Genomic DNA, 53,096 nt, shown 5'->3' with positions numbered 1-53,096 from the left:
GATGGCGTCGATGAGCTGCTGCTTCGCGGAGACGGCGAGTGCCTCCAGGAGCGCCTGCCGGTTCGCGAACCGCCGGTGCACCGTGATCCGGGTCAGCCCCGCCGCCTCGGCGATCTGCTCCATCGAGGCACCCGCGTCCTGGGCTAGGACCCGCTCGGCCGCCTCCAGAATCGCGCGCACACTGCGCTCGGCATCTGCACGCAGTGCTCGACCCATGTCGGTCTCCTCTGTCGGCGGTTCATCTGTCTGTTGACCCTGTGTAGAGGATACGTGAACGCTACGAATCTCCAGTTAATTGATGCTCTCATGTTGCTTCTGCTCCCAAAGTTGATACATTGATGACACGGATCGGGGAGTCGCACCGACCGGGGACGGGCGTGAGAATTCATCCGCCATCGGTACCGCGATCCCCATCCACAGCAAGACGAACGCAACCCCTTTGAGCCAGGAGTCCACCATGACGACAACACGACCGGTAGCCCTCGTGACGGGCGCGTCCTCCGGCATCGGCAAGGCAGCCGCTCTCGCGCTGGTCGAAGCGGGCTACGAGGTGGTCGGGACCAGCCGCGACACCACGCACGTCACCCCCCGCAAGGGTGTGACCTTCCTCGACCTCGACGTGACCAGCGACGCGTCGGTGACCGCCGCGGTCGGCGAGGTCATCGACCGGTTCGGACGGATCGACGTCCTGGTCAACAACGCCGGCATCGGCTCGGCGGGCGCCGCCGAGGAGAGCTCCGCCGCCCAGGCGCAGGGCCTCTTCGACATCAACGTCTTCGGCGTCATCCGCATGACGAACGCCGTCCTGCCGCACATGCGCGCCCAGGGCAGCGGACGCATCATCAACATCTCGTCCATCGTCGGATTCATGCCGCAGCCCTACATGGCGGTCTACGCCGCCTCCAAGCACGCCGTCGAGGGCTACTCGGAGTCCGTCGACCACGAGGTCCGCGAGTACGGCGTACGGGTCCTGATCGTCGAACCCGCCTGGACCAGCACCGCGTTCGACGCGGCCAGCGTACGGCCCGACCAGCCCCTGGACGTCTACGCCAACCAGCGGCACGTCTTCGAGGAGTACATGGCCCAGGCGGTCAAGGACGGTGACGACCCCGCCGTCGTCGCCAAGGAGATCGTCGCGGCGGCGAGGGACGCCAAACCGAACCTGCGCTACACCGCCGGTGCCATCACCGGACGCGTCCGCACCATGCGCCGCATCGTCCCCACCCGGATGTTCGACCAGCAGCTGCGCAAGATGAACCGGCTGCCCGCCTGACGCCCGCGCCTCCACGCCGTCCACCTGGCACAGCCACAGCAACAAGAAAGTGAAGCTCGCCATGACCACCTATCTGGCAGACGCGGCCGAGAACCTCACCGTCGGCGGTCCCTCCGCGACGTTCACCTACCGGCGCATCGGCCCGCGGGGCGGCATCCCGCTGGTCCTGCTGAACCGGGTCCAGGGGACCATCAACTGGTGGGACCCGCAGTTCCTCGACCACCTTGCCGCCCACCACGACGTGATCGTGTTCGACAACGTCGGCACCGGCTACACCACCGGCAACCCGCCCGACTCCGTCGAGGGACTCGCCGACGGCACCGTCGAGTTCATCGACGCCCTCGGCCTGACGCAGGTCGACCTGCTCGGCTGGACGCTGGGCGGCACCGTCGCCCAGCACATCACCCGAACCCGGCCCGACCTGGTCCGCAAGCTGGTCGTGGCGGCCGCCAACCCCGGTGGCACGGTGCCTGGCACGCCCGCCCCGAACCCGAAGGTGCGGGCCATCATGACCAAGCCCGAGGTCACCGCGGACGACCTGGTGTTCCTCTTCTTCCCCGAGACCGAGACGGGTCGCGCCGCCGGGTACGAGCACCTCGCCAGGGTGTCCACACGGCTCGCCGCCGGGGGCCCCGGTGTGTCCGAGGCAGCCGGGCAGGGCCAGATCGCCGCAATCGGCAAGGACGCGTCGGTTCCCTTCGAACAGGTGCGAGCCGACCTGGAGAACATCACGCAGCCCGTCCTCTACGCCACCGGCATGAAGGACGCGATGATCCCCGCCCTGGCCGCGTACACCGCTGTCCAGCATCTCTCGAACGCCACCCTCGTCGCCTACAGCGACGCCGGCCACGCCTTCCTCTTCCAGCACGCCAGGGACTTCTCCACCCAGGTGACCAGCTTCCTCGCCGCCTGACCACTCGCACGGACACCGGCACGGCAGGGGCCGGGAACCCGTACCCGGCCGTCGACAAGAGCCAGATCCATATGCGCCTATCGGGGCCGAGGAAGACGGTGTGACGTCACTCGGCCTCGACATGGCCGATGACGGGTCGGTCAGCGCCGCCGTCCAGCGGGTGAGAGGGGCTGACACCCCAGTGCGTGGAGGACCCGGCGCGCCATCCATGAGGCGCCGGCTGATGAACGTGCCAACATCCGTGAGCAGTTCCACTGTCTGTCGTCGGTCGGGGCCGCCAGGACCTCGCCGTGAAATCGAGGAGATCCACCGTGCAGTTGCCCAGCGATCCGGCGCGCCGGGAGGTCACGCCGCTGGAGTTGTTCTTCGACCTGGTCTACGTCTTCGCGATCGGCCAGCTGTCGCATCAACTCCTGGCCCATCCGACATGGGCCGGCGCCGCTCAGACGCTCGTGCTCTACGCCGCGGTCTACGCGGTGTGGGCGTACACGACCTGGACGGTCGCCCTCGTCCCGGCCGAGGACCCGCGGACCCGGCGGATGCTGCTGGCGGTGATGCTCGTCGGGCTGTTCATGAACGCCGCGATCCCGCGAGCCTTCGACGACGCCGGGTGGGTCTTCGTCGTCACCTACCTGCTCATTCACATCGGCCGGACGGTGTGGCTGCTCACGATCGGCCTCGACGCGGTCAACCAGGAGCATTTCCGCCGCGTCCTGATCTGGTTCGTCGCGCCGGCACCGTTGTGGCTGATCGGCGCGGCGGCCGGCGGCGGCACGCGGCTGGCGTGGTGGGCCGCGGCCGTTCTGGTCGAACTGGTGGGCACCTTGACGGCGCATCCGCTCCCCGGCCGCAGGCTGGACTCCCGAGAGGTCACCTTCGCCGGCGGGCACCTGCTGGAGCGCGGCCGTCTCTTCATGATCATCGCGTTCGGTGAGACGATCCTGACCACCGGCACCGCGCTCACCGCGGCGCCGTACGAGCCGATGACGCTGCTCACCGCCGGCGTGGCGCTCACCGGCACGATCGCGTTGTTCTGGCTGTTCTTCAGTCGCTCCGAGCGGGTCGTGCGCCACTACGAGCTGACCGAGGACCCGATACGGGCCGGACGCAGCGGCGTCTACAGCCTCATGGTCTCCGTCGCCGGGATGATCGCCGTAGCCGCGGGAGACGAACGCGTCATCGCACACCCGGCCCATCACGCCGGTATCACCACGAACCTGCTGCTGTTCGGCGGACCGGCCCTCTACATCGGCGCGCAGACCTGGCACGGGGCAACCCTGTTCGACGACCTGCCCAGGGCACGGCTGGTCGCGTTGTCCGCCCTGGTCATCGGATGCGCGGTCACGTTGGCCGCCCCGGCATACCTGGCGGCCGTCATCGCCGCCGCGATCATCGTGACACTGACCGCGTTCGAAGACCGCCGTCCGATTGGGGACGCGCGCGCGAAGCCGATCCCCCGGTGAGACCAGCACGCCTTTCTCCATGCACCACATCACCGTATTTCGCCCATTGACCAGGAGTTTCCATGGACCTCTCCACCAGCACCCTCCTTGTCGCCGGAGCCGGCCAGGGTCCCGGTCGGGCGCTCGCCGGCGAGCCGCTCAGCCGCGGCACCGCCCTCTGCCGCTGGGAGGGCGGGGCGCCATGACGGGGGCCAGTGTGTTGATCTGTGACGCCCAGGAGCTCATGCGGGTCGGCCTGCGCATGGTGGTCGACAGCCAGGCGGACCTCACGGTCGTCGGCGAAGCCGGGGACGGAGAGGCGGCCGTGGCGCAGGCACTCACGCTGCGCCCGGACCTCGTCCTCATGGCCGTGCGGCTGCCGGGCCTGGACGGTATCTCGGCCACCGCGCAGGTGCGCGCCGCGCTGCCCGGGACGCAGGTGCTGGTCATCACCGCGTGCGACCGCGACGAGTACGCCTACGCCGCGCTGCGAGCGGGAGCGAGCGGCTTCCTCCTCAAGGACACGCCGACCGCCGAGATGCTCGTCGCCCTCCGCGGCGTGCTGCGCGGCGACGCGATGATCGCCCCGTCGGTGACACGGCGGCTGATAGACCGGTATGTCACCCGCACCGCCGCACCGCACACCGACGCACGCCTCGCCGTACTGACCGACCGCGAACGGGAGGTGCTGGCTCTGGTCGCCCGCGGGCTGAACAACACGGAGATCGCCGACAAGCTGTTCCTCGGCGAGACCACGGTCAAGACCCACATAGCCCGGATCCTCACCAAGCTGCACCTCCGCGACCGGATACAGGCCATCGTCATGGCGCACGAAAGCGGACTGGTTCGCCCTGGAGGATGACACGGTCCGGCCCTCGGGATGACTTCCGACGACACAACCACTGCCTAGCTTCTGGGCATGTCGATCATGGGCGAGTTTCTTCGCCACCCCCGGCTCACCGGTGCCGTCATGCCCAGTTCTCCCACGCTCGCGCAGGCCCTGACCGCCGGTCTGGACCTTCACCGCGCCGACGTCGTGGTGGAGCTGGGGTCCGGCACCGGCGCGATCACCGAAGCGATCCTGCAACAACTGGCCCCGGGGGCACGGCTGGTCGCGGTCGAGCTCAACCCTGTACTCGCCCGCCGACTCGCCGACCGGTACCGCGACAGCCCCGTCGAGGTGGTCCACGGCAGCGCCGAGGACCTGACGACGCTCGTCCCGTACCCGGTCGACGTCATCGTCTCCGGTCTGCCCTGGACCGTCATGCCGCACGAACGGCAGCGCCGGATCCTCGACGCGGCGGCCGGCGTACTGAGTCCGGGTGGCCGGTTCAGCACCTTCGCGTACGTACACGCGGCATGGACGCCCCCGGCCCGCCGGTTCGCCACCGAACTGACGGGGCGGTTCTCCACCGTGGAACGCAGCCGGGTGGTGTGGCCGAATCTCCCGCCGGCGTACGTGCACCGCGCGGTCGTACCGGTCCACAAGAGACCACCGGAGGTAGCACACGGAAGGTAGCCCCTGGCGGCCATCAAACAGCCCGTTCGCTACGCCACCGGCATGCAGCCCGCAGCGACGCCGGGCACGCCTTCCTCTTTCAGCAGACCAAGGGCGTCACGATCCAGGTGACCAACGCCCGCACCGGTTGACGAACAGCAACCGGCAACAGATCCCCCATTACCCCGATCAAATCCACCCCCTCAGCACGGGAGCACACCATGACGCAGCACGGCCAGTTCAACATCGAGACCGTGACACCGAAGATCCGCAAGGTCACCTTCTCGAATCCGCCCGTGAACCTCGTCGGCGCGGACACCGTCGCCCAACTGCTTGAGGTGGTCGACGAGGTGAGCCGGGACGAGAAGGTCCAGGTCGTCATCTTCAGCAGCAGCACGCCGGGCTACTTCTTCAACCACGCCGACCTCGGCCAGGTGCCCGAACTCCTTGCGCTGACCGGCGCGGACGGGACCCCGACGTGGGTCGACCTCGTCACGCGCCTGACCAACGCTCCGTTCATCAGCATCGCCTCCATCCGCGGGCGGACGAGGGGCGGCGGGGACGAAATCACCCTGGCCTTCGACCTGCGCTACGCCAGCCGCGAGGAGGCGATCTTCTGCCAGCCCGAGGTCGCGACCGGCCTGGTCCCGGGCGGTGGCGGCGGCGACCGTCTCCCCCGACTGCTCGGGCGGGACCGCGCGCTCGAGGCGATCCTCACCAGCCAGGACTACGACGCCGAGCGGGCCGAGCGGTACGGATGGGTGACCCGGGCCGTCGCCGACGCCGAACTCGACGACTTCGTGAACGGCGTGGCAGCGCGCATCGCCTCGTTCGACAAGGCGGCCGTGGCGGGCGCCAAGGCGCAGATCAACCGGGCGACCCTGCCGCCGGAGGCCGACCTGCGGGCGTCCTGGGCGGAGTTCGCGGAGTCGGTCATGTTGCCGGGATTCCAGGGGCGCATCCCGCAGCTCGGCAAGCTCCTCGCCGAGATCGGTGTCGAAGAGGTCGAGAAGAACCTGGGCGACTACCTCGGCATCGCGAACCAGCAGGCATAGTCACCGCCCACAACCTCCGACAGCCGCCCACATCCTCGGGCAGCCGCCCACATCCTCGGGCAGCGAGGAAGGATCTCCATGAGCAGGGACCGGGTCCCTCCGGCCGGCACCTCCGCGTCGGCAACGGACCGACCGCCGAGCGGCAGCGGCGGGAGCGGTCGCAGGGCCGGAACGGGCCGGCGAACCACCGCCCGGCCCGGGGAAGCACTGACGCTGTTGGCGATGTGTCTGGGCGTGATGATGACGTTTCTGCTCGTCACCGCCACGATCTCGGCGATGTCGGCGATCCAGGCCGATCTGCGGGTCAGCCCCGGTGCGCTGATCTGGATACCCAGCGCGTACACGCTGGTCGTGGCCGCTCTGGTGCTGTCGTCCGGCACGCTGGGCAATCTCCTGGGCCGCAAGCGGATGTTCTGCGTCGGCGTGGTCGTCATGATCGCGGGAGGCTTGCTGGCCGCGACCGCCGACACCACCGCCACGGTGATCGCCGCGCAGCTGGTCTCCGGTGTAGGCGGCGCGCTCATCCTGCCCAACAGCCTGGCCGTGCTGGGCGCGGCCTTCGCCGATCCGCAGCGGCGGACCGAGGTGATCACCGTGTGGGCGGCGTCGTCGGGCATCGGCCTGGCCGTCGGCCCGCTGCTCGCCGGTGTGCTGCTGGACCGTTTCAGCTGGCACGCGGTGTTCGTGCCGAACTCCGTCCTTGGGGTGATCACGCTGCTGGTCGCGGTCCCGTTCGCCGCGGAGTCCCTGGCCCCCGACGGCCGTCTGGACGTGGTCGGCGCGACTCTGGGCACCGTCACGATCGCGAGTCTCGTCTACGCCCTCATCCAGGGCGGCGAGGACGGGTACACCGCCGGTCCCGTCCTCGCCGCCTGGGTCGCGGCCGCGGCCTGTGCGGTGGTGTTCGTCGCCGTCGAGCTGCGGGTGGCGGCGCCGATGCTCGACGTGCGGCTGTTCGCCTCGCGCTCGTTCAGCGCCGTGATGGTCATCGCCGCGGTGTCACTGTTCGGCTTCACCGGCGTGGCCGTCCTCGTGGTGATGTTCTACAACAACGTCCAGCACCTGAACGCGCTGGACACCAGCTGGCGCATGCTGCCGCTGTTCGGCGTCTACGTCGTCTCGGCGTTCCTGACCGGCCGGGTGATCCGCCGTACCGGCTTCAAGGCACCCCTGACGGTCGGTCTGCTGCTCGGCGCTCTCGCCGTCTTCGGCCTGACCACGGTCGGCGCGGACACCCCCTACAGCCGGGTCTGGCCGCTGTTCGCCCTGTTCGGCGCCGCATCCGGCCTGTTCATCGCGCCCAGCACGGCCGCCGCGCTGGTCAGCGTCGCCCCCGAGCGTGCGGGCATGGCCTCCGGCGCCGTCAACACCGCCCGGCAGGTCGGCGCGGTCATGGGCACCGCGCTGCTCGGCTCGCTCCTCGCCGGCCGCGTCACCGCCGACCTGCCCCACCAGCTCGCGGCGCACGGCGTTCCCGCCGCCGCCCGCACACCCATCGAGCAGGCCGTCGCCTCCGGGGCCACCGGTGCCGCTCCGCCCGCCGACGCGGGGCGAGCGGCGATCGCGGACGCCTTCACCTCCGGGATACACGCCGGCCTGGCCGTCACCGCCGCCGTCTTCCTCGCCGCCGCCGTGCTGGCCCTCACCTCCGTACACAACCGCCCCCACCCGAACGGAACGCCCATGCCCACCCCCACGACCACCCCCACGGCCTCATGAGTGCGCAACCCGCCCCCCGGCACCGCGCCTACACCTGGCAGGATCCCCGCCCGATCATCGAGGCCGCCCAGCAGCTGAGCGGCCTGGAGGTGATGCAGGGGATCGGCAAGGGAACGCTGCCGGCTCCTCCGGCCGCGAACACCCTCGCCCTTGAACTCATCGAGGTCGAACCGGGCCGCACCGTGTTCGAACTGACCCCCGCGGAATGGCACTACAACGCGCTCGGCACCGTCCACGGCGGCGTCCTCGCGACCCTCGCCGACAACGCCCTGGGCGCCGCCGTCTACACCCGCATCCCCGCCGGAACCGGCTACACCACGCAGGGCCTCAACATCACCTTCCTGCGCCCGGTCACCGCCGGCACCGGCCGCGTCCGCTGCGAAGCCACAGCTACGCACGTCGGCCGGCGTACCGCCTACGCCACCGCCACCGTCACCGACCTCACCGGCCGCCTGCTCGCCCACGCCACCACCACCTGCCAGATCCTTCCGGCAGGCGGCCGGCAGCCCGCGCGCACCGGTGACCACGCCGCCCACGGCACCGGCCCGACCACCTGACCCCACGGCCGATCCCGAGCAGGGACGGAACACCGACCCCTCGATTCGACCGGCTGTCCTTCCCCCATTCATCACCAGCGCCAAAGCACCAGGAGCATTTTCATGGACCTCTCCACCAGCACCGTCCTCGTCACCGGAGCCAACCGCGGCCTCGGCCACGCACTCGCCACCGAACTGCTCAGCCGCGGCGCCTCCGTCTACGCCGGCGCCCGCAACCCCGGCCAGGTCGACCTGCCCGGCGCCACGCCGATCGCGCTCGACATCACCGACCCCGACTCGGTCACGGCCGCCGCCAAGGCCACCGGTGACGTGACGGTCCTGATCAACAACGCGGGCATATCCGTCGGCGGCAACCTGCTCACCGGCGACCCGGACGCCATCCGCCGGGACATGGACACCAACTTCTACGGCACCCTCTCGGTGGTCCGGGCCTTCACACCCCAGATCGCGGCCAACGGCGGCGGCGCGATCCTGAACATCCTGTCCGCCCTGTCCTGGTACAGCTTCCCGGACATCGGCTCCTACTGCGCCGCCAAGTCCGCCCAGTGGGGGCTCACCAACGCCCTGCGCGTCCAGCTCGCCGACCAGGGCATCCGGGTGGCCGGACTCCACGTCGGCGGCATGGACACCGACATGTCCCGGGAGCTCGACGGCCCCAAGACCGCCCCCGCCGACGTTGCCCGGCTCGCCGCCGACGGCATCGCGGCCGGCGCCTACGAGATCGTCGTGGACGACACCAGCCGCCAGGTGCAGGCCGGCCTGTCCGGAGGCGTCGCCGCGCTGTACCCGCAGCTGCCCTGACCCACAGCCGTCCGGCACGCCGATGAGCGAGACCACCGACCCCTCCACCCCAGCTGTCACCGAACGAAGAGAGTGGCTATGTCCACCGGACTTCCCGAGTCATACGGTTCTCCCCCTGACGGGCCCGCGCCGGCACCGTCCCGACGAACGTTCATCGCCACGACGACCGCCGTCGGCAGCGCCGTGATGGCGGGCGGCCTGGTCGCGGGAGCCTCTGGGGTTGGCGCCGAGGAGGCGTCCGCCGCCGAAGCTTCACCCAGCGGTCGCGTCGCGCTGACCGTGAACGGCAAGCGGCACATCGCCGTCATCGACAACCGGACCTCACTGCTGGACCTCCTACGCGAGCACTTCGGCCTGACCGGCACCAAGAAGGGCTGCAACGCGGGCGCTTGCGGGGCCTGCACGGTCCTGGTCGACGGACGGCGGGTCAACTCCTGTCTGACGCTGGCGGTGCGCCTGGAGGGCGTCGAGGTCACCACCATCGAGGGCCTGGCCGATGGCGACGAACTCCACCCGCTGCAGCGGGCGTTCGTCGAGCAGGACGCGTTCCAGTGCGGGTTCTGCACACCGGGTCAGATCATGTCCGGCGTCGGCTGCATCCAGGAAGGGCACACCGGCTCCAAGGACGAGATCCGGGAGTGGATGAGCGGCAACATCTGCCGCTGCGGCTGCTACGTGAAGATCGTGCGTGCGGTCGAGCAGACCGCGCAGGGGAAGTGAGCGCCATGTACCCCTTCTCCTACACGCGGGCCACCAACACCCGAGAAGCCCTCGACGCCGGTCGCCGCGGCGGGCGTTACATAGCCGGCGGCACCACCCTGGTCGACCTGATGCGTGAGACCGTCGAACGCCCCGAGGCGCTGGTCGACATCACCAGTCTGCCGCTGCGCGAGGTGAGTGTCACCGAGCGCGGCGGGCTGCGGATCGGTGCGCTGGTGCGGATGGCCGAGGCCGCCGCCCACCCCAAGGTGCGCACCACGTACCCGGTCATCTCGCAGGCCCTGGAGTTGAGCGCGTCCGCCCAGTTGCGGAACATGGCCACCATCGGCGGCAACATCATGCAGCGCACCCGGTGCACGTACTTCCGTGACGTGACCGCCGCCTGCAACAAACGCGAGCCAGGTTCCGGATGCGCCGCGCTCGAAGGCTTCAACCGCACCCACGCGATCCTCGGCACGTCCAAGGACTGCGTGGCCACGCACGCCTCCGACGTCGCCGTGGCCTTCGCCGCACTGGACGCGACCGTCCACCTGCTGGGCCCGGCCGGTGAGCGCACGGTCGCCTTCGCGGACTTCCTCCTCCAGCCCGGCAGCACCCCAAACCGTGAACATGCCCTGCGAAAGGGCGATTTGATTACGGCAGTGGAGATCCCGGCCCATCCGCGTCCGCTCAAGTCGGGCTATCTGAAGGTCCGCGACCGGCAGTCCTACGAGTTCGCCCTGACCTCGGCGGCCGTCGCCCTGCACATCCGCGGCGGGGTGATCCGGGAGGCGAAGGTGGCGGCCGGAGGGGTCGGCACGGTGCCGTGGAAGCTGCCCGCGGTAGAGCGGCACCTGATCGGCGAACGCCCCTCGAAAGCCCTGTGGACGGACGCCGCGGAACGAGCGGCGGACGGAGCCCGCCCCCTGGAGCACAACCGCTTCAAGGTCGAGCTGGTGAAACGGACCGTCGAGCGCCAGCTGCGCATCGTAGGAGGCACCGCATGAGTCCGCAGCCACAGGCAGCCGTCGGCGCCGCGCTCTCCCGGGTGGACGGCCGGCTGAAGGTCACCGGCAAGGCGCTGTACGCCGTCGACCACGACCTCGACGGAGCCGTGCACGCGGTCGTCGTCGACAGCAGCGTCGGCAAGGGCCGCATCACCGGCATCGACACCCGCGCCGCGCTCGCCCACCCCGGCGTGCTGAAAGTGATCAGCCACCTCAACGCTCCCAAGCTGCCCTACCAGCGCAACCCGCTGCCCACCGCCCCGCCGGGCGAGCGACTGCACGTCTTCCAGGACGACAAGGTCCTCTTCCACGGTCAGCCGGTCGCCGTCGTGGTGGCCACCACCCTGGAGGCCGCCCAGCACGGCGCCAGTCTGGTGAAGGTGAACTACGACGCCGAGCGGCCGTCGACCGACATGGCTGACGCACAGCCAGGCGAGCCACAGAAATACGCACGGGGCGATACGGACAAGGCGCTGGACTCGGCCGCCGTACGCATGGAGATGACCTACCACCTCGCCCGCAACAACCACAACGCGATGGAGCCGCACGCCACCACCGCCCGCTGGGACGGCGATCAGCTCACCGTGTGGGACAAGACCCAGTGGGTGTTCGGCACACAGATAGAACTCGCCACGGTGTTCGGTATGGCGCCGCCGTCGGTGCGCGTCATCTCGCCGTTCGTCGGCGGCGGCTTCGGCAGCGGGCTGCGGGCCTGGCCGCACGTCGTCATCGCGGCCCTCGCCGCCCGCGAGGTGAAGCGCCCCGTCAAACTCGCCCTGACCCGTAAACAGCTGTACTTCGGAACGGGCTTCCGGCCCACGTACGAGTACAAGGTGCGCCTGGGCAGCGACCGGCGAGGCCGCCTGACCGCGATGACCCATGACGTGCGCGCCGAGACATCGTCGTACGAGACGTTCATGGAGTCCGTCCTCGTCCCGGGACAGATGCTCTACAGCATGCCCAACGTCAGCCAGGAGTACCGGACGGTACCGCTGGACGTGCACACCCCGCTGTTCATGCGCGGCCCCGGGTACACCACCGCCTCGTACGCCATCGAGTCGGCCATGGACGAACTCGCCCACAAGCTCGGCATCGACCCGATCGAGCTGCGGCTGCGCAACGAACCCGAGGAGGATGAGTCCAGCGGGCTGCCGTTCTCCACCCGCAGGCTGCGCGAGTGCTACACGGTCGGCGCCCGCGAGTTCGGCTGGCACCGCCGCAACCCCGGCCCGCGCTCCACCCGTGACGGCGACTGGCTGATCGGCACCGGCATGGCCACCGGCGTCTACGACACCGCCCGCAACGACGCCCAGGCATCGGTCAGGCTGGACGCCGACGGCACCGCGCTCATCCAGTCCGCGGCCAGCGACATGGGCCCGGGCACCTACACCTCCCAGACCCAGCTCGCCGCCGACGCCCTCGGCCTGACGATGAGCAAGGTGACGTTCCGCCTCGGCGACTCGCTCATGCCGCCGGCCCCGCCGCACGGCGGCTCCTGGACCATGGCCAGCGTCGGATCAGCCGTCCAGGACGGCTGCGACAAGCTGCGGAAGCAAGCCGTCAAGCTCGCCGTCGAGGACGAGAAATCGCCGTTGTACGGCCTCGATCCCGACACCGTCGTGGTCCGCGGCGGGCGGCTGCACGTGAAGACCAACCCCGCCCGCGGCGAGACCTACCAGCGACTCCTGACCCGCAACAACCGCACCCACCTCGAAGTGATGGGATCCTTCACCCGGCCCACCGGGCCGGAACGGTTCTCCCTCTTCGCCTACGGCGCGGTCTTCGCCGAGGTCGCGGTCGACGCCCGGCTGGGTCTGGTCCGGGTGCGGCGCATGCTCGGCGTGTACGACGCGGGCCGCATCATCAGCCCCAAACTCGCCGACAGCCAGGCCCTGGGCGGCATGGTCGGCGGCATCGGCCAGGCCCTGCTGGAGCACACGGTCACCGACCACCGCGACGGCCGCATCGTCAACGCCGACCTCGCCAACTACCTCGTCCCCGTCAACGCCGACGTCCCGGACCTGCGGGCCATCTACCTCGACGGCGACGACCGCGAGGCCGACCCCATCGGCGTCAAGGGCCTGGGGGAGATCGTCCAGGTCGGGGTGGCACCCGCCATCGCCAACGCGGTCTTCCACGCCACCGGCCGCCGCATCCGCGAACTGCCCATCACCGCGGAAGCCCTGCTCTGATCACCTGGGTGCCCATGGGGTGCCCCTTCGACCGTCCGGCGGTGGCTGAGCGGGCTACCGCCGGACACCAGGGCCGTCGCCGTGTCACTCCTCACCCTCGCCCGGCACGGCGACGGCCCGCCCACAACTGTCCCTTACGGAGTCCCGTCCATGCTGAACATCGCAGACACGCTGCACGCCTGGTGCCACCAAAGCCGCCCCTTCGCCCTCGCCACCGTCGTCCAGGTCAGCGGCAGCGCACCCCTGCCGCCCGGCACCGCGCTCGCCGTCGACACCGACGGCACGGTGGTCGGCAGCATCTCCGGCGGCTGCGTGGAAGGAGCCGTCTACGAGCTGTGCACGCAACTGCTCCAGGACGGCGGCGGCCCCACCCGCGCCCGGTTCGGCTACTCCGACGACGACGCCTTCGCCGTCGGCCTGACCTGCGGCGGCGAGATCGACGTCCTGGTCCAGCGGGTGGGGCCGACAGAGCAGAGCCACCTCACCACCGCCCTCGAAGAAGTCGTACGGGGCAGACCCGCCGCCGTGGCCCACGTGGTCGACGGCCCCGCCGACCTCCTCGGCCGCACCCTGAGCCTTCTCGGTGACGGCAGCGCGTACGACGGCACTCTGGGCAGCGAGAACGAGGACCGGACGGTCGTGGCACAGGCCCGCGCCCTACTGAGGGCGGGACGCACCGCCACGATCGTCGTCGGCGGAGACCCCGACACCTGCCCCGCCAAGCTCTCGATCCTCGTCCACACCCACGCCGCCCCGCCTCGCATGCTGATCTTCGGCGCCGTCGACTTCGCCGCCGCCCTCAGCCAGGCCGCGAGCTTCCTCGGCTACCGCGTCACCGTCTGCGACGCCCGCCCCGTCTTCGCTACCGCCGCCCGCTTCCCGCACGCCGACGAAGTGGTCGTCGACTGGCCCCACCGCTACCTCGCGGCCACCGAGACGGACGCCCGCACCGCCATCTGCGTCCTCACCCACGACGCCAAGTTCGACATCCCCCTCCTCGTCCAGGCGCTTGATCTCCCCGTCGGATACATCGGCGCGATGGGCTCCCGCCGCACCCACGAGGACCGCGACCAGCGGCTGCGCGAAGCCGGCGTCACGAAGGCGCAACTCGCCCGCCTCAACTCCCCGATCGGCCTCGACCTCGGCGCCCACACCCCCCAGGAAACAGCCATCTCCATCACCGCGGAGATCATCGCCCACAGCAACCGGGCCACCGGCCGGCCCCTGTCCCGCGGCACCGGCCCCGTACACCGCTCCGGCCCTACGCGACCGGCCCCCTCACACCCAGCTCGAACCGCCGCCTGACCGGCTGTCTGCCCCATCCCCGCCACCCCCTTCGTCAGGAGCACAGCATCGCCGCCGCCAAGGGCATCACCGTCGTCCAGCTCGCCTTGGCCCGGCTCCTGGCCCAGAGGCAGACCACCGTGCCGATCCCCCGGGACCCACAGTTCCAAGCGCCGGAACCATCCCAGCGGACGCTCCGTCCCCTCATTCCTCGGCAGGGCTGACGGCTTGAGAGGCACGCGATCCGGGCCCGACCGCATGAGGAAAGAGCGGTCATTCACCTTATGTTCTTAAGAGAGACTGGTAATCCATCCGTGTATGACGTGATTGTTGTCGGTGCCCGATGCTCGGGTGCGTCGACTGCTGCGCTGCTCGCCAGGAAGGGCCATCGGGTCCTGCTGGTCGACAGGTCCACATTTCCCAGCGACGTCCTGTCCACGCATTTCCTGTGGCCGCACGGAATGTCGTATCTGAACCGCTGGGGGCTGCTGGACAAGGTCCTGGCCTCAACCCCGTCCCACACCGTGGTCAACCTGGTGAACGAGGGGATTCCCCTGGCCGGCGAGGTCCCGATGGACCTGCTGCGCCTGCACTTCAAGGAGATGCACCAGGACGACTTCGGCGTGGTCCAGCGTTACGCGTCGGTGAGGCGCCAGGTCCTGGACCAGATCCTGATCGAGGCCGCCGCCGAGGCCGGTGCCGAGGTGCGCCAGGGGTTCACCGTCGAGGACCTGATGTACGACGGCGAGCAGGTCGTCGGCGTGCGCGGGCGCACCAGGGGTGGGGACAGGGTGGAGGAGCGGGCCCGGGTCGTCGTCGGCGCGGACGGGCGCAACTCCCTGGTCGCCAGGGCCTTGAAGCTGCCCAAGCACGACCAGCGGCCCAAGTGCACCTTTGCCTACTGGAGCTACTTCTCCGGTTTCGACCTGACCACAGCTCACCTGCACCGCCGTGGACGCATGGGCATGGCGGTGGTCCCGACGAACTTCGGCCAGAACATGACTCTGGTCTGGGGGCCGAGCGAGTGGTCCAGGGAATTCCGCAGCGACCTCGGCGGCAACTTCCACAAGGCGCTGGACTTCGTCAGCCCGGAGATCGGGGAGTTGGTCCGCACCTCCGGCAGCCGTGAGGAGCGTTTCTTCGGGACTTTGGACCAGGCAGCCTTCGTCCGCCCGCTGTCCGGCCCCGGGTGGGTCCTGGTGGGGGACGCGGAGTGCTTCAAGGACCAGTGCACCGCGACGGGCATGACGTATGCCTTCCGCGACGCGGAGCTGGCCTCCTCCGCGCTCCACTCGTGGCTGGCCGGGGAGCAGCCGATGGACCAGGCGCTGAGCCACTACCGCAGCCGCCGGCGCAGTCAGACCGCCGCGGCGTACTACGACTACACCTGCACGCTGGCCGAAATGCAGACCCTGCGGCACGACGAGTTGCAGCTCTTCGTCGCTCTGCAGAGCAATCAGGACGAGACCAACCGGTTTATCGCGACCCACGCCGATATCGCCCCGGTCTCCGAGTTCTTCCAGGCATCGAATCTCTTCCTGCTCAACGACGCCGCGAAGCAGCGCTCGGACGCCTTTCCCATCTTCGAAAACTTCGAGAACGCGTCCGAGAGCTACCGGCAGAACCTATTCACCTGATCCCGAGACCGAAAACGGAAAATCAGAGCAGCGGAACGGTGAGCCAATTGAACCAGGCAGATCAGGTGAGTCGGTCGGACCAGGAAGAGCACGACGAGCGGGAAACAGGGGAACGCCAGGACATGCGGGCACAACAGAAGACATCGGCGCGTGAGGACGGCGAACTGGTCAGGGAGATCCTCACCGCAGCCAACCTGGCCGTACTGCGGCTTGACGGGCGCAGCGCCGAGGAGGTGCTCCGCGACGATCCCGAGAGCTGCCACGCACTCGTCGAATGCTCCGCTAAAATCGGCGAATCGGCCCGGGGCATATCCGAGATGATGCGCAACTGGGCCTCCCACATCCCGTGGGACTTTCTCATGCAGCTCGGATCCAGCCAGAAATTCGAAGCCGAACTGGACCTGCTCTGCACATTCCTCCGCGACGAATACCCCCGCGCCGCCACCGACCTCAAGGAGATGTGGGAGCCCGAGCACCTGCGCCGCCCCGCCGACGCGGACGAGGAGTACGCGCTCGACAAGAACGCCTACGACTTCTACCGGCCCGTGGGCCGTGATTTGATGCGGCGTACCGAGGACTTCCACGGATGGGTGGAGGCCCGCCGCCGTACGGAGACCTGGCAGTACTCGCGTGTCCTGGAGCAGGCCCCCGGCGACACCGCGGTCATCACCAACGACCTCGGACGGCGCACCCGCGGCATCAACTTCAACTCTCAGGACTACCTCTCGTTCAACTCCCACCCCGCGATCCGCGAAGCCGCGGCCCGGACGCTGCGCGACTACGGGCCGCACAGCGCCGGCTCGCCGATGGTGCTGGGCAACACCACGATCTCCAACGAACTGGAAGAGGTCCTGGGCGCCCTGGTGGGAGCCGAGCACGTCACCCTCTTCCCGACGGGCTGGGCCGCCGGCTTCGGCACCATCGTCGGTCTGGTGCGTCCCGAGGACCACGTGGTGATCGACCGGCTCGCGCACTCGTGCCTGCAGCAGGGAGCGCGGGCGGCCACCCGGAACGTCCGCCGTTACGAACACCTGAGCGTGGACGCCGTACGCGGCCACCTGCGTGAGATCCGGGCGCAGGACGCGCGGAACGGCATCCTCGTCGTCACCGACGGCCTGTTCTCGGTGGACGCCGACTGGCCGGACCTGGCCGCGCTGCAGAGCGTGTGCCACGAGCACAACGCCACTCTCCTGGTCGACGTGGCCCACGACCTGGGCTCCATGGGGCCGGGTGGCAGCGGCGTGCTCGGCATGCAGAAGATGCTGGGCCAAGTGGACCTGGTGATGGGGGCCTTCTCCAAGAGCTTCGCTTCCAACGGGGGATTCCTCGCCTCCAACTCGCCCGCCGTGAAGCAGTACGTGAAGATGTTCGGCGGCTCCCACTTCTTCTCCAACGCCCTGTCCCCCATACAGACCGCAGTCGTGCTCACGGCAGCCAAGATCATCCGTTCGCCTGAGGGCGACGAGCTGCGCGGACGGCTGTTCCAGGCGATCGACGCCCTCCGGGACGAGCTCGGCGGACGCGGGCTGACCTGCATGGGCTTCCCGTCCCCGATCGTCCCGCTGCTGATCGGGAACGAGAAGCTGGCCCGGGTCACCAACCGGCTCCTGTTCGACCAGGGTGTGCTCGCCTTCATGGTGGAGTTCCCGGTGACCCCGACCGGCTCGTCCCGCTTCCGGCTGCAGGTCCAGGCTGGCCACCAGCCCGACGAGGCCCGCGAAGCAGCCCGAATCATCGACCGGTCCATCACCGAGGCCCGTGCGTACCTGTCGACCGCCTTCGGAAGCGACCTGGCCTGACCGGCATCCGCCATGCGGCGCTGAATGGGCGGAGAGTGGCGGCGCGCGCTCCGCCCTGAGTGCCGCATGGCGGTGCGGCGTGGCTGGACGGGGATGTCGCATCACTGCAGCACCAGCATGTCCGGCTGCCCCAACACCAGTACTCCGCAAGGATTCCCCTACGCTCCGAATCCTTGCCAGGGCCACATATAAAAACGAGTACGCCGACACCGAGCCTGGGATGCGAGCGGTCACCGGGCGCAGCCCGTTTGAGGTGCCTGATGCGTCGGACAGTGGAGTGAAACAGGCGGCTGCCCCGTGCTGTCCGGCGTGGCGCGTGGAACGGCGCTCGCGCGTGTCGCGCCCGGTCCGATCCTCGGTCGGCGTGAAAGGAGCAGGTCGTGATGCGTACTCAGCTGACGTCTGTTGTCGGTCTGGTGGTTGCCGTGTCCGCGATATCGGTGGCGCCCTCGGTCGCCGCTGCGGTGAGTGATCAGGACGCGGTGTTCGTGAAGTCGGCGCACCAGGGCAACCTCGCGGAGATCGCCGCCGGTCAGGACGCGCAGAAGAATGCGATCAGTGCCTGTGTGAAGCAGGTGGGCGCGATTCTCGTGCGTGACCACGGCAAGCTGGACGCGGACGTGAAGATGCTGGCGGACAAGCTGGGTGTGGTGCTGCCCGGCACCCCGACGCTCGAGCAGAAGCAGGAGCTGGTCGCGGTGCAGGCCAAGGCCGGCACGTCGGCGTATGACGGCGGCGTGGCTGAAAACCCAGGAAGCCGCGCACACCAAGACGCTGGCCCTGATCGATAGCGAGCTCAACACCGGGCGGAACACCGAGGTCAAGGCCCCTGCGCGGGCGGCGCGACCGGTCGTGGCGATGCACCTGGACATGGTGCGGGGCGGCACCTGTCATACGGGCAAGGACGCAGGCATGGTCAAGGCTGGAAACGGCGGGCAGATGGCCGCGGCGTCCGACGGCGCGACGGCCGGCGCCGTGAGCACCGTCGGTGGCGGTTTCCTCGCAGCACTCGGCGGCGTCTGGCTGCTGCGCGGGCGGCGACGGTCGGCCCAGAACCGTTGAGGTGTCCGGTCATCGGGCCGCCCGGCTGTCGGGCCGTTCAGTCGCTGCGTCGTTAAACCGATGAAGCGGACAGCGGCGTGCGGTCGGGCGGCCGCCGCCGCGACAGTAAGCGTCGGCCTGGTGGTCTCGGCCACTGGGTTGCTGATCATGAGGGCCTCCGAGCGCTCGCGGGCCGAGGGGGCCATACCGCCCACGGATGTCGCCACCGCCGCGCGGGCTACCCCACCCGCACCGTCACCGCCCGTGGAGCTGCGTGGCCCGGGCGGTTGGCGGGTCCCGATCGTTCCCGTCGCCGTGACGCACGACGGCGCTCTGGTCCTGCCCACGGACGCCCGCCACGGCGGGTGGTGGGCGCTGGGGGCAGCCCCGGGAGCCACCCGGGGGACCACTCTGCTCGCCGGGCACGTCGACACCCCCACCGGGCTGAGGGCCTTCGCCGCGCTGCATTCCCTTCCCGTGGCGGCGAGGATCGAGGTGATCGGTGCGAACGGCTGCGCGTATCCCTATACGGTCGTGGCCCGCCGCACCTACCCGCAGAGAGCACTCCCGGCCGGCCTGTTCACCCGCGGCGGCAGCCACCGGCTGGCCCTCGTCACCTGCACCGGCTCCTACGATCTCCAAACTCACAGCTATGACAGCAACCTCGTCCTGTACGCCACCCCCGCCGCATAAGAGAGCCGTTGCCTGTTCCAGCGGGTACTGGGAGATGAGCCGTGCGCAGGACAGTGTGGGAGGTGATGACGCGGCCCCTGTTTGGGTCTGTCAAACGAGCGGTGTAACCGGGGTTGACGGTTACTGACGGGCTGCGGAGAGGCGGCCGTCGAAAGTGATGCCGAAGGCGTTCAGTGCGGTCTTCCAGCGCGAGTCTTTACATGCCTTCAGAGGGATCTCCCTATGGACTTCGACGTCCAAAACCATGCGCGCACGCGCGCCCTGCGTTCCGACGGCCATGTGCGGAGCGGCCCGTTCGTGGTGCGCTATGACCGGAACTGGCCGAGCCCTTTCGCCAACTACGCGATCCCGGATGACGGGGCCGCGCCGACCGCGAGCGAGATCAGCGCCCTCATCAGCATGTTTCGCACGCTCGATCGGGTGCCGCGTCTGGAGTACCTGCCCACCTGCGCGTCGCAGGTTGAACTGGCCCTGCTCGCGGCGGGGTTCACGGCCGAGAACCGCGCCGCGTGGCCTGCTCAGCTGAAACACTCATCACCCCCAGAGCGGCGACCAGCGTCCTGATCACTGAGCCGACCGATGACGCCGGGCTCCTTGCCACCACGGTGGTGCAGCACGCCGGGTACGGACAGTCGGGTGAGCCGACAACGGGTGAGACTGCCTGGCTGCGCGACACCATCGCGGGCGGCGGCGTCGTCGCCCTGGCCAGCGCCGGCGACGGCACCGCGGTCGGCGCGGGCGTCTGCTCATCGCCGGTGGACAGCTTGAGTGAGTTGGCCGGCCTCGCGGTCGCCGAAAGCTCCCGGCGGCGCGGTATCGGCGCGATGCTCTCCGCCTACCTGACCGCTGCAGTCCTGGATCGAGGCTGCCGGACGGTGTGGCTGGAGCCGGGCGATCCGGGTATCGAAAGGATCTACGCCCGGATCGGCTACCGAACCGTCGGCGAGAAGCTCAATATCTCCCTGCGGTAGGCCAGCGGCGGCGGGCGCGGGGATACCGCGACCCGCCTCACGGCTTCGTCAACCGGCGTCCGCGGCCGCCGCCATCTGTTCGGCGCGGGCGCGGTTGACAGCCAGCCGGTAGGAGTCGGTGCCTGTCTCGATGATGTTGCCGCCGAACGTCAGTCGGTCCACGATGGCGGCTCAGAGCCGTGGATCGTAAAGGTTTTGGTCCAGCCGCCAAAGGATGTGCTGGGAGGCCGCCCTCGCACGGATCAAGCAGCTACGAGCCGAGAGCGCGACCTCGCCCGACGACTGGAGACTGCGTACGGTGAGATACGAAGGCTCCGCAGCGAACAGCCATTCACCGGCTTCACCGGCCGGAACACCTGATCCTGACGCGACGCTGAAACGGGCGAGGGATCGCTTCTCGCTGTCTCATGAGCGCCGGTGATAAGCCTTGTTGGCGATGCGCCGACTGTCGCCGACGCGGACCAGCAGGAACATGTCGGTGAAGGTGTCCGCGCCGTGCTGGAGCGTCATGGTCGCGTTTGCGATGGTGCCGTGGACGTCGACGGTGTCGATCCGGCGAGAGCGGCTCGGTTCGCCCGGGGCCGAGTGGCCGGTAAAGAGAGCGCAGTATTCATCCAGAGGCCACGAGACGAAAGCGCCGCCCCGGATTCCCTCGATGTGGGCGGTGGGCAGGAACGCGTCGCGGAAGTGGGTGGGCTCGCCGGTGGCACGTCCGCGAATGTAGGCGCGGAGCGGTTCGAGAACGGCGTCCGACACAGCGGGGACCGCGGCGGCAATGGCGATGTCGGCCTCTGGCGCGGCAGGGATGTCAGCCAGACCGACGGCGCTGCGCAGAGGCGTGTTCGACGCGTCGGCCAGCAGAGTCATGTCCTTGACCAGCGCACCGATCGTGAAGTCGGCGCTGCCGACGGGCGTCTCACCGTCGAGGAAGGGGCGTTTGCGGTCCACGAGCCACCGAGCTGGCCGAGTTCGAGGGCGTCCAGCACCTGGGCGCGCTGCAGGCCGAGGGCGTCGGCTTGCCGCAGTGAGTCGCGCAGTGCGAGGACGGCGCCGGCGAGGCTGTTGTTGGCGATCAGCTTGAGCGCGGCGGCGGTGGCGGCGTCGACGCGCCGCACGGTGCCGAGCGCGTCTTGGTCGGCGGCGGCGAGAAGCTGCAGGGCGCCCGCGGCGGCAGCCGGCACGGAGCCGAGCACGGGCGCGTGGACGTAGGACGGGCCGAGCTGCCGGGCAGCGGGCGCCGGCCTCCGGGGCCCGCCGTTGGGGACGTGGTGGAGATGTGCTCAGTCCTCGCCGGCGGCGCCTCCGTAACCGTGCAGGAACGCGTCGACCGCGCGGGTGACGCAGGCGCGGACCTGTGCCGGGCTCGGGGCGCGGCTGGCGTAGGGGCTGATGGTGATCTCGGAGTTGACCAGGGCGACGAAGTGGAGGGTGGCGCGGGCAGGGCTGGAGATGTGCAGAAGGCCGGCGTCGGTGAGCTGGGAGAGGCGCCGGGAGACCTCGTGCTGGACGCGGAGGGGTCCTGCCTGCTGCCAGGTGTCGATCAGGGCGGGCGAGAAGTGCTGCGTCTCGGCCTTGATCTGCCGGATCATCGCGAAGTGGTCGGGGAACTGGGTGCGCTGGCCGACGAGGGCGCGGCCGAGGGCGATCAGGTCGGCGCGGGCGTCGGTGCCGGAGAGCTGTTCGGCCACCGTCGCGATGAAGGCGTCCGCGACCTGGCTGGCGCTGTCGTGGACGACCTCCGAGAAGAGGTGTTCCTTGCCCTGGAAGTGGTTGTAGATCGTGCGGGTGGACACCCCGGCCTCGGCTGCGATGGCCTCGATGCTGGTGCGGCTGTATCCCTCGCGGCCGAAGACGGTACGCGCTCCCTGGGTGATGGCCCGGCGTTTCGCGGCTCTGCCGCCGGGTCGGCCGGGGCGTGGCGGCGCGTCGGTGTCGGCGGGGGCCGCGGGTGTGGTGTTCAGGGGAGCCTCCGGTGAGTCTGATGGCCCGTCGGCCAGATTGCCATGCATGGTGCATTTTACTTCCTTGAGGGTCGAGCGGTCCCGCTCGGGCTCTCAAGCCAAGGGTGGCATCTCCAGGACGGTCTTGCCCCGGCTGTGTCCGCCCTCCACGGCCCGGACCGCCTGCGGTGCCCGCTCGAACGGGATCACGTGCGTCACCTTCGGGTCCAGGGCGCCGGTGCGGACCAGTTCCACGACCGCGCCCAGGATCGCCGGGTCGCGCACCGGCCCCACCGGTGCGCCGCCGAGTGCGGCGACGGCGTCCCGGTCGGCGCCGCTCACCAGTTTCGTACGGTCTGCCAGGAGCGCGGCGCTCTCGCGCAGGGTCTCTCCGCCGACCAGGTCGAGTACGCCGTCCACGCGGCCCGGTATCCGCGCGGCGAGGCCGGGTCCGGAGGCGACGAACCGAACACCGAGGTCCTCGACGAACGCCCGCTTGTCCTCGGCCGCCGAGCCCACCACGGTCAGCCCCAGACCCGTTGCGACCTGCGCGGCGGCCACGCCGACGCCTCCCCCGACACCGGTCACCAGCAGCGTCGCGCCTGGCGGCAGGGCGAGCCCCCGTACCGCGGCGTAGCCGGTGGCGGCGGCGATGGGCAGGGCGGCGGCGTCGGTCCAGAGGACTTCCGGCGGTTTGCGGACCGCCCCTCGCGCGGGCAGCAGGGTGTACTGCGCGTACCCGCCTGTCGTCGGGCCGCCGAGGACCGCGTCGCCCACGGCGAAACCGGTGGTGCCGGGGCCGAGCGCGACGACCCTGCCTGCCGCCTCGCCGCCCATCACGGCGGGCAGCACGACGGCGGGGGCCCCGGCCGGGCGGCGGCCCGAACGGCGTTTCCAGTCAACGGGGTTGACGCCGGCCGCGCGGACGGCGACCAGCAGGTCACCGGGGCCCGGAACCGGTCGCGGGAGGTCGGCGAAGTGCTCGACCTCCGGTCCGCCGAACCGGTCGTACACGTAGGCCAGGGGCATGCGACACCTCGACGTCTCTGTCTGGCTTCGGGCATTAATTGCCATGCAGATTGCATTTTACCCAAGCCGCCGGTTAGGCTTCCCGCGGGTCGGCGGAGCCCTGTCTTCCGCCGGTGGTACCGACGCGGTGAGCACAAGGAGCGCAACGTATGGGCAGCACGGTCGCGATCGTCGGCGGCGGATACGGAGGGGCTGCGCTGGCCCGTGAGCTGGACCCGGACTTCGACGTCGTCCTGATCGACCCCAAGGACGCCTTCGTCCACGCGGTGGCGGCCCTGCGCGGGCTGGTCGACGAGGAGTGGGCCCAGCGGATCTACTTCGGTTACGACGGGCTGTTCACCCGGGGCCGGCATGTGCGCGATCGCGCGGTGGCGGTGGACGCGGGAGGGGTCACCACGGCCGACGGCACGCGCATCGACGCGGACTACGTCGTCCTCGCCACCGGTTCGTCGTACCCCTACCCGGCGAAGCCGGACACCGAGGACAGCGCCGACTCCGTGCTGCGGCACGCGGACACGCGGGCCGAACTCGCCGCCTCGTCCCGGGTGTTGCTGCTCGGGGCCGGTGCCGTCGGGCTTGAGCTGGCCGGGGAGATCACCGAGCGGTGGCCGCAGACGGAGGTGGTCGTGGTCGACCCCGCCGAGGACGTGCTGGGCGGGCGTTATCTGCCCGAGCTGCGCGGCGCGTTGCGCGAGCAACTGGCCCAGCGGGGCGTGCGGCTGGAGCTGGGCAGCGCGCTGACCGCCCCGCCGTCGGTGCCCGCGGGGGTGCGCGAGCCGTTCTCGGTCACCACCGGGGCGGGCGTACGGATCGACGCGGACCTGTGGTTCCGCTGCTACGGCATGACGCCGCTCAGCGACATGCTGGCCGGTGAACTCGCCGCCGCCCGGCGGCCGGACGGGCATGTGGAGGTCGACGAGCACCTGCGGGTGGCGGGCGAGCCGAACGTGTTCGCCATCGGTGACGTCACGGCCGTGCCCGAGCCGAAGCGGTCCAAGGCGGCCACCGAACACGCCGTCACGGTCGCGGCCAACATCAGGGCGCTGGCCGCCGGGCGCCCGGTGGAGCAGACCTACCGGCCGGGGCCGGACGCGGTGCTCGTGCCGCTGGGTTCGACCGGCGGCGCCTCGCAGGTGCCGGGCCCCGACGGTCCGGTCGTGCTGGGCGCGGCGGAGACCTCCGGCTACAAGGGCGCCGACCTGCTGCTCGGGCGGTTCGGCGAGCTGTTCGGCGCCTCCGCCTGACCTTTCCCGGACACCCGATACGACCGTACAGCGCCGCTTCTGCGCACTTCCGCCTGGCTACGAGAGGTCGTTGACCGATGACGAACGGAACGCAGTCCCTGGTCGGCAAGGTGGCCGTGGTCACCGGCGGCGCGGGAGGGATCGGCGTCGCGACGGTGGAGGCGCTGGCGGTCGCGGGGGCGCAGGTCGTCCTCGCGGACGTCGCGGACGACACGGCGAAGGCGGCCGCCGAGAAGCTGGCCGCTCAGGGGCTCTCGGTGGTCGGGCACGGCGTCGACATATCCTCCGAGGCGAGCGTCGAGCGGCTGGTGGACTTCACGGTCGACACCTTCGGCGGCATCGACGTCCTGGACAACAACGCGGCGCTGACGTCCGCGATCCGGCAGGACCGGGACGTCGTGTCGATGTCGGTGGAGCTGTGGGACCAGGTCCTCGCGGTCAATCTGCGGGGGCCGATGCTGCTGTGCAAGCACACGGTTCCGGTGATGATCGAGCACGGCGGCGGGTCGATCATCAACATCGCCAGCGGCCAGGGCCTGTCCGGTGACCGGGTGATGGTCGCCTACGGCAGCTCCAAGGGCGGGCTGATCGCGCTGACCCGGTTCGTGGCCGCCGCGTACGGCGCGGACGGCATCCGCTGCAACGCGGTCGCGCCGGGGCTGGTCCGCACGCCGGCGCTGGAGGCGGACATGCCGGTGCCGGTGCAGCAGATGTTCCAGAGCGCGAACCTGATCCCGCGCCTCGGTACTCCCGAGGACGTGAGCCAGTTGGTGGCGTTCCTCGCCTCCCCGGCCGCCTCGTTCATCACGGGGCAGGTGCTCTCCGTGGACGGCGGCTTCCTCGCCCACCTGCCGACGCTCTCGCCGCTGCCGCCGCGCTGAGGGCCCGGGATGGTCTGCGTACGGCCGGTGGCGGCGGACCGCTCTGACGCGGTCCGCCAGGTCCGGTCAGCCCGTCCAGGGGGCGAGGCCCGCCTCGATGACGGGGACCTGCGGTGCTCCCGCCCAGGCGTAGTAGCCGTCGGGGCGGACCAGGAGCGCCTCGTCGCCGCCGGTGCGGTGGGCGACGACCAGCCCGTCCCGGGCGAGCCCGCCGGCCTGCGTACCCGGCGGCAGCGCCAGCACGAAACGTCCCTCGCGCAGCACCTCGTACAGGCGCCCTCGGTCCAGCTCCAGGTCGGGGGCGCGCTTGCCGGTCAGGGGGTGCGCGCCTCTCGGGGCGGGGTAGGAGAAGCCGATGCCGGTGATCTCGCCGACGGCCTGCCGGGTCACCGGGCGGACGTGGGTGACCACCAGCTTGCGTACGGTGCGCAGGGCGATCTCCAGCGGGTTGTGGGCCATGGCGAGGCGTAGGTTGAGGCCGCTGCTGCGCAGGACCGCCCTGCCGATGGGGTGGCGTTCGGCGTGGTAGGTGTCCAGCAGGGCGTCGGCGGACCGGCCGCCCTGTACCGCCGCCAGCTTCCAGCCAAGGTTGGCGGCGTCCTGGAGGCCGGTGTTCATGCCCTGGCCGCCGGCCGGGGAGTGCTGGTGGGCGGCGTCGCCGGCCAGCAGGACGCGGCCGACGCGGTAGGCCGGGACCTGGCGTTCGTCGCTGTGGAAGCGGGACAGCCAGCGCGGGTCGTGCATCCCGAAGTCGGAGCCGAAGGCCCGCTCGATGAGTTCGCGCAGTTCCTCGAAGTCGGCCGGGGAGTCGTCGGGTTCACCCCGGTGCGCGCGGTCCCAGCCGCCGACCCGCCAGTAGCCGTCACCGAAGGGGGCGATGAAACCGAACGCGCCGCCGGTGCCGTGCACCCGCACCACGAGGGGCGGCTCCTCGGTGAACTTCACGTCGGCGAGCACGACCGACCGGATCACCACCTTGCCGGGGAAGGGCAGCCCGAGCGCCTCCCGCACCGCACTGCGCGCCCCATCGGTGCCGACGAGATACCCGGTCCGTACGGTCGTGTCGCCCGCCTCCGTGCGCACCGACACGGTGACGCCGTCGCCGTCCTGCTCCAGAGCGACGACCTCCGTGCCGTACCGGATGACCGCGCCGTTCTTCAGGGCCCGACGCAGCAGCAGCTTCTCCACCTCGTACTGCGGGGTGACCAGCAGGAAGGGGAACCGGGACGGCAGCGTGCCGATGTCGAACGGCACCGCCCCGAACAGCCGCAGCTCGCGGATGGTCTGGCCGGTGAGGACGAGTTCGTCGGCGAGCCCCCGGGCGTCGAGCAGTTCGAGGGTCCGGGCGTGCACGCCGAAGGCGCGGGTCAGGTTGCTGATGCCCTTGGGGCGCTTCTCCAGTACGACGACGTCGACGCCGGCCGCCGCGAGGTCACCGGCGAGCAGCAGCCCGGTGGGGCCGGCGCCGGCGACGACGACGGGGGACTCATGCGGGTGAGACATGCGCGACTCGCTTCCATCGGTGGGAATCGGAGTCCGCCCCCGGAGGGGGTCGGAAAACGCGGTGGTGCCGGAATCCGTTTTCAGGTCCGGCACCGAGCGAGTGATTCTCGGGCGGTCGCCTCGATCTATTCCGCGCGGCGACAAAAATTACGGCAAAAAGGCCGCTGCGGCTCTCCCGTATTGCCATGAGCGGAAATTCAGGCGTGTCCGAGACGGAATCCGACGCCGCGTACGGTGACGACCCAGCCGCTGTCGCCGAGCTTTCTGCGGAGGCTGCTGACGTGGGTGTCGACGGTCCGCCGGGACCAGGAGTCGCCCCACACCTGCTGGAGCAGGCGCTTGCGCGAGATGACCGTGTCGGGGTGGGAGGCGAGCAGGCAGAGGAGGTCGAACTCCTTGCGGGTCAGGTCCACGCCGTGGCCGTCCACGCAGACCTCGCGGGAGTTCACGTCGATGTGCAGCGGGCCGTGGTCGATCGCCCGGCCCCGCCTGCTCTGGATGCGGACACGCCTCATGACCGCGTCGATGCGGGCCAGCAACTCACGGAAGCCGTACGGCTTGACCAGGTAATCGTCCGCGCCGGCCTGGAGTCCGAGGACTCTGTCCAGCTCCGAGCCGCGCGCGGTGACGACGATCAGCGGGACACAGCTGACGGCGCGGATGGCCTTGCACACCTCCAGGCCGTCCAGGTCCGGCAGTTCGAGTTCCATCAGGACGAGGTCGACGCTCTCGTGGGCGGCCAGGGCGGCGCCGCCCCGGTCCACGGCGGCCACCTCGTGGCCGTGCCGGCGCAGCCCCTCCTCCAGGGCGCAGGCGGCGGAGGCGTCGCCCTCGACGAGCAGGATGCGCCAGCCTGCGGTGCCGGGTACCGCGACGGGTGCCGGGCCCGGCAGGAGTTCGGTGCGCTGGTCGGGTATAAGAGGCCCTCGCAAGAACTCTGACGTTTGCGTCATACTCTCTCCCCCGGTAAGCCATGTTCGTTGCACGAAGCAAAACTCACGCACGATTCTATGAAACCGGGGCCGCACGTTCCACCCGTCTCAGTGAATTCTCTGTTGCAGCAGTATGAAACGGTTTTCGGTCACGTGGCGCACGGAATCGTCTTTACGAAATTCGGTTGCGTGTTTATCAGGCGCGTGCCCGGTCGTCGGCGTCCAGCAGTCTGCGCAGCAGCGTCGTCAGGGTGTCGCGCTCCTCGGGGGTGAAGCAGCCGAGGAAGGAGTCCTGGGACTCCTGGGCCACCTGCCACAGCCGGCGCTGCAACCGGGCCCCCTCGTCGGTCAGTTCGACCAGCTGCCGGCGCCGGTCGGACTGGTCGCGGGTGCGGCGCACCAGCCCGCGCTCCTCGATCGCGTCCAGGTAGCCGCCCAGGTGGCTGCGCTGGAAGCCGAGCCGGTCGGCCAGCACGTGCTGGGGCAGTGGGCCGAAGTCCGAGAGCGCGGTCAGGGTCGCGAAGTGCGGCAGCCTCAGCCCGTGCCGGCCCACCGCCTCGACGAGCGCGTCGTGGCCGATCCGCGCCATGTGCCCGGCGAGGTAGGACGGCAGCGCCAGCAGGCTCGGCGGGCGACGCGCGCTGTCCTGGGTGGTGACGCCCGCGGCAGATTCAGGGGTTTCGCTCATGCGTTCACGATACGGGAATGCGGTGACTGGACGTAAGAGTGACATCATGTAATCATTCCAGGACGACACTAGTTCGGCGCCCACTCCGTGCTCCGAAACAGCGGACCGAGGCGCCCGTCCCCGGAGGACCGCTCCATGACCGACACACCAGCCCCCGGCGCACAGCGCGGCACCGCCGCCCCGTTCGCCGCCCTGCTCCTGGCCGTCCTGTCCTTCTCCCTGATGCAGACGATGGTCGTGCCCGCGCTGCCCGACCTCCAGCGCGAGTTCGACGCCTCGACGACGGCCGTCTCCTGGGTGCTCAGCTCCTTCCTGCTCACCGCGTCGGTGGCGACGGCCCTGCTGGGGCGGGTCGGCGACATGTTCGGCAAACGCCGGGTGCTGATCGCCAGCCTCACCGTCTTCGCCGCGGGCACCCTGCTCGCCGCCCTGTCCGACTCGCTCGCCCTGCTGATCGCGGCGCGGGCGGTGCAGGGTGTCGGGTCGGCCGCCTTCCCGCTGGCGTTCGGGATCGTGCGCGACCAGTTCCCGCGCGAGCGGGTGCCGGTGGCGATCGGCCTGATCTCGTCCACGTTCGGCATCGGCTTCGGCGTCGGGCTCGTCATCCCCGGCCCGATCGTCGACGCCCTCGACTGGCACTGGATCTTCTGGCTCGGACTGGTCGTCATCCTGCTCGGCATCGCCGCCGTCACCGCGTTCATCCAGGAGTCCTCGGTCACCAACCCCGGGCGCATCGACTGGGCCGGTGTGGTGCTGATGAGCGCGGGCGTCGTGGCACTGCTGCTCGCCATCAGCGAGGGCAGGTCGTGGGGCTGGACGTCCGGCGGGATCGTCGGCCTGTTCCTCGCCGCCGCCGTCCTGCTCGCGGTGTTCGTATACGCCGAGAGCAAGGTCCGCGAGCCCCTCATCGACCTCGAACTGCTGCGCCGACCCGCCGTACTGACCAGTCACCTCACCGCGCTCATCATCGGGTTCGGCATGTACGGCGCGTTCACGCTGGTGCCGCTGCTCGCCCAGACCCCGTCCCAGGCCGGGTACGGCTTCGACGCGTCCGTCACCGAGGCCGGGCTGTTCATGGTGCCGATGGCCGTGACGATGCTGATCGCCAGCCCTCTCGCCGGGCGCATCGGCGCGGCCGTCGGCTGGAAGCTGCCGCTCGTGCTGGCCTGCCTGATCGGCGTCGTCGGCTTCGTGGTCTACGCGGGCGCGCACGACACCGAGTGGACCATGTACGTCGGGTCCGGGGTCCTCGGCATCGGCGTCGGCTTCGCCTTCGCCGCCCTCGCGAACCTCGTCGTCAGCGCGGTCGACCGCGGCCAGACCGGCGAGGCGACCGGAATCAACACGATCATGCGTACGATCGGCGGCTCCCTGGGCGCCCAGATCGCCGCGTCGGTCGTCGCCTCCGAGACGATCCCCGGCACCCGGATACCCGCCGAGTCCGGCTACACCACCGCGTTCGTCATGTCGGCGATCGCCCTGGGCGTCGCGACTCTGGCCGCACTGGCGGGGCCGGGCACGTTCTGGGCCAGGACTCCGGCGCCGGTGACTCCGGACAAGGAGCAGTCGCGGTCGGCGGCTTGAGGGGTTGCTGTGCCGGGGAAGGGACGGGGCCTGAGGCGGGTGGCTGCACGGCGGGGAGGGAACGTGGCGGAGCCATCGGGTCAGGACGCACCCTCTCACGCTTGACGGGCACAACTCCCTTGCTGGTCCGGCCGGTTGCCGCCCCCTGCCCGCCCCGCCTGCCCCGCCCGCCCCGCCTGCCGGGAGACGCCGACACCACTACCCCAACGTCGCACCCACAATTCAGGAGTTCGCGCACATATGCCTGACTACGGACACGACCTCCTCTTCGGTGCCGTCGTGGTGCCGAGTGCGGGGCATGCCGATGACGCGGTGGCCCTGGCCCGGGTCGCCGACCGGGCGGGACTGGATCTGGTGAGCGTTCCGGACCACCCCTACCGGCCGGAACTGCTCGACGCGTGGATGGCGCTCGCAGTGATCGCCGCGTCCACCACCCGCGTACGGGTCTTCCCGAACGTCGCGAACCTCCCGCTGCGCCCGCCCGCCGTGCTGGCCCGCACCGCCGCCGGCCTGGACCTGCTCAGCGGGGGCAGGGTCGAACTGGGGCTGGGAGCCGGGGCGTACTGGGACGCCATCGCCGCCGACGGCGGACCGCGCCGCAGCCCCGGCGAGGCGGTCCGGGCGACCCGCGAGGCCATCGACGTCATCCGGGCGCTGTGGAGCGAGGGCCGACGGGTCCGCGTGCCCGGCGAGCACTACGGGCTCGACGGCGCCACCGCGGGCCCCGCACCCGCGCACCCCATCGGCATCTGGGTCGGCGCCGTCGGCCCGCGCATGCTGAAGCTGACCGGCGCGACGGCGGACGGCTGGCTGCCCAGCGTCCCGCACGTACCGCCGGGCCGCCTCGCCGCAGGGCACCGGCTCGTCGACGAGGCGGCGGTCGCCGCGGGCCGCGACCCCTGCGAGGTCCGCCGGCTGTACAACCTCTCGCCGGGGCCGGACGGCTTCCCGCAAGGCCCGCTTGACGCCTGGCCCGAGCAACTCGCCGCGCTCACCCTGGAGCACGGCACCAGCAGCTTCCTGCTGCCCGCCCATCAGCCGGCCCTGCTCCAGGCGTTCGCGGCGGACGTGGCCCCGGCCACACGGGAGTTGGTGACGTCGGAACGCAAGCGCGCGGCGCACACGCCGGGTTCGGCGGACGGATCGGGCGCGGCACGTGGCCGGGCCGGCACCACCGGGCGGCGTACGGACGTGGGCGCGGCCGGCGACCAGGACGGCGCCGTCGACGCGGCAACCGCCGGGCCGCGTACGGCTGTCGCGGACGCGGCGGGTGGTCGGGGCGGTGCCGCCGGGCGGCGTACAGGTGCTGGCGGGGTCCCGGTCCCGGCCACCTCCGCCCCGGCCACCTCCTCCGGGGATCCGCTGACCGTACGGCCGACCCCGCCTCCGAAGGCGTGGCGATCCGCCGAGCGGTTGTGGGACGAGTCGACGCGCCCCGTCGGGCCGCCCGCCGACCCGGAGCGGCGCTATCCGCGTCGCGAGCAGGAGCCGGCCCGGAATCTCGTCGCCGCGCACGACCAGCTCCGCGCCGATCTCGACCGGCTCGGCGAAGTGGTGCGGGAGGTGCTGGCCGACACCCTCGCCCCGGGCGACGCACGATCGGAGATCCAGCGGCTGAGCCTGCGGCAGAACTCCTGGACGCTCGGCGCGTACTGCGCGTCGTACTGCCGGATCACCACCCTGCACCACACCCGGGAGGACGAGGACCTCTTCCCCTACCTGCGCCGCTCCGACCCCCGGCTCGGCGCGGTGCTGGACCGGCTCACCGAGGAACACCACGCCGTCCACGGGCTGATCGAGCGCATCGACCGCGAACTGGTCGCCTTCGTCCGCGAGGAGGGCGGCCACAAGGAACGGGAGGCGTTACGGGCGGCGACGGACCTGCTCACCGACACGCTCCTGTCCCATCTCGCTTACGAGGAACGGGAGTTGATCGAGCCGATGGCGAGGCTCGGGACGGGCTGGTGAATGCCGGCCCCTACCCGGGCTCCACGCCCGTCGCCACCGGCCGGGACAGGTCCCTCGACCAGGCGGACCAGGAGCCCGGGTAGAGGGCTGTGCCGGTGATGCCGGCGTGTTCGAGGGCGAGGAGGTCGTGGCAGGCGGTGACTCCGCTGCCGCAGTAGACGACGACGTCGGTGCCGTCTCGGACCCCCAGTTCCCGGTAACGCTCGGCCAGCTGAGTGGGCGTCAGGAAGGTGCCGTCCGGCGTGAGGTTCGCGCTCCAGGGGGCGCTGCGGGCGCCGGGGATGTGGCCGGAACGGACGTCCGTCGGCAGGACGTGCGCACCGGAGTACCGGTCGGCGGCACGGGCGTCGAGGACGATCGCGTCGCCCGCCGCGACCTGATCGGCGCTCCGCAGCGCCTCCTTGGGCCACTGCACCGGCGTCAGCCGCGCCTCGGGGAGTACGACGGTGCCGGTCTCGGTCTCGCCGGGCCAGCCGGCCAGCCCGCCGTCGAGCAGGGCGGCGGGCCGTCCGGTGCGGCGCAGCAGCCACACCAGCCGGGCGGCGTACGGCCCGCCGTCGGCGTCGTACGCCACCACGGTCGTACCGTCTCCGACGCCGAGCGCACCCAACGCCCATGCGAACGCGGCCGGTTCGGGCAGGGGGTGGCGTCCGCCGGTCTCGTCGGGCGGGGCGGACAGGACCGTGTCGACGTCGACCCAGACCGCGCCGGGCAGATGGCCGGTGAGGTAGGCGTCGTAGCCGCTGCGGCCGTCCAGGAACCAGCGGACGTCGGCGAGGACGAGGGTGTCGCGGTGGGCGCGCACCCACCCGGCGTCGACCACGGGCGGCAGCTCAGGCACCGGTCACCGCCTCGGTCCCGAGACCGGCGACCTGGGGAAGGACCTCGGCGGCGGTCAGTTCGGTGGCCGCCTGGACCTCCGCGTACGGGATGCCGCCGACGTCGATGGCGAGGAGGTGCAGGTCGTGACCCCACAGCTCGTGCAGGCGGCCCAGTTTGTCGACGACCTCGGCGGGGCTGCCGCAGATCGCGGGCCCGTTGTCGCCGATGTACGTGTCGAAGTCCGGCGGGGTCGTGACGTGCGGGGTGCCGGGCTTCTTCACGGTCAGGTAGTTGGTGATGTAGGGCGCCCACACGGAGCGCGCCCGTTGGGACGACTCGGCGACGAAGACGTGGCTGGCGGCGCCGAGCCTGCCGGGCGGGTCGGCGCGTCCGCTCTCCTTCCACAGGGTGCGGTACGCGTCGAAGACCGGTACGAACGCGCCGGGTTCACGCGCGGTGGTCCCCACGACCAGCGGCAGCCCGTGTTCCACCGCGAGCTGCACGGACTCCGACCCGACCCCGCCGCTGATCCACAGCGGCGGCTTCGGCTGCCACGGCCTCGGCTGTACGGTGACTTCGGCCAGCGGCGGCCTGAACTCGCCCTGCCAGGTGACCCGTTCCTCGGTCCACAACCGGATCAGCAGCTCCGTGTTCTCCCGTTTGCGCGCTGCCTTCGACTCAGGGGACTGGCCGAACACCGCGTACGGCTCGGGGAAGAAGGAGCCGCCCGCGATGAGTTCGAGCCGGCCGCCGGACAACAGGTCGACGAGCGCGTAGTCCTCGGCGACGAGTACGGGGTCGCGGTTGGCGACGAGGGTGGTTCCTGTCGCCAGCCTGATCGTCGACGTGTGCTCCGCGATCGCGGCCAGCACCAGCGCGGGCGAGGAGATGACGTCCCGCTCCCCGAAGTGGTGCTCGCCGACGGTGTACCAGACGAACCCGGCGTCCTCCGCCTCCGCCGCCGCGCGCACCACGTCCCGCAGCCGCTGGCGCTGGGTGAGGGTCTTGCCGGTGAGCGGGTCGGGCAGAAGACTGCCGAACGTGATGAGCCCTAGCTGCATGGAATGTCCTCCGTCGCGCTGCGGCCCGGCACGGCGGCCAGCAGCTCCCGGGTGTAGGGGTGTTGCGGCGCCCTCAGCAGCTCCGCCGCGGGCCCGCTCTCCACGATCCGGCCTCCGCGCATGACCGCGATCCGGTCACTGACCTGCGCGACGACAGCCAGATCGTGAGAGATGAACAGATAACTCAGCCCACGCCGCTCCTGAAGCCCGACGAGCAGCTCCAGGATCCGGGCCTGAACGGTGACGTCGAGCGCGGACACCGGCTCGTCGCACACCAGCACCTCCGGCCCGAGCGCCAACGCCCGCGCGATGGCGACCCGTTGCCGCTGCCCCCCGGACAACTCGGCTGCCTTGCGCCGCTCCACGCCGGCCGGCAGCGCCACATCGTCGAGCAGCCGCCGCACCTGCCCGCCCCACTCCGCCCTGCTCCCGATCCCGTGGTTCCGCAACGGCTCGGTCAGCAACTCCTCGACGGTGAAACGGGGGTTCAGCGAGGCGTACGGGTTCTGGTAGACAAGCTGGATACGACGGTGCAGAGCCCGCCGCGCGGCTCCCCGCACGGTGGTGACATCGACCCCGTCCAGCAGCACCGTGCCGCTGTCGACCCGCTCCAGCCCGAGAATCATCCGCGCGGTCGTCGACTTCCCCGACCCGGACTCCCCCACCACCCCGAGGGTCTCCCCCCTGCCCAGCGCGAACCCGACCCCGTCGACGGCGGTGCGTGTACGGCGCCTTGACAGCACCGGCCCCCGGACGGGGAAGGCCCGGGTGAGACCGGTGACGCTCAACAGGGGAGCCGGTGGGTCCAGTTCGCCGCAGGTGGGCCGAGCGGCGGGGGTGGCCGCGTCCGCCGACGCGGGGGCAGCCGTGCGGGAGGAGGAGCGGCGGCGGAGAAGCCGGGCCATGAGCGGCGGAGCATCACCGGGCGCATCCGCCGGCGTGGTACCGGGCGCAGCCACCGGGGCGGAGCCCGCCTTGCTGGAACGTGCACGCGGAGCTCGGGCCGTCAGGGTCGGCGCGTCCGCCAGCAGCTTGCGTGTGTACGGGTGTCGGGGGTCGGCGAGTACCCGCCCGGCAGGCCCCGCCTCCACCACCCGCCCCTGAGACATCACCACCACGTGTTGCGCCCGGTCGGCGACCACCGCGAGGTCGTGGGTGACCAGGAGCATGGCGGTGCCGGTGGTGGTGACGACGTCCTGGAGGTGGTCGAGGAGTTGGCGTTGGACCGTGACGTCGAGGGCCGAGGTGGGTTCGTCGGCGATGAGGAGGCGGGGGCGGGCGGCGGTGGCGATGGCGATGAGCACGCGTTGGCGCATGCCACCGGAGAGTTCGTGGGGGTACTGGCGGGCGCGTTGTGCCGGGTCGGGCAGTCCGGCCTCGGCGAGGAGGTCGACGGCTCGGCCGGGGGCGTCCCTGCGGGTGGCCAGGCCGTGTACCCGCAGCACCTCGGCGACCTGCGCGCCGACCGGCTTGACCGGGTCGAGGCTGACACCGGGGTCCTGCGGGATCAGCCCGATACGCCGCCCCCGCACCTCCCGCCACGCCCGCTCCCCGAGCCCGGTCAGCTCCTGGCCCTGAAACCGGACAGAACCGCCCAGCACCACACCCCCGGCCGGCAACAGCCCGACCAGCGCATGAGCGGTACTGCTCTTCCCCGACCCGGACTCCCCCACCACAGCGGTGATCTCCCCGGCATCCGCTCGCAGATCGAGCCCGTCCACAGCGAGGTGCGCACCACGCGCGGCGCGGTACCCGATCCGCAGCCCTCGCACGGCCAGCAGTGGATCCCCGGCCGACTCCGCAGGGGGAACCGCGGCGCGAGCACCGGGGCTCCCGGCCGCGCCGTCGTCGTACCCGGCCGCCGGGCGAGAACCCCGGTCCCCCGCCGAGCCGTGAGCGGAGAAGTCCTGCTCCGGCGCCGGGTCACTGCCGTGCCCGGCAAGCCCCCGAACCCGCGCCGCGTCGTGATCACGCACCGGTTCCACCGGATTCACCGATGCCCCCCTTCCGCTTCGAGCACCCGTGACAGCCGGTTCGCCGCGAGGACGACGACCGTGACCGTGAGACTGGGCAGAGTAGTCAGCCACCAGGCCGTCGCGAGGTAGTTGCGGCCGTCGGCGACGAGGGAGCCCCATTCGGGGGCCGGTGGGGGTTCGCCGTAGCCGAGGAAGCCCAGGCTGGAGACGGCGAGGACGACGAGGCCGAAGTCGAGGGCGGCCAGGGCCAGGACGGGGCCGATGGCGGGCGGGAGGATGTAGCGGGGGAGGATGCGCCACCATCGCGCGCCGCAGAGGATCGCGGCCTCGACGTACGGTGCGGCCCGTACGCGCAGTACTTCCGCCCGCATGACCCGGGTGAACGCGGCGACACTGGTCGCCCCGATGGCGACAGCGATCTGGCCGGTGCCCACGCCGAGCGCGGTGACGAGCGTGAGCGAGAGCAGGAGCGGCGGGACGGACATCGTGACCTCGACGGCCCGCATGATGACCGCGTCCGTCCAGCTGCCGAAGAACCCGGCGACGAGCCCGAGGATCACTCCGCCGCCCAGGGCGATGAGGATGGCCAGGGCGGTGGCGCGCAGCGACAGGGCTGCGCCGTGGACCATTCGGGCGTAGATGTCGCGGCCCAACTGGTCTGTTCCGAAAAGGTGTTGGGCGCTCGGCGGTTGGAAGCGGTCCGCCGGCACGCCGGTGAGGGGGCTGCGGGAGGTGAACCAGTCCGGTACGAGGGCCCAGCCGAGGACCAGCGCGAGGACGAGGACGGAGAGCGTGGCGCCGGGTGAGCGCAGTGGGGCCGAGAACACGCGGCGAAGCCGTGCGGGCTCCTGGACCGGCTCGACGGGCAAGGGAGTCAGCGTCGTCATGCGGTCACCAGCCGTCCCGTGGCGCGGATGCGGGGGTCGAGCACCGGATACAGCAGGTCGATCAGCAGGTTGACCACCGCGAAGGCCAGAGCGGCGACCACCACGACCCCCTGGACCACCGGCAGGTCCTGCGCGGAGACGGCGGACTGGGTGATGCGGCCCATGCCGGGCCGTGAGAAGACCGTCTCGACGACGACCGCGCCGCCGATCAGCGAGCCGACGAGCATCCCGGCGACGGTCGCGGCCGGGATGGCCGCGTTGCGCAGCCCGTGGCCGAACAGGAGCCGGGCCCGGCCCGCGCCCGTGGCGCGGACGGTGTCGGCGTACGGCTCCTGGAGGGTCGTGTGGAGGGACTTGCCGAGGACCTGGGCGACGAGTGCGGCTCCCGGGATCGCCATGGTGCAGGCGGGCAGGATCACGCTGTCGAAGCCGCTGTCGCCGAGGGAGGGGAAGAGGTGCCAGCGGAAGGAGAGGAACTGGATCAGGACGAGCCCCACCCAGAAGGACGGCAGGGACACCGCGAACGACGGCAGTGAGCGCAGGAGTTGGCTCAGGAGAGGGCTCGCGGTGAGGTTCGCGGCGACCCCGAGCAGCGTGCCCAGGGTCAGCGCGAGCAGCATGGCGAGGGTGCCGACCTGGAGGGTCGGCGGGATCGCGTCGGCGATCATGCGGGAGACCGGCTGCCCGGTCTGGAGGGACGCGCCGAGGTCGCCGTGGAGCGCGCCGGCGAGCGCGGAGCCGTACTGGAGGATCAGCGGCCGGTCGAAGCCGAGTTCGGCGCGCGCCTGGGCGACCTGCTGCGGGGTCAGTTCGGCGAAGCCGCCGCGTCCGCTGAGCATGAGCGCGACCGGGTCGCCGGGCAGCAGCCGCAGCGCGACGAAGGTGAGGGTGAACGCGGCCCAGACGACGAACACCGCGCGCAGTGTCCGGGTGGCCGCGTACCGGGCCGTGTGCACTGTCTACCTCCCTCAGCCCAGCCAGGTGTCGTACAGGTCGAACCGGTTGGAGGCGTCGAGCGTGAAGCCCTTGACCTTGTCGGAGACGCCGTGGACCTGGGCGCCCTCGTACAGCGGGACGGTGTCGGCGTGGTCGAGGATCCAGCGGACCGCGTTGGACACGGCCCTCTGGCGGGTCTTCGCGTCGGTCGCCGCGACCTCCTGCTCCAGGTAGGTGTCGAGTTCGCTCGGCGGCAGGTGCCAGAGGTTGGCGCTCTTGGAGTAGAAGATGTTGCGCAGGACGTCCGGGTCGGCGCGGGTGACACCGACGGCGGTGAGGTCGAAGTTGCCCTTCTGCTGCTGCTCGACGTAGACGGCGGGGGTGACGGCCTTCAGCTTCAGGTCGACGCCGATCTTCCGGAGCTGCTGCTGCACGGCCTCGTTCGCGGGCGGCATCGGCGCGGGGATCAGCCAGGTGAGGGCGAGCGGCTTGCCGTCCTTCTCCCGGATGCCGTCCTTGCCCTCCTTCCAACCCGCGCTGTCCAGCAGGGATTTGGCGCCCTGCGGGTCGTGGCGGAGTTTGTCGGAGAAGTCCTCGTAGTACGGAGTCGTCGAGGACAGCACGCTCGTGGCGGGCTTGTACGAGTCGCTCAGCACGGAGTCGACGAGCCCTTGCCGGTCGATGCCCTTGAGGAGCGCCTCGCGGACCTTCTGGTCGGCGAGGATCCCCTGGTGGTTGAGGGAGAGGGGCGGTACGAGCCCGGGACCCGGTGCCGACACGACGCGGAAGCCGTTGCCCTTGAACTGGGCCTCGTCCGTGGGCTGGAGGGCCTTGGCCATGTCGACCTGACCGGAGGAGAGGGCGCCGGTGCGGGCGCCGGCCTCCGGGATGAACGTGAACGTCACCTGGTCGAGGTGGGCGGCGCCCTTGTGCGTGGCGAGGGACGACGGCCAGGCGTAGTCCGCCCGCTTCTTGAGGACGGCTTCCTGGTTGGTGGTGTAGTGGTCCAGGACGTACGGGCCCGAGCCGATGAACGTGCCCCGGCAGCGGTCGGCGGCCGAGGCCGTGAACGACGCGGGCGACAGGATCCCCAGGCCGACGGTCGACGTCGCCTGGAGGAACTGGGCGTTGGCCGTCGCGAACCTGACGGTGAGGGTGTGCGCGTCGGTGACGGTCGTGCCCTGGTAGCCGATCAGATGGCTGGGGGCGCCGTTCGCGGGCAGCTTCACCAGGTTGTCGAACGTGGCCTTCACCGCCGCCGCGTCGACGGGCTTGCCGTCGCTGAAGGTGACGCCGTCGCGCAGCACGAACGTGAACGCGCTGCCGTCCGCGCTGGTCGTGAACGACTTCGCCAGCCACGGCACGATCTTGCCGGACTTCGGATCCTGAGCGGTGAGCGAGTCGACCACGGACCGGGTGATGTCGATCGCGCTGATCTGCCCCGTCTGCTGCGGATCCAGGCACCCCGGATCCGCCTCGGCCCCGACCAGCAGCGTCCCCCCGTCACGCGGCGCCCCGTCACTCGTACCGCCCGAGTCCCCGCCACCGCCCGAACACGCGGCGACGGGCAGGACGACCGCGAGCAGCGCGCCCGCGAGACGGAGCCGACGGCGCGAGCGGGTGGTTCTGGTGGGCATCTCAGGACCTTTCTCGAAGGAACTCGGGTCTCGAAGGACCTCGGGGGAATCGGCGAGAGGAGACGGCGAGGGAGGTGGGGCCCCACGCCTCACGGACGGGGCACCACCCCTGCGGGGCACCGGGCCGCCGGCCCTCGGCGAACGCCACGGGAGAGCGCACGCGGTCTCGGTCATCAGCCCTTGGCCACCGCCTCCCGCACGGCCGGCACGATCTCCTCGGCCCACCGGCCGAGGCCTACCTGCCCGGAGGGGTCACCGGACGCGAAGTACACGAACCCGGATGCGCCGTGTTCCAGGACGGCCTCGGTCAGTTCGGTGATCCACTGGCCGACGGAACCGCCCAGCCACCGCCCGGACGAGTCGCGCGGAGCGTTGACGGGGGCGTCGGTGATGCGGGCCGGCAGGTTGAAGACGGTCGCGATGTCCGCGGGGTCACGGCCGACGGAGCGCGCGGCTTCCTCGACCAGCGGCCGTGAGCTGCGGTACCGCTCGCTGTGCCAGTCCGCCGCGTTGCCGGGGATCCAGCCGTCGGCCGAACGCCCGGTGACCGCGAGGGACTTGGGGCCCACGGACCCCGTCCAGACCAGCGGCGCGGGCACCGGCGCCGGGTCGAGCCCGACGACCTTGGTGAACTCGCCGTCCAGGGTGACCGGGGCGGGGCCGTCGGACAGCGCCCGCACCAGGCCGATGGCCTCCTCCAGGGCGCGTACGGCGGCGGCCGGGTCGAGCCGGGTGACACCGAAGCGGGCGATGTCGTCCCAGTAGCCGCCCGCGCCGATGCCGAGGACGACCCGGCCCCCGGAGAGCGCGGACAGCGTCGACAGGGTGCGGGCCAGCAGCGGCACCGGGCGGGTCGGCAGGTTGGTCACAGTCGTGACGCCGGTGATGGTCCGGGTCCGGCCGAGGAGCAGGCCGAGCGTGCTGTACGCCTCCAGCCGATCGCCGTAGTACGGGTGGTCGGACAGGGCGAAGAAGTCGAGCCCCGCCCGGTCGGCGTACTCGACCCGGCGTGCGACCTCCGGTGCGTCGTCGACGGCGATCCCCGGTCCGATCCCGAACCACGGTTTGCGTGCGAGCCGTTCTGTCATCTGCTTCTTTCCTCGGTACGGATTTCAGTCGGCCTCACGGGAGACACACCCCGTGTCAGACCCGTACGGCCTCGACCACGCTGCAGTGCCCACCCGGCACGACCCGCGTCAGCTCGAGCCCCGAGTCCGCCAGCAGCGCCTCGAACTCACCGGCCGTACGCTGCTGTCCCCCGGCGACGACCAGCATGTCGAGGTCCATCAGGGAAACCGTCGGCGACGGCCGGGGCCGGTCCGGCAACACGGCCTCAACCAGCAGCACGTGTCCCCCGTCGGCCAGCGCGGCGCGCGCGTTGGTCAGGATGCGCCGGGACTGCTCGTCGTCCCAGTCGTGGATGATGTTGGAGAGGATCACGGCGTCACCGCCGCCCGGCACGGACTCGAAGAAGTCCCCGGCGACCAGCTCCGCCCGGTCGGCCACCCCGGCGTCCCGCAGCGGCTGCCCGGCCGAGGCGATGACCTCGGGCCGGTCGTACAGAATCCCGCGCGTCCCGGGCGCGGAGGCGAGGACGGCGGCCAGCAGCGCGCCCCGCCCGCCGCCCGCGTCGACGATCGTCGAGAACCGCCCGAAGTCGTACGCGGCGACGACCGGGGCGATGATCTGCCGGGACGCCTCGGTCATGGCCCGGTCGAAGACGCCGAGCACGTCGGGGTGGTCGTGCAGGTAGTCCCAGACGGACTTGCCGAGCACCTCGGGGAAGGCGGTGTGCCCGGTGCGTACGGCGTCGGCGAGGCCGGCCCAGGCGTGCCGTTCGGCGGGCAGCCCAGTCCAGATCGCGAAGTTGCGCAGGCTGACCGGGCTGTCGGCGCGCAACGCGTCGCCCAGCGCGGTCAGTTCGAAGACCTGGCCGTCGTGTTCGGTGAACAGGCCGATATCGGCGCCGGCCCGCAGCAGCCGGTAGAGGCTGGGCGCGTGGGTGTCGGTCGCGGCGGCGAGTTCGGTGAGCGGTCGGGGGCCTTCGGCGAGCGCGTCGGCGACGCCGAGTTCGGCGGTCGCACTGACCGCCTGGGCGAGCCATCCTGCGGTGACGAGCTGCAACACCTGCGCATGCAGGGGCAGTTCACTGGAGCCTGGGGGCATGGCGGAGCTTCCTCCTTGGCGGCGGGGTTGGCCGGTGGGGTTGGACCGGGACACACCGACAGGCCCGTGTGAAGTGTGTCGGGGGCCGGTCGGGCCGTACAAGCCGCGCTGATGTCAGGTCTTTGCGCGGTACGTCAGATCTCTGCAAAGTCGCCGGGTCAGTGCCCCGGCGCGCCCTGCGGGCCCTGCCCTTCGTGCCACACCAGGTCGAAGACGAACCGGTCGATGCGCCAGCCGTCGGCGGTCCGCACCGCACCGGCCTCGTAGTGCCCGCCGATGGTGAAGTGGACGCCGGGCTCGGCGGCCTTGCGGACGTGTACGGCGGTCAGGTGCGCGCGGATCGTGGCCCGGTCGCCGTCGACGTCGATGGAGTAGTTGGACGCGGTGTGGTGGGTGCGCTCAAAGGTCGTACGGGCCATCTCCTGGAACTCGGTGAGTCCCGCGATCCCCTTGTACTCGCCCATGGGGAAGGTGAGGTGGACGTCGTCGGTGAAGACCGCGCCGAACCAGTCGTCGCGGTGCCGGTCGCGGTCGAGGTGGGTGACGTAGCGGTCGGCGAGGGCGGTGAGGTCGGCCCTGTCCCGCAGGTCGACGAGGGTCTTTTCACTCATGCCGGTACTGCCTCTCGGTCGGTGACGGGACCGAACCAGCGGTGCAGGGCGTCGGTGAGCCCCTCGCCGCCGGGCGCGGCGGACACCCACGCGGCGTGCCCGTCGGGGCGGATCAACAGGGCGTGCAGGCCCGCCAGTTCGTCGTACGGGTCGTCGGCCGGCTTGGCGGTCGTGACGGTCACCCGGTCGTGCCAGGGGGCGGCGGCCGTGCGGATCTCCGGGTCGTCGGCGAGGTCGAGGAGGACGCCGCGCGCCGGGTGCAGGAGCCGGGCGGTGCTGGTCCGACCGGCGGGCCCGACCAGGGCGCGGGGTGCGACGCGCCCGCCCGTCAGCGGGTGGCCGCCGCCGAGGTCGTACCGGACGTCGATACCGCTGACCGCGCCGGCGAGATGGCGTTTGACGTCGTCGTACGCGATGAGTTCGGCCAACAGGGCGCGCAGCGGGTCGGACTCCCTGCCGCCGAGGAAGACCGTGCCCTGGGCGCGGGTGTTCAGCAGCAGGCGGGCGCCGACCGGGTGGCGTTCGGCGTGGTAGGTGTCGAGGAGGCCGGGGTGGGCGCGTCCGGTGACCTCGGCGGCGAGCTTCCAGCCCAGGTTGACGGCGTCCAGGATGCCGGTGCTCATGCCCTGGCCGCCGGCCGGGAGGTGGACGTGGGCGGCGTCCCCGGCGAGCAGGACCCGGCCCGCGCGGTAGGTGGCCGCCTGCCGGGTGGCGTCGGTGAAGGAGCTGACCCACTCGGTGTCGGCGTCGGCGATGTCCTCGCCGGTGAGCCGCCGCCAGGCGTCGGCGACCTCGGCGAACGTGACGGGCGCGGCGTCCTCGCGGGGCGGGGCGCCGTCCGGGCAGACGATGATGCGGTCGACCTCGTCGGTCAGGGGCGCCGCCATCACCATGCCGTGTTCCAGACGCTCCCCGAGCGGCCGGGGCCGCAGCTTGCGGCCCACCACGTCCGCGAGGTACATGACACGGGCGGCCGGTGTGCCGGGGAAGGCGATCCCGGCGGCCGCGCGCACGGGGCTGTGCCCGCCGTCGGCGCCCACGAGGTAGGCGGCGCGCAGCCGCCCCGGCCCTTCGGGGGTGCGTACGGTGATCTCCACCGCCGAGTCACCGGCGTCCAGCCCGGTGAACTCCCACCCCCGGTGGACGACCGCGCCGAGTTCGACCGCCCACTCCTCCAGCACCGCCTCAGTGCGCGACTGCGGTATCCCTCGGGCCCCGAAGTGGGCGCCCGGCAGGACGGTGTAGTCGAACCGCACCCCGCCGAAGTGGCCGACAGGGCTGATCTGAGGCGTTCCGAAGCGCGGCAGCAGTCCCCGCTGGTCGAACGCCTCCATGGCGCGGGCGGTGAAACCCAGCCCCCGGGACTGTCCGGTCGGCTCGGCGAGCCGCTCCACGACCGTCACGCGCGCGCCGCCCAGGCGCAGTTCACCGGCGAGCGTCAGCCCGGTCGGCCCCGCGCCGACGACGATGACGTCGGTGTCGGCCATGCCGGTCAGTCCTTCGCCGGCAGAGCCGACCGGGAGTGTGTCACCCGGTAGGTGTTGGCCTGCCGCCCGGTGACGAGGGACCGCGCCCGCTCCCGGCCCTGGCGGATGTCGGCCGGCCGCTGCTCCTCGGGAAGGGTGTGGAACGCGTCGTACGCCTCCTTGCTGTCCCACTGGGCGTAGTTGACGACGTATGTGCCGTCCACGCCCCGGAAGTAGGTGTGCGAGCGGTAGCCGGGCACGGTCGTGATCCACTCGTCCGGTTTCGCGAGGGTCTCCAGGAGGTCCTTCTGGTCCTCGGGGCGCGTGTCGAAGACGATCACGACGGTGTAGTCGTCGCGTTCCGGCGAGATCTCGATGCCCCGGTCCAGCGCGGGGTGGTGCTGGGTGAAGGCCAGTTCGGTCTTCAACAGGCGTACGGTCCGGGCGAGTTTGTGGAACAGCGGTACGGTCTTGCGCTGGAACTTCTGGCTTTCGTACCGGGCCTGGAGGTCGGCGGCGCTGCGCCACTGGATGTAGTTGACGGTTCCCGGCTCGTCCACGCCCGAGTGCAGCGTCGAGGAGATCCAGCCGGGGTAGTCGGCGTGGTCGATGATGTCGCGCATCGCGTCGAGCACGTCGTCCTGGAGGGGCCGGGTGTCCGTCTCGAAGAGGTTGAAGACGGTCAGGTAGCCGTCGTCGGGCGAGATCAGGGGCATGCGGGTTTCCTTACGTCGTCGGTGGGCCGAACCAGCGGGCGAGCACCTCTTGGGGCGGCGGGTCGGACGGGTCCGCCCAGACGGTGTGCCCGTCGGGCCGTACGAGGGTCCAGTGCTCGGCGGGGGCGTAGGGGACGCCGTCCAGGATGTCGGCGGGGCCGAGGAGCAACCCCCGTCCGGCGCGCAGGAGTTCGGTGCTGTGCGGCAGGCGGGCGCCGACGCCGTCGTAGTGGACGTCGAGGCCGCCGATCGTCGCGGCGAGGTGGGCGCGGACGGGTTCGTGGCCGATGAGTTCGGTGAGCAGGGCGCGTACGGGTTCCACCTCGGGGCCGCCGAACAGCAGCAGTGCCTGCGCCTCGATGGTGGACAGGGTGCGCGCGCCGACCGGGTGGCGTTCGGCGTGGTAGGTGTCGAGGAGGCCGGGGTGGGCGCGTCCGGTGACCTCGGCGGCGAGTTTCCAGCCCAGGTTGAAGGCGTCGTGCAGGCCCAGGTTGAGGGCCTGGCCGCCGATGGGCGGCTGGCGGTGCGCGGCGTCGCCCGCGAACAGGACGCGGCCGTGCCGGTAGTGGGTGAGCTGGCGGGTCGTGTCGTCGAACGCGTTCACCCACAGCGGGGTGCCGCCGCTGACGTCCTCGCCGGTGACCCGCTTCCAGGCGCGCGCGATCTCGTCGTACGCGGGCGGCCCGGTCCGTACGGGCACCGGCGCGCCGTGCTCGTGCACCATCACCCGCGTCACCCCGTCGGCCCGGCGCGCGGCGACGGCCAGTCCGTCCAGCAGCCGTTCGAAGCGCCGGTCGGGGACCTCGATCCCGGCGACGTCGGCCCGCAGCAGCTCGCGCCGCGCGTCGTGGCCGGGGAAGTCCGCGCCGAGGAGGCGGCGTACGGTGCTGTCCTCGCCGTCGCAGGCGACGAGCCAGGCGGCGCGTACGACGTGGTCGCCGGTCTCGGCCTCGACGTACGCGCCCGTGTCGGTGACCGCCCGCACCTCCTGCCCGCGCCGCACGTCGGCGCCGAGCCCGGCGGCCCAGCGCGCGAGCAGCCGTTCGGTGTCGGACTGGGGAACCTTCCACAGCCCCGGCCGGCTGCCGGGCAGTGTCAGGTCGACCGGGATCCCGGCGAAGTGCCCGCGCGAGTCGTTCGCCGGGCTGTCTTCCCCGTCCCACAGCCCCCGGCTGTCGAAGATCTCCATCGTGCGGGCGTGAAGGGTCGAGGCCCGCGACTCGGTGGTGGGCTCTTCGAGCCGTTCGAGTACGACGACGTCGGCGCCGCCGAGGCGCAGTTCCCCGGCGAGCAGCAGCCCGACGGGGCCCGCGCCGACGACCACGACCTGCGTGTCGGGCACGTCAGCCCCGCTCCCCCGCGAGCGTCTCGGCGTACGCCTTGGCGTGGCCGAGGGTGGCGAGGCTGTTGGTGGACAGGGCGGTGTGGACGTACGTCCGGGCGTCGGCCACGGTCGCATCGGTTCCGAGGACGGCGGCGATGGTGTCGGTGTTGAGGCTGACGGTGTGCTGGGAGGAGGCGACGGTGCCTTCCCCGGTCTCCTCGAAGGTCCACACGCCGGTGTGCAGGGTCAGCAGCGCGGGCAGGGTGACCTGCTTGTAGGCGATGCGGTGGTGGGGGAAGGTCACGCGGTACGACTTGGTGGTGTGCGTGGATCCGTCCTTGGCGCGGGTGTCCATCTCCAGGGTCTGGAGTCCCGGGGTGTCCTCGGTGAGGCGTACGGACGCGACGTGCGGGAGCCGCTCGGCCCACTGGTCCGCCTCGTTGACGAAGTCGAAGAGGTCCTTGGCGGCGCCGGTGACGGTGACGCTGTCGGTGAAGGAGAACGCCAGGTCCTCGGCGGCGTGGGCGGCTTCGACGTTGGTGCGCAGCGCGGCGAGTTCGGAGCGGCTGTTGCGGTCGACGGCCTCGTCGATCCAGGCGAGCCCTTCCGGGTCGTCGTCGACCGCGCGGTAGTCGTGCGTGAGCCGGACCCGGGCCTTGTTGTCGCCGAGGGGTTCGATGATCCAGGCGCCGCCCATCGCGGCGACCGGCGGGGTGCTGATCTCCTGCCGGAAGGTGATGCGCAGGCGCTCCGGGTCCAGGGTGCGGCGGGAGGTCCAGTTCTTGGCCTCGCCGTGTGCGGTGGCCCAGATCCGGATGCGTTCCTCGGCGCCGGTGTGCTCGACCTGGTCGACGTGGATGGTGGGCGGGAAGATCCGGGGCCAGTTCACCACGTCGGCGATGAGGCGGTAGACGGCCGCCGCGGGGGCGCCGACGGTGATCTCGTGCTCGACCTCACGGGTTGGCATGGTCGGGGCTCCTTCGTCATGGTCCTGGGTCCTGGTCAGAAGTTGCCGAGGCCGCCGCAGACGTTGAGGGCCTGTGCGGTGATGGAGGCGGCGGTGTCGGAGGCGAGGTAGCCGACCAGGCCCGCGACCTCCTCCGGGGTGGAGTACCGGCCGAGCGGGATCTTCGCCTGGAACTTCTCCAGGATCGCGTCCTCGCTGGTGTCGTAGGCGGCGGCGTACCCCTGCCGGACCCGCTGCGCCATCGGCGTCTCGACATACCCGGGGCAGACCGCGTTGACGGTGATGCCGGTGGGCGCGAGCTCGTTGCCGAGGGCCTTGGTGAAGCCGACGACGCCGTGCTTCGACGCGGAGTAGGGGGCGCCCAGCACGACGCCCTGCTTGCCGGCCGTGGAGGCGATGTTGATGATGCGGCCCCGGTCCTTGTGGCGCAGCCCGCCCGTGGTGAGGACCTCGCGGGTGAGCCGGAAGACGCTGGTGAGGTTCGTCTCGATGACGTCCTCCCACAGCTCGTCGGCGATGTCGGCGGTGACGCCGCCGCCGGACCGGCCCGCGTTGTTGACGAGTACATCGATCGTCCCGAACCGCTCCAGCGCGGCCCGCACGAAGGCCCGTACGGCCTCGGGTTCGCGGACGTCGACGGTCGTACCGGCCACGTCGAGCCCTTCGGCGACAAGTTCCTTGACGGTGGCCTCGACGTTCTCCGCGTCACGGGCACCGATGAACACGCGGTGCCCCTGGACGGCGAGCAGCCGGGCGACGGCCAGGCCGATGCCGCTGGTGGCGCCGGTGACGAGAGCGACGCGGCCGGTGGTGGTCGTGGTCATGGCGGCCTCTCAGACGGTGCGGGAGACGGTCAGCAGGTCGTTGACGACGCCGATGAGGGCGCGCGGGGTCAGCGCGTCGGTCAGCAGGTCGTCGTCGAGGGCGATGCCGTACGTGCGCTCGATCCGGCTGCCGGTCTCCAGGAGGGCCAGCGACTCGTAGCCGAGCGCGGTGAACTCGGTGTCCAGGACGTCTCCGTCGAGGTCGACGCCCTCTTCGGCGCCGGCGGCCTCCAGGAGGATGCGCTTGAGATCGGCGAGGGTGAACGGGTCGGCAGACACGGGGAGGGTCCTTCCGGTGGGGGGCTGGGTGGGGGGCGCGTGCGGGGCTTTGGGGCGCGTACGCGGAAACGGTCCTTCTGGGCGGGGCGGTCAGCGCGGTGCGGGCGCCCGCAGGACGACGGCGGAGTTGAAGCCGCCGTGTCCCCGGGCCAGGACCAGCGCGGTGCGCAGGCCGAGGCGGCGCGGCCGGTCGACGACGAGGTCCAGGTCGTACTCGGGGGAGAGCTTGACGTTGACGGTGGCGGGGACGATCCCGTCGCGCAGGGCGAGCAGGGCGGTGGCCAGGTCGAGGGGGGCGGCGCCCGAATAGAGGCGGCCGGTCATCGTCTTGGGGCCGCTGACCGGGACGCCGTACGGGCCGAAGACCTGGGTGAGCGCGTCGGCCTCGGCGCGGTCGAGGTCGGGGTCGCCGGCCGCGTCGGCGAACACGACGTCCACGTCGGCGGGTTGGGCGCCCGCGTCGGCGAGGGCGAGTTCGACGGCCTTGCGCAGGCCGGGCGGGCGCCCGCTGCCGGGCCTGGGGTCGAAGGTGGCGCCGTATCCGGCGATCTCGCCGTAGGAGTGGGCGCCGCGTTCGCGGGCGGACTCGGCGGCCTCCAGGATCAGGATCGCGCCGCCCTCGCCGGGCACATGGCCGCAGGCGTCGCGGTCGAAGGGGAGGTAGGCGCGGGCGGGGTCCTCGCTGGTGCTGAGCCGGCCGCCGGCGAGCTGCGCGACCCAGCCCCAGGGGCACAGGGAGGCGTCGACGCCGCCGGACACGACAAGACGGGTGCCCTTGCGGATCTGCCGGCGGGCCTGGGCGACCGCGTCGAGGCCGCCGGCCTGGTCGCTGACGACGACGCCGCTGGGGCCCTTCATGCCGTTGCGGATGGAGATCTGGCCGCTGTTGACGGCGTAGAACCAGGCGAAGGACTGGTACGCGGACACGTACTGGCTGCCCTGGCTCCACAGCTTGCGCAGCTCGTTCTGGCCGAACTCGAAGCCGCCGGACGCGCTCGCGGTGACCACGCCCATGTCGAAGGAGGCCAGCTCATCGGGGCGTACGCCCGCGTCGGCCAGCGCCCAGTCGGCGGCGGCGAGGGCGAGCCGGGTCATCCGGTCGGTCTGCGGGATGAGCCGGCCCGGCAGGTGCTCCTCGGCGGTGAACCCGGTGATCTCGCCGGCGAGTTTCGCCGGGTAGCCGGACGGGTCGAAGCGGGTGAGGCGGCCGATGGCGCTGCGGCCCTCGAGCGTGGCCGCCCAGTGCTCGCGCGTCCCGAGCCCGGTCGGCGAGGCGACGCCGAGTCCGGTCACCACGACGGTCGCCGTACTCACACCTGCTTCCTTTCCGGCTCGGCCAGCACCATCGCGCTCTGGAACCCGCCGAACCCGCTGCCAACGGTGAGTACCGCGTCGGTGAGCTGGTCACGGGCCTGCAACGGCACGTAGTCGAGGTCGCACTCGGGGTCGGGGGTGTGGAGGTTGGCGGTCGGCGGGACGACGTCGTACTCCATGGCCAGCACCGAGGCGGCGATCTCGATGGAGCCGATCGCGCCCAGGGAGTGGCCCACCATCGACTTGATCGAGCTGACCGGGGTGCGGTAGGCGTGCGCGCCGAGACTGCGCCTGAACGCGGCCGTCTCGTGGCGGTCGTTCTGTTTCGTGCCCGAGCCGTGCGCGTTGATGTAGTCGATGGCCTCGCCGGGCAGCCGCGCCTCGTCGAGGGCGACCCGGATCGCCTCGGCCATCTCCGCGCCGTCGGGGCGCAGTCCGGTCATGTGGTAGGCGTTCGAGCGGGTCGCGTACCCGGCGATCTCCGCGTAGATGTGGGCGCCGCGCCTGCGGGCGCTGTCGAGTTCCTCCAGCACGAACACGGCCGCGCCCTCGCCGAGCACGAACCCGTTGCGGGTGCCGTCGAAGGGGCGGGAGGCGTGGGCCGGGTCGTCGTGGCGGGGAGTGGTGGCCTTGATCGCGTCGAAGCAGGCCATGGTGATCGGGGAGATCGGCGCGTCCGACGAGCCGGCGACCATGATGTCCACGGCTCCCTCGCGGATCAGCTCGGCGGCGTACCCGACGGAGTCGATGCCCGAGGTGCAGCCGGTGGACACGACGGTGGCGGGGCCCTCTGCGCCGACCGCCCAGGCGACCTCGGCGGCGAAGGAGCTGGGCACCAGGTGGTCGTAGAGGTGCGGTGCCGCGTACGCGTGGTCGACGAGGGCGAGGCGGCCGCCGTCGCTGACGACGCGGTACTCCTCGTCCAGGCCCATCGTGGCGCCGACCGCGCTCCCGATGGTGACGCCGGTGCGGTACGGGTCGAGGTCGGCGAACTCGATCCCGCTGTCCGCGACCGCGCCGCGCGCCGCGACCACCGCGAACTGGGCGGCCCGGTCCATGCGGCGCACTTCCTGCGGGGTGAGGCCGTGCTCGTACGGATCGAAGTCGATCTCGGCGGCGACGCGGGAGCGGAACGGCGCGGGGTCGAAGAAGGTGATTCCCCGCGTCGCCGTACGCCCCTCACTCAGCAGGCTCCAGAAGTTCTTGGCGCCCACGCCACCCGGCGCGAGAACCTCGAGCCCCGTGATGACGACGCGACGCGCGCTCACGCGGACGCCTCCCACGAATAGAACCGCGTCGCCATCGCGTCCGCCGGTGAGCGCCAGGTCGCCGGGTCGTACGCCTCGATGAACGGCTTCAGGTCGTTGCTGATCCCGACGAACCGGGGGTCGGTCTTCGCCGCCTCGATCAGCTCTCCCCCGTTGTCCTCGTCGAAGTCCTGGAGGTGGAAGTACAGCCCCCGGTAGTGAAAGAGCTGGCGCCGCCTGGTCCCCATCCTGTGCGGCATCTCGGTCGCGTCGAAATCGGCGAACAGGCCGGCCACGTGCGCGCCCGCGCCCGGTTCCAGCCTGGCGACGATCAGAGTGCTGTGCATGCGTGCCCACTCCTCTCTCCTGTAATGGCCATGACATAACGGCAGTACATGTCGCGTCCGGCCTCCCTCACATGCCCACGCCGACCCGCGGCTTCAAGCCTCCGGGGTGCGGGGATCGCGTTCAAGGGAGGCCGGTTCAGGGCTCTGTCAGGGTTTTTCGGGGAACTGCACAGAAAGGTCAGACGGGTGCGGGTCAACGACAGAGGGGGGTGCGGGCGGGACAGGGGTCTGCGGGGCGGGTCAGACGATCGTCATGAGGGGGTGGGGTGTGCTTCGCGGGGGTGTTCCGGCGACCGGAACGGCCATGGCGAGGCGACCGGCCTCGCGATACCGCCCCGGTTGGCTCACGGCCATCCGGACCGCGCCGGTCAGGGCGGTACGGATCGCTCGGCGCCTGAGTGCCGCACCGATCACGCCCACGACCTGCGCCACGACGACAGGCCGCCCGCACCACCCGGGAAGCCGGGTGCCAGGCCGAAGCGCATATGGCCCCGACGGGGTCAGATCTCCGTGCCTGCGGCCCAGTGCACGGTGCCGCCAGACTTGATCATGACATTTCCGTCCGCCTGGAACACAAGCGTCACGCCGGGCTGTCGTTGCTCTGCGAGGACCACAAGGGCTGGCCGACGCCGCACTGTCGGTGCTGGCGGGCGTGGTGCTGCTCAGGGAGCGCCCCGCCGCGCTGATGTGGGTCGGCATGGCTGCCGTACCGCCGGCGCCGTGGCTGGTCCCGCAGGATACGTCGGACGCGGCCGGGGAGAGAAACGCGGCGATGCCCGACGGCACCGAGCGCCCTGGCGGTCAGCGTGGGATTGTTCGGTCTGCAGTTCTTGGCCATGGCTCAGGTGGACGGCGACAGCGGTCTGTGGCCGGTGGCACTGAGCCGAGTGGTGTACGTCGTTGTCATCGCAGGCGTATTGCCGTCGTACGGCGGCCGATGAACCATGCCGACAGGAGCGTGGGCGGCAGCGGTGGCAGCGGGCATGGTGGGACGGCCGCCACTGTGTATCCGGAGGCGACCACACAGAAACTCATGGCCGTGGCCACTGTGCTCTCGTCGCTGTATCCCGCAGTCGCTGTACCCCGCAGTCGCTGTATCCCGCCGTCGCTGTATCCCGCCGTCCCTGTCATCCTTGCCCTGCTGGATCGTGAAGCTGTGGTCGGACGCCTGGGCGGAGTTCGTGTCCTTCCGCTCCTTCGACGTCGCGGACACCGAGAAACGCGAGTTGCGGGATCGCGCATCCCACCTTTGAGACTCCTGCGACTCCGCCCGGGCGGACCGCTCGCCTCCAGGCCGTCGCTTACACCAACTGCTGTTCGTGCTGGATGGTACGGGTCCGGCCGGGGCTGGAGGAAGGCGAGTGCGGTCTCGGTCACCGTCAGCCCATGGCCGGCTCCCTGGCCTGTCAGGGCGACAGAGCGAACCGCGCGCGGCAGACCACGCGGCGACGCCGGGCGACACTCGGCACCACGTCTTCCAGCGGCACGGCGTGTCGAGATCCGTATCGGCGCCCTGCATGCAGCCGCCAGAGGCCTGGCTCTGGCCGGTTTTCTGCGTCACGTCCCCGTTCTCGTGGCCCCTCTGGTCGACATGCTCAAGGACGGCCCAACCGCACCCGTATGGCGCCCCGTCCGAACCCCCCACCGGAGAGTCGGATGGAGCCAGTCACCCGCACATTCATCACAGCGGTCTGCGCAGTCCCTTCCGCGCGCACCCCCGACCACAAGCCCGACCACGGCCGTCCTGGACCCCGACCACGGGCTCGACCGCAGCAGGTCAGAGCGGGCAGAGCCCTCACCTCTGCGATGACCTGGCCTGTCCTGACCTGGCGTCATCGTCCGCACAACGCGCAGCAGGGCCCCGCGCGAGGGCTGCCCAGTGGCGTTGCCGGCCCGCACCGCGTCCTCAGGATGCTCGTCCGGGTGGGGGCGGTCGAACATGAGGGCACCGGCTGCCGGATCGCGTTCCGATGATGGCCATGGGTGCGGCGTTGCCTGAAGGAGCGGTCCGCCGCGTCGCGTTTCCGTACCTGCTGGATGTGCACCGGGCTATCGGGCACGCCGTCCATCAGTGCGTCCTGCGCGGCCGCGGGGCAGCACCACCGGCACGACGTGCGGGTCCCGCCGAACGCACCACTGCCCGCCCGCGTCCGGCGCATCACAGCG

At 71.2% G+C, this 53,096-nt stretch carries 49 protein-coding genes and 2 pseudogenes; 25 read left to right on the top strand and 26 right to left on the bottom strand.

Annotation, left to right across the window (positions count from 1 at the left end; all coding sequences use genetic code 11):
• The coding region (locus ACWD0J_RS28815) for a helix-turn-helix domain-containing protein (protein ID WP_451498767.1) at nucleotides 1-216 on the bottom strand (216 nt) is incomplete at its 3' end.
• A 241-nt stretch (nucleotides 217-457) separates the two neighbouring features.
• Between ACWD0J_RS28815 and ACWD0J_RS28810 the strand changes: the two genes are divergently transcribed.
• The 21 genes from ACWD0J_RS28810 (at nucleotide 458) to ACWD0J_RS28710 (ending at nucleotide 20,581) form a co-directional block, all read left to right on the top strand.
• The gene (locus ACWD0J_RS28810; RefSeq protein ID WP_451498766.1) at nucleotides 458-1,273 is read left to right on the top strand and encodes an oxidoreductase; all 816 of its coding nucleotides are present in this window, start codon (nucleotides 458-460) and stop codon (nucleotides 1,271-1,273) included.
• A 61-nt stretch (nucleotides 1,274-1,334) separates the two neighbouring features.
• Complete coding sequence (locus ACWD0J_RS28805; RefSeq protein WP_451498765.1) at nucleotides 1,335-2,186, top strand: alpha/beta fold hydrolase; 852 nt, start codon at nucleotides 1,335-1,337, stop codon at nucleotides 2,184-2,186.
• Nucleotides 2,187-2,497: 311 nt separating this feature from the next.
• Nucleotides 2,498-3,649, top strand: a complete 1,152-nt coding sequence (locus ACWD0J_RS28800) for a low temperature requirement protein A (protein WP_451498764.1) — start codon at nucleotides 2,498-2,500, stop codon at nucleotides 3,647-3,649.
• Between the two features lie 62 nt (nucleotides 3,650-3,711).
• Nucleotides 3,712-3,834, top strand: coding sequence for a hypothetical protein (locus ACWD0J_RS28795; protein ID WP_451498763.1), 123 nt, complete (start codon nucleotides 3,712-3,714; stop codon nucleotides 3,832-3,834).
• A complete protein-coding gene (locus ACWD0J_RS28790; RefSeq protein WP_451498762.1) occupies nucleotides 3,831-4,490 on the top strand; it encodes a response regulator in 660 nt (219 codons plus the stop codon). The genes ACWD0J_RS28795 and ACWD0J_RS28790 overlap by 4 nt, the downstream gene beginning before the upstream one ends.
• 66 nt (nucleotides 4,491-4,556) lie before the next feature.
• Nucleotides 4,557-5,147, top strand: a complete 591-nt coding sequence (locus ACWD0J_RS28785) for a class I SAM-dependent methyltransferase (RefSeq protein ID WP_451498761.1) — start codon at nucleotides 4,557-4,559, stop codon at nucleotides 5,145-5,147.
• Between the two features lie 200 nt (nucleotides 5,148-5,347).
• Complete coding sequence (locus ACWD0J_RS28780; RefSeq protein WP_451498760.1) at nucleotides 5,348-6,181, top strand: enoyl-CoA hydratase/isomerase family protein; 834 nt, start codon at nucleotides 5,348-5,350, stop codon at nucleotides 6,179-6,181.
• A gap of 222 nt (nucleotides 6,182-6,403) precedes the next feature.
• Nucleotides 6,404-7,900: an MFS transporter gene (locus ACWD0J_RS28775; protein ID WP_451498759.1), complete on the top strand. Its 1,497-nt coding sequence runs from the start codon at nucleotides 6,404-6,406 to the stop codon at nucleotides 7,898-7,900.
• Nucleotides 7,897-8,457: a PaaI family thioesterase gene (locus ACWD0J_RS28770; protein WP_451498758.1), complete on the top strand. Its 561-nt coding sequence runs from the start codon at nucleotides 7,897-7,899 to the stop codon at nucleotides 8,455-8,457. Before ACWD0J_RS28775 ends, ACWD0J_RS28770 begins: the two co-directional genes overlap by 4 nt.
• Nucleotides 8,458-8,559: 102 nt before the next feature.
• Nucleotides 8,560-9,258, top strand: coding sequence for an SDR family oxidoreductase (locus ACWD0J_RS28765; RefSeq protein WP_451498757.1), 699 nt, complete (start codon nucleotides 8,560-8,562; stop codon nucleotides 9,256-9,258).
• 78 nt (nucleotides 9,259-9,336) lie between these two features.
• A complete protein-coding gene (locus tag ACWD0J_RS28760; protein ID WP_451498756.1) occupies nucleotides 9,337-9,978 on the top strand; it encodes a (2Fe-2S)-binding protein in 642 nt (213 codons plus the stop codon).
• Nucleotides 9,979-9,983: 5 nt separating this feature from the next.
• Nucleotides 9,984-10,964, top strand: coding sequence for an FAD binding domain-containing protein (locus tag ACWD0J_RS28755; protein ID WP_451498755.1), 981 nt, complete (start codon nucleotides 9,984-9,986; stop codon nucleotides 10,962-10,964).
• Nucleotides 10,961-13,156 carry a xanthine dehydrogenase family protein molybdopterin-binding subunit gene (locus tag ACWD0J_RS28750; protein WP_451498754.1) on the top strand — a complete coding sequence of 732 codons (2,196 nt, stop codon included), beginning with the start codon at nucleotides 10,961-10,963 and terminating at the stop codon, nucleotides 13,154-13,156. Before ACWD0J_RS28755 ends, ACWD0J_RS28750 begins: the two co-directional genes overlap by 4 nt.
• 150 nt (nucleotides 13,157-13,306) lie before the next feature.
• Nucleotides 13,307-14,461 (top strand): XdhC family protein, encoded by a 1,155-nt coding sequence (locus ACWD0J_RS28745; RefSeq protein WP_451498753.1) that lies wholly within the window; start codon nucleotides 13,307-13,309, stop codon nucleotides 14,459-14,461.
• Between the two features lie 263 nt (nucleotides 14,462-14,724).
• Nucleotides 14,725-16,077 carry an NAD(P)/FAD-dependent oxidoreductase gene (locus ACWD0J_RS28740; RefSeq protein WP_451498752.1) on the top strand — a complete coding sequence of 451 codons (1,353 nt, stop codon included), beginning with the start codon at nucleotides 14,725-14,727 and terminating at the stop codon, nucleotides 16,075-16,077.
• Between the two features lie 122 nt (nucleotides 16,078-16,199).
• Nucleotides 16,200-17,876, top strand: coding sequence for an aminotransferase class I/II-fold pyridoxal phosphate-dependent enzyme (locus tag ACWD0J_RS28735; RefSeq protein WP_451498751.1), 1,677 nt, complete (start codon nucleotides 16,200-16,202; stop codon nucleotides 17,874-17,876).
• A 383-nt stretch (nucleotides 17,877-18,259) separates the two neighbouring features.
• A complete protein-coding gene (locus tag ACWD0J_RS28730; protein WP_451498750.1) occupies nucleotides 18,260-18,667 on the top strand; it encodes a DUF4142 domain-containing protein in 408 nt (135 codons plus the stop codon).
• On the top strand, nucleotides 18,603-18,938 hold the full coding sequence (locus tag ACWD0J_RS28725) for a DUF4142 domain-containing protein (protein WP_451498749.1): 336 nt from the start codon (nucleotides 18,603-18,605) through the stop codon (nucleotides 18,936-18,938). Before ACWD0J_RS28730 ends, ACWD0J_RS28725 begins: the two co-directional genes overlap by 65 nt.
• Before the next feature lie 294 nt (nucleotides 18,939-19,232).
• Complete coding sequence (locus ACWD0J_RS28720) at nucleotides 19,233-19,610, top strand: class F sortase (protein WP_451498748.1); 378 nt, start codon at nucleotides 19,233-19,235, stop codon at nucleotides 19,608-19,610.
• A gap of 222 nt (nucleotides 19,611-19,832) precedes the next feature.
• Nucleotides 19,833-20,174 (top strand): hypothetical protein, encoded by a 342-nt coding sequence (locus ACWD0J_RS28715; protein ID WP_451498747.1) that lies wholly within the window; start codon nucleotides 19,833-19,835, stop codon nucleotides 20,172-20,174.
• Nucleotides 20,120-20,581, top strand: a complete 462-nt coding sequence (locus ACWD0J_RS28710; protein ID WP_451498746.1) for a GNAT family N-acetyltransferase — start codon at nucleotides 20,120-20,122, stop codon at nucleotides 20,579-20,581. Before ACWD0J_RS28715 ends, ACWD0J_RS28710 begins: the two co-directional genes overlap by 55 nt.
• 48 nt (nucleotides 20,582-20,629) lie before the next feature.
• Here the strand turns inward: ACWD0J_RS28710 and ACWD0J_RS28705 are convergent.
• The 4 genes and pseudogenes from ACWD0J_RS28705 to ACWD0J_RS28690 all read right to left on the bottom strand — a co-directional run.
• Nucleotides 20,630-20,796: pseudogene (locus tag ACWD0J_RS28705) on the bottom strand (ATP-binding protein); the annotation flags it as partial.
• A 190-nt stretch (nucleotides 20,797-20,986) separates the two neighbouring features.
• Nucleotides 20,987-21,831: pseudogene (locus tag ACWD0J_RS28700) on the bottom strand (nuclear transport factor 2 family protein); the annotation flags it as partial.
• A gap of 30 nt (nucleotides 21,832-21,861) precedes the next feature.
• Nucleotides 21,862-22,590 (bottom strand): TetR/AcrR family transcriptional regulator, encoded by a 729-nt coding sequence (locus tag ACWD0J_RS28695; RefSeq protein WP_451498745.1) that lies wholly within the window; start codon nucleotides 22,588-22,590, stop codon nucleotides 21,862-21,864.
• 45 nt (nucleotides 22,591-22,635) lie between these two features.
• Nucleotides 22,636-23,550 (bottom strand): NADP-dependent oxidoreductase, encoded by a 915-nt coding sequence (locus ACWD0J_RS28690; RefSeq protein ID WP_451498744.1) that lies wholly within the window; start codon nucleotides 23,548-23,550, stop codon nucleotides 22,636-22,638.
• Between the two features lie 149 nt (nucleotides 23,551-23,699).
• On the opposite strand from ACWD0J_RS28690, the gene ACWD0J_RS28685 reads away from it, so the two are divergent.
• Together ACWD0J_RS28685 and ACWD0J_RS28680 are read left to right on the top strand one after the other, a co-directional pair.
• On the top strand, nucleotides 23,700-24,794 hold the full coding sequence (locus ACWD0J_RS28685; protein WP_451498743.1) for an NAD(P)/FAD-dependent oxidoreductase: 1,095 nt from the start codon (nucleotides 23,700-23,702) through the stop codon (nucleotides 24,792-24,794).
• A gap of 77 nt (nucleotides 24,795-24,871) precedes the next feature.
• On the top strand, nucleotides 24,872-25,675 hold the full coding sequence (locus tag ACWD0J_RS28680) for an SDR family NAD(P)-dependent oxidoreductase (protein ID WP_451498742.1): 804 nt from the start codon (nucleotides 24,872-24,874) through the stop codon (nucleotides 25,673-25,675).
• 66 nt (nucleotides 25,676-25,741) lie between these two features.
• Here ACWD0J_RS28680 and ACWD0J_RS28675 read toward each other — a convergent pair whose 3' ends face one another.
• From ACWD0J_RS28675 to ACWD0J_RS28665, 3 genes are all read right to left on the bottom strand, one after another.
• The gene (locus ACWD0J_RS28675) at nucleotides 25,742-27,178 is read right to left on the bottom strand and encodes an FAD-dependent oxidoreductase (RefSeq protein WP_451498741.1); all 1,437 of its coding nucleotides are present in this window, start codon (nucleotides 27,176-27,178) and stop codon (nucleotides 25,742-25,744) included.
• A 197-nt stretch (nucleotides 27,179-27,375) separates the two neighbouring features.
• Nucleotides 27,376-28,131 carry a response regulator transcription factor gene (locus ACWD0J_RS28670; RefSeq protein WP_451498740.1) on the bottom strand — a complete coding sequence of 252 codons (756 nt, stop codon included), beginning with the start codon at nucleotides 28,129-28,131 and terminating at the stop codon, nucleotides 27,376-27,378.
• 175 nt (nucleotides 28,132-28,306) lie between these two features.
• Nucleotides 28,307-28,798 (bottom strand): MarR family winged helix-turn-helix transcriptional regulator, encoded by a 492-nt coding sequence (locus tag ACWD0J_RS28665; RefSeq protein WP_451498739.1) that lies wholly within the window; start codon nucleotides 28,796-28,798, stop codon nucleotides 28,307-28,309.
• A 135-nt stretch (nucleotides 28,799-28,933) separates the two neighbouring features.
• Between ACWD0J_RS28665 and ACWD0J_RS28660 the strand changes: the two genes are divergently transcribed.
• Together ACWD0J_RS28660 and ACWD0J_RS28655 are read left to right on the top strand one after the other, a co-directional pair.
• Nucleotides 28,934-30,382, top strand: a complete 1,449-nt coding sequence (locus ACWD0J_RS28660; RefSeq protein ID WP_451498738.1) for an MFS transporter — start codon at nucleotides 28,934-28,936, stop codon at nucleotides 30,380-30,382.
• A gap of 240 nt (nucleotides 30,383-30,622) precedes the next feature.
• Nucleotides 30,623-32,350: an LLM class flavin-dependent oxidoreductase gene (locus ACWD0J_RS28655; RefSeq protein WP_451498737.1), complete on the top strand. Its 1,728-nt coding sequence runs from the start codon at nucleotides 30,623-30,625 to the stop codon at nucleotides 32,348-32,350.
• A gap of 10 nt (nucleotides 32,351-32,360) precedes the next feature.
• Here ACWD0J_RS28655 and ACWD0J_RS28650 read toward each other — a convergent pair whose 3' ends face one another.
• From ACWD0J_RS28650 to ACWD0J_RS28565, 18 genes are all read right to left on the bottom strand, one after another.
• Nucleotides 32,361-33,191, bottom strand: a complete 831-nt coding sequence (locus ACWD0J_RS28650) for a sulfurtransferase (RefSeq protein ID WP_451498736.1) — start codon at nucleotides 33,189-33,191, stop codon at nucleotides 32,361-32,363.
• Nucleotides 33,184-34,233: an LLM class flavin-dependent oxidoreductase gene (locus ACWD0J_RS28645; RefSeq protein ID WP_451498735.1), complete on the bottom strand. Its 1,050-nt coding sequence runs from the start codon at nucleotides 34,231-34,233 to the stop codon at nucleotides 33,184-33,186. The genes ACWD0J_RS28650 and ACWD0J_RS28645 overlap by 8 nt, the downstream gene beginning before the upstream one ends.
• Nucleotides 34,224-36,005, bottom strand: coding sequence for a dipeptide ABC transporter ATP-binding protein (locus ACWD0J_RS28640; RefSeq protein WP_451498768.1), 1,782 nt, complete (start codon nucleotides 36,003-36,005; stop codon nucleotides 34,224-34,226). The genes ACWD0J_RS28645 and ACWD0J_RS28640 overlap by 10 nt, the downstream gene beginning before the upstream one ends.
• Before the next feature lie 218 nt (nucleotides 36,006-36,223).
• A complete protein-coding gene (locus tag ACWD0J_RS28635; protein WP_451498734.1) occupies nucleotides 36,224-37,096 on the bottom strand; it encodes an ABC transporter permease in 873 nt (290 codons plus the stop codon).
• Nucleotides 37,093-38,052: an ABC transporter permease gene (locus ACWD0J_RS28630; protein ID WP_451498733.1), complete on the bottom strand. Its 960-nt coding sequence runs from the start codon at nucleotides 38,050-38,052 to the stop codon at nucleotides 37,093-37,095. Before ACWD0J_RS28630 ends, ACWD0J_RS28635 begins: the two co-directional genes overlap by 4 nt.
• Nucleotides 38,053-38,064: 12 nt before the next feature.
• Nucleotides 38,065-39,669: an ABC transporter substrate-binding protein gene (locus tag ACWD0J_RS28625; protein WP_451498732.1), complete on the bottom strand. Its 1,605-nt coding sequence runs from the start codon at nucleotides 39,667-39,669 to the stop codon at nucleotides 38,065-38,067.
• Nucleotides 39,670-39,842: 173 nt separating this feature from the next.
• Entirely contained in the window at nucleotides 39,843-40,757 is a 915-nt protein-coding gene (locus ACWD0J_RS28620) for an LLM class flavin-dependent oxidoreductase (protein ID WP_451498731.1), read from the bottom strand.
• 55 nt (nucleotides 40,758-40,812) lie between these two features.
• Entirely contained in the window at nucleotides 40,813-41,835 is a 1,023-nt protein-coding gene (locus ACWD0J_RS28615) for a methyltransferase (RefSeq protein ID WP_451498730.1), read from the bottom strand.
• A gap of 158 nt (nucleotides 41,836-41,993) precedes the next feature.
• Nucleotides 41,994-42,446 carry a nuclear transport factor 2 family protein gene (locus tag ACWD0J_RS28610; protein WP_451498729.1) on the bottom strand — a complete coding sequence of 151 codons (453 nt, stop codon included), beginning with the start codon at nucleotides 42,444-42,446 and terminating at the stop codon, nucleotides 41,994-41,996.
• Nucleotides 42,443-43,933: an FAD-dependent monooxygenase gene (locus tag ACWD0J_RS28605; RefSeq protein WP_451498728.1), complete on the bottom strand. Its 1,491-nt coding sequence runs from the start codon at nucleotides 43,931-43,933 to the stop codon at nucleotides 42,443-42,445. The genes ACWD0J_RS28610 and ACWD0J_RS28605 overlap by 4 nt, the downstream gene beginning before the upstream one ends.
• Nucleotides 43,934-43,938: 5 nt before the next feature.
• Complete coding sequence (locus tag ACWD0J_RS28600; RefSeq protein ID WP_451498727.1) at nucleotides 43,939-44,628, bottom strand: antibiotic biosynthesis monooxygenase; 690 nt, start codon at nucleotides 44,626-44,628, stop codon at nucleotides 43,939-43,941.
• A 10-nt stretch (nucleotides 44,629-44,638) separates the two neighbouring features.
• Nucleotides 44,639-45,970 (bottom strand): FAD-dependent monooxygenase, encoded by a 1,332-nt coding sequence (locus tag ACWD0J_RS28595; RefSeq protein ID WP_451498726.1) that lies wholly within the window; start codon nucleotides 45,968-45,970, stop codon nucleotides 44,639-44,641.
• A gap of 1 nt (nucleotide 45,971) precedes the next feature.
• Nucleotides 45,972-46,919 (bottom strand): aromatase/cyclase, encoded by a 948-nt coding sequence (locus tag ACWD0J_RS28590; protein WP_451498725.1) that lies wholly within the window; start codon nucleotides 46,917-46,919, stop codon nucleotides 45,972-45,974.
• Between the two features lie 35 nt (nucleotides 46,920-46,954).
• Nucleotides 46,955-47,743 (bottom strand): 3-oxoacyl-ACP reductase FabG, encoded by a 789-nt coding sequence (gene fabG / locus ACWD0J_RS28585; protein WP_451498724.1) that lies wholly within the window; start codon nucleotides 47,741-47,743, stop codon nucleotides 46,955-46,957.
• A 9-nt stretch (nucleotides 47,744-47,752) separates the two neighbouring features.
• Nucleotides 47,753-48,022 carry an acyl carrier protein gene (locus ACWD0J_RS28580; RefSeq protein WP_352344356.1) on the bottom strand — a complete coding sequence of 90 codons (270 nt, stop codon included), beginning with the start codon at nucleotides 48,020-48,022 and terminating at the stop codon, nucleotides 47,753-47,755.
• 90 nt (nucleotides 48,023-48,112) lie between these two features.
• Nucleotides 48,113-49,336 (bottom strand): ketosynthase chain-length factor, encoded by a 1,224-nt coding sequence (locus ACWD0J_RS28575; protein ID WP_451498723.1) that lies wholly within the window; start codon nucleotides 49,334-49,336, stop codon nucleotides 48,113-48,115.
• Nucleotides 49,333-50,604 (bottom strand): beta-ketoacyl-[acyl-carrier-protein] synthase family protein, encoded by a 1,272-nt coding sequence (locus ACWD0J_RS28570; RefSeq protein ID WP_451498722.1) that lies wholly within the window; start codon nucleotides 50,602-50,604, stop codon nucleotides 49,333-49,335. The genes ACWD0J_RS28575 and ACWD0J_RS28570 overlap by 4 nt, the downstream gene beginning before the upstream one ends.
• Nucleotides 50,601-50,930, bottom strand: a complete 330-nt coding sequence (locus ACWD0J_RS28565; protein WP_451498721.1) for a TcmI family type II polyketide cyclase — start codon at nucleotides 50,928-50,930, stop codon at nucleotides 50,601-50,603. The genes ACWD0J_RS28570 and ACWD0J_RS28565 overlap by 4 nt, the downstream gene beginning before the upstream one ends.
• Between the last annotated feature and the right edge of the window lie 2,166 nt (nucleotides 50,931-53,096).

This window comes from Streptomyces sp. NPDC003011, assembly GCF_053591515.1.
Note: the sequence above shows the minus strand (reverse complement) of the source record. Positions and strands in the feature narration are given on the sequence as shown.

Excerpts from the sequence above, each read along its gene's own strand:
- ACWD0J_RS28755 (WP_451498755.1), top strand. The coding sequence starts at position 9,984 with ATGTACCCCTTCTCCTACACGCGGGCCACCAACACCCGAGAAGCCCTC.
- ACWD0J_RS28730 (WP_451498750.1), top strand. The coding sequence starts at position 18,260 with ATGCGTACTCAGCTGACGTCTGTTGTCGGTCTGGTGGTTGCCGTGTCC.
- ACWD0J_RS28735 (WP_451498751.1), top strand. The coding sequence starts at position 16,200 with ATGCGGGCACAACAGAAGACATCGGCGCGTGAGGACGGCGAACTGGTC.
- ACWD0J_RS28685 (WP_451498743.1), top strand. The coding sequence starts at position 23,700 with ATGGGCAGCACGGTCGCGATCGTCGGCGGCGGATACGGAGGGGCTGCG.
- ACWD0J_RS28790 (WP_451498762.1), top strand. The coding sequence starts at position 3,831 with ATGACGGGGGCCAGTGTGTTGATCTGTGACGCCCAGGAGCTCATGCGG.
- ACWD0J_RS28810 (WP_451498766.1), top strand. The coding sequence starts at position 458 with ATGACGACAACACGACCGGTAGCCCTCGTGACGGGCGCGTCCTCCGGC.
- ACWD0J_RS28695 (WP_451498745.1), bottom strand. The coding sequence starts at position 22,590 with ATGCATGGCAATCTGGCCGACGGGCCATCAGACTCACCGGAGGCTCCC.
- ACWD0J_RS28565 (WP_451498721.1), bottom strand. The coding sequence starts at position 50,930 with ATGCACAGCACTCTGATCGTCGCCAGGCTGGAACCGGGCGCGGGCGCG.
- ACWD0J_RS28715 (WP_451498747.1), top strand. The coding sequence starts at position 19,833 with ATGGACTTCGACGTCCAAAACCATGCGCGCACGCGCGCCCTGCGTTCC.
- ACWD0J_RS28655 (WP_451498737.1), top strand. The coding sequence starts at position 30,623 with ATGCCTGACTACGGACACGACCTCCTCTTCGGTGCCGTCGTGGTGCCG.
- ACWD0J_RS28770 (WP_451498758.1), top strand. The coding sequence starts at position 7,897 with ATGAGTGCGCAACCCGCCCCCCGGCACCGCGCCTACACCTGGCAGGAT.
- ACWD0J_RS28670 (WP_451498740.1), bottom strand. The coding sequence starts at position 28,131 with ATGACGCAAACGTCAGAGTTCTTGCGAGGGCCTCTTATACCCGACCAG.
- ACWD0J_RS28620 (WP_451498731.1), bottom strand. The coding sequence starts at position 40,757 with ATGACAGAACGGCTCGCACGCAAACCGTGGTTCGGGATCGGACCGGGG.
- ACWD0J_RS28645 (WP_451498735.1), bottom strand. The coding sequence starts at position 34,233 with ATGCAGCTAGGGCTCATCACGTTCGGCAGTCTTCTGCCCGACCCGCTC.
- ACWD0J_RS28605 (WP_451498728.1), bottom strand. The coding sequence starts at position 43,933 with ATGGCCGACACCGACGTCATCGTCGTCGGCGCGGGGCCGACCGGGCTG.
- ACWD0J_RS28615 (WP_451498730.1), bottom strand. The coding sequence starts at position 41,835 with ATGCCCCCAGGCTCCAGTGAACTGCCCCTGCATGCGCAGGTGTTGCAG.
- ACWD0J_RS28610 (WP_451498729.1), bottom strand. The coding sequence starts at position 42,446 with ATGAGTGAAAAGACCCTCGTCGACCTGCGGGACAGGGCCGACCTCACC.
- ACWD0J_RS28780 (WP_451498760.1), top strand. The coding sequence starts at position 5,348 with ATGACGCAGCACGGCCAGTTCAACATCGAGACCGTGACACCGAAGATC.
- ACWD0J_RS28740 (WP_451498752.1), top strand. The coding sequence starts at position 14,725 with ATGTTCTTAAGAGAGACTGGTAATCCATCCGTGTATGACGTGATTGTT.
- ACWD0J_RS28765 (WP_451498757.1), top strand. The coding sequence starts at position 8,560 with ATGGACCTCTCCACCAGCACCGTCCTCGTCACCGGAGCCAACCGCGGC.
- ACWD0J_RS28675 (WP_451498741.1), bottom strand. The coding sequence starts at position 27,178 with ATGTCTCACCCGCATGAGTCCCCCGTCGTCGTCGCCGGCGCCGGCCCC.
- ACWD0J_RS28725 (WP_451498749.1), top strand. The coding sequence starts at position 18,603 with ATGACGGCGGCGTGGCTGAAAACCCAGGAAGCCGCGCACACCAAGACG.
- ACWD0J_RS28680 (WP_451498742.1), top strand. The coding sequence starts at position 24,872 with ATGACGAACGGAACGCAGTCCCTGGTCGGCAAGGTGGCCGTGGTCACC.
- ACWD0J_RS28690 (WP_451498744.1), bottom strand. The coding sequence starts at position 23,550 with ATGCCCCTGGCCTACGTGTACGACCGGTTCGGCGGACCGGAGGTCGAG.
- ACWD0J_RS28760 (WP_451498756.1), top strand. The coding sequence starts at position 9,337 with ATGTCCACCGGACTTCCCGAGTCATACGGTTCTCCCCCTGACGGGCCC.
- ACWD0J_RS28625 (WP_451498732.1), bottom strand. The coding sequence starts at position 39,669 with ATGCCCACCAGAACCACCCGCTCGCGCCGTCGGCTCCGTCTCGCGGGC.
- ACWD0J_RS28795 (WP_451498763.1), top strand. The coding sequence starts at position 3,712 with ATGGACCTCTCCACCAGCACCCTCCTTGTCGCCGGAGCCGGCCAGGGT.
- ACWD0J_RS28660 (WP_451498738.1), top strand. The coding sequence starts at position 28,934 with ATGACCGACACACCAGCCCCCGGCGCACAGCGCGGCACCGCCGCCCCG.
- fabG (WP_451498724.1), bottom strand. The coding sequence starts at position 47,743 with ATGACCACGACCACCACCGGCCGCGTCGCTCTCGTCACCGGCGCCACC.
- ACWD0J_RS28745 (WP_451498753.1), top strand. The coding sequence starts at position 13,307 with ATGCTGAACATCGCAGACACGCTGCACGCCTGGTGCCACCAAAGCCGC.
- ACWD0J_RS28665 (WP_451498739.1), bottom strand. The coding sequence starts at position 28,798 with ATGAGCGAAACCCCTGAATCTGCCGCGGGCGTCACCACCCAGGACAGC.
- ACWD0J_RS28775 (WP_451498759.1), top strand. The coding sequence starts at position 6,404 with ATGTGTCTGGGCGTGATGATGACGTTTCTGCTCGTCACCGCCACGATC.
- ACWD0J_RS28635 (WP_451498734.1), bottom strand. The coding sequence starts at position 37,096 with ATGACGACGCTGACTCCCTTGCCCGTCGAGCCGGTCCAGGAGCCCGCA.
- ACWD0J_RS28750 (WP_451498754.1), top strand. The coding sequence starts at position 10,961 with ATGAGTCCGCAGCCACAGGCAGCCGTCGGCGCCGCGCTCTCCCGGGTG.
- ACWD0J_RS28785 (WP_451498761.1), top strand. The coding sequence starts at position 4,557 with ATGGGCGAGTTTCTTCGCCACCCCCGGCTCACCGGTGCCGTCATGCCC.
- ACWD0J_RS28600 (WP_451498727.1), bottom strand. The coding sequence starts at position 44,628 with ATGCCCCTGATCTCGCCCGACGACGGCTACCTGACCGTCTTCAACCTC.
- ACWD0J_RS28805 (WP_451498765.1), top strand. The coding sequence starts at position 1,335 with ATGACCACCTATCTGGCAGACGCGGCCGAGAACCTCACCGTCGGCGGT.
- ACWD0J_RS28590 (WP_451498725.1), bottom strand. The coding sequence starts at position 46,919 with ATGCCAACCCGTGAGGTCGAGCACGAGATCACCGTCGGCGCCCCCGCG.